At 41.5% G+C, this 57,671-nt stretch carries 50 protein-coding genes (1 of these 50 cut by a window edge); 21 read left to right on the forward strand and 29 right to left on the reverse strand.

All coding sequences use genetic code 11. The annotated features are described in order from the left end of the window. From KR50_RS01570 to KR50_RS01580, 3 genes are all read left to right on the forward strand, one after another. Window positions 1-511: the 3' portion of an ECF transporter S component gene (locus KR50_RS01570; protein WP_041053966.1), read on the forward strand. Its footprint begins 62 nt before the window's first position; 511 of the gene's 573 nt are visible here — the last part of the coding sequence; its start codon lies off the left edge, out of view; it ends in the stop codon at window positions 509-511. A gap of 88 nt (window positions 512-599) precedes the next feature. Beyond that, window positions 600-1,841, forward strand: coding sequence for a peptidase T (pepT, locus tag KR50_RS01575; protein WP_041053969.1), 1,242 nt, complete (start codon window positions 600-602; stop codon window positions 1,839-1,841). A gap of 106 nt (window positions 1,842-1,947) precedes the next feature. Beyond that, on the forward strand, window positions 1,948-2,139 hold the full coding sequence (locus KR50_RS01580) for a hypothetical protein (protein WP_041053972.1): 192 nt from the start codon (window positions 1,948-1,950) through the stop codon (window positions 2,137-2,139). Between the two features lie 125 nt (window positions 2,140-2,264). Here the strand turns inward: KR50_RS01580 and KR50_RS01585 are convergent, their stop codons facing one another. Next, window positions 2,265-2,870, reverse strand: coding sequence for a hypothetical protein (locus KR50_RS01585; protein ID WP_041053974.1), 606 nt, complete (start codon window positions 2,868-2,870; stop codon window positions 2,265-2,267). Between the two features lie 12 nt (window positions 2,871-2,882). After that, a complete protein-coding gene (locus KR50_RS01590; protein WP_041053976.1) occupies window positions 2,883-4,067 on the reverse strand; it encodes a ParM/StbA family protein in 1,185 nt (394 codons plus the stop codon). 439 nt (window positions 4,068-4,506) lie between these two features. On the opposite strand from KR50_RS01590, the gene KR50_RS18855 reads away from it, so the two are divergent. From KR50_RS18855 to KR50_RS01605, 4 genes are all read left to right on the forward strand, one after another. Then, window positions 4,507-5,127, forward strand: coding sequence for a DMT family transporter (locus KR50_RS18855; RefSeq protein ID WP_084215451.1), 621 nt, complete (start codon window positions 4,507-4,509; stop codon window positions 5,125-5,127). Then, entirely contained in the window at window positions 5,021-5,401 is a 381-nt protein-coding gene (locus KR50_RS17895; protein WP_084215452.1) for a DMT family transporter, read from the forward strand. The genes KR50_RS18855 and KR50_RS17895 overlap by 107 nt, the downstream gene beginning before the upstream one ends. Before the next feature lie 209 nt (window positions 5,402-5,610). Beyond that, entirely contained in the window at window positions 5,611-6,225 is a 615-nt protein-coding gene (locus KR50_RS01600) for a YIP1 family protein (protein WP_041053978.1), read from the forward strand. Between the two features lie 307 nt (window positions 6,226-6,532). Next, window positions 6,533-7,021, forward strand: coding sequence for an STAS domain-containing protein (locus KR50_RS01605; RefSeq protein WP_041053980.1), 489 nt, complete (start codon window positions 6,533-6,535; stop codon window positions 7,019-7,021). A 58-nt stretch (window positions 7,022-7,079) separates the two neighbouring features. Here the strand turns inward: KR50_RS01605 and KR50_RS01610 are convergent, their stop codons facing one another. Continuing rightward, window positions 7,080-8,528: a DEAD/DEAH box helicase gene (locus tag KR50_RS01610; RefSeq protein WP_041053982.1), complete on the reverse strand. Its 1,449-nt coding sequence runs from the start codon at window positions 8,526-8,528 to the stop codon at window positions 7,080-7,082. A 292-nt stretch (window positions 8,529-8,820) separates the two neighbouring features. After that, window positions 8,821-10,869: a catalase gene (locus tag KR50_RS01615; protein ID WP_041053986.1), complete on the reverse strand. Its 2,049-nt coding sequence runs from the start codon at window positions 10,867-10,869 to the stop codon at window positions 8,821-8,823. Window positions 10,870-11,024: 155 nt separating this feature from the next. Here KR50_RS01615 and KR50_RS01620 point away from each other — a divergent pair, with 155 nt between their 5' ends. Continuing rightward, window positions 11,025-12,164: a M14 family metallopeptidase gene (locus KR50_RS01620; RefSeq protein ID WP_041053987.1), complete on the forward strand. Its 1,140-nt coding sequence runs from the start codon at window positions 11,025-11,027 to the stop codon at window positions 12,162-12,164. Between the two features lie 106 nt (window positions 12,165-12,270). On the opposite strand, the gene KR50_RS01625 is transcribed toward KR50_RS01620, so the two are convergent. Together KR50_RS01625 and gltB are read right to left on the reverse strand one after the other, a co-directional pair. Continuing rightward, entirely contained in the window at window positions 12,271-13,758 is a 1,488-nt protein-coding gene (locus tag KR50_RS01625; protein WP_041053990.1) for a glutamate synthase subunit beta, read from the reverse strand. A gap of 21 nt (window positions 13,759-13,779) precedes the next feature. After that, window positions 13,780-18,366, reverse strand: a complete 4,587-nt coding sequence (gene gltB, locus KR50_RS01630; protein WP_041053993.1) for a glutamate synthase large subunit — start codon at window positions 18,364-18,366, stop codon at window positions 13,780-13,782. An 830-nt stretch (window positions 18,367-19,196) separates the two neighbouring features. Between gltB and KR50_RS01640 the strand changes: the two genes are divergently transcribed. After that, window positions 19,197-19,673 carry a glutathione peroxidase gene (locus KR50_RS01640; protein ID WP_041053999.1) on the forward strand — a complete coding sequence of 159 codons (477 nt, stop codon included), beginning with the start codon at window positions 19,197-19,199 and terminating at the stop codon, window positions 19,671-19,673. An 81-nt stretch (window positions 19,674-19,754) separates the two neighbouring features. Here the strand turns inward: KR50_RS01640 and KR50_RS01645 are convergent, their stop codons facing one another. The 4 genes from KR50_RS01645 to KR50_RS01660 all read right to left on the reverse strand — a co-directional run bounded on the left by KR50_RS01645 (window position 19,755) and on the right by KR50_RS01660 (window position 22,566). After that, window positions 19,755-20,603 (reverse strand): glycerophosphodiester phosphodiesterase, encoded by an 849-nt coding sequence (locus KR50_RS01645; RefSeq protein ID WP_052476662.1) that lies wholly within the window; start codon window positions 20,601-20,603, stop codon window positions 19,755-19,757. A 216-nt stretch (window positions 20,604-20,819) separates the two neighbouring features. Further along, window positions 20,820-21,812 carry a zinc-binding dehydrogenase gene (locus tag KR50_RS01650; RefSeq protein WP_041054002.1) on the reverse strand — a complete coding sequence of 331 codons (993 nt, stop codon included), beginning with the start codon at window positions 21,810-21,812 and terminating at the stop codon, window positions 20,820-20,822. Window positions 21,813-21,868: 56 nt separating this feature from the next. Continuing rightward, window positions 21,869-22,084, reverse strand: a complete 216-nt coding sequence (locus KR50_RS01655) for a hypothetical protein (RefSeq protein ID WP_041054005.1) — start codon at window positions 22,082-22,084, stop codon at window positions 21,869-21,871. A gap of 35 nt (window positions 22,085-22,119) precedes the next feature. Continuing rightward, complete coding sequence (locus tag KR50_RS01660; protein WP_041054008.1) at window positions 22,120-22,566, reverse strand: RNA-binding domain-containing protein; 447 nt, start codon at window positions 22,564-22,566, stop codon at window positions 22,120-22,122. A gap of 223 nt (window positions 22,567-22,789) precedes the next feature. Here KR50_RS01660 and KR50_RS01665 point away from each other — a divergent pair, with 223 nt between their 5' ends. After that, window positions 22,790-23,584: a TIGR00266 family protein gene (locus KR50_RS01665; RefSeq protein WP_041054009.1), complete on the forward strand. Its 795-nt coding sequence runs from the start codon at window positions 22,790-22,792 to the stop codon at window positions 23,582-23,584. 67 nt (window positions 23,585-23,651) lie between these two features. Here the strand turns inward: KR50_RS01665 and KR50_RS17900 are convergent, their stop codons facing one another. From KR50_RS17900 to KR50_RS01680, 3 genes are all read right to left on the reverse strand, one after another. After that, window positions 23,652-24,443 carry a Cof-type HAD-IIB family hydrolase gene (locus KR50_RS17900; RefSeq protein WP_052476665.1) on the reverse strand — a complete coding sequence of 264 codons (792 nt, stop codon included), beginning with the start codon at window positions 24,441-24,443 and terminating at the stop codon, window positions 23,652-23,654. Between the two features lie 502 nt (window positions 24,444-24,945). Next, window positions 24,946-26,586 carry an AMP-binding protein gene (locus KR50_RS01675; protein WP_041054011.1) on the reverse strand — a complete coding sequence of 547 codons (1,641 nt, stop codon included), beginning with the start codon at window positions 26,584-26,586 and terminating at the stop codon, window positions 24,946-24,948. 191 nt (window positions 26,587-26,777) lie between these two features. Then, entirely contained in the window at window positions 26,778-29,324 is a 2,547-nt protein-coding gene (locus KR50_RS01680; protein WP_052476669.1) for a DUF2339 domain-containing protein, read from the reverse strand. A 172-nt stretch (window positions 29,325-29,496) separates the two neighbouring features. Here KR50_RS01680 and KR50_RS01685 point away from each other — a divergent pair, with 172 nt between their 5' ends. Then, window positions 29,497-30,072: a hypothetical protein gene (locus KR50_RS01685; protein ID WP_041054013.1), complete on the forward strand. Its 576-nt coding sequence runs from the start codon at window positions 29,497-29,499 to the stop codon at window positions 30,070-30,072. Between the two features lie 67 nt (window positions 30,073-30,139). Here the strand turns inward: KR50_RS01685 and KR50_RS01690 are convergent, their stop codons facing one another. After that, entirely contained in the window at window positions 30,140-30,757 is a 618-nt protein-coding gene (locus KR50_RS01690; RefSeq protein ID WP_041054014.1) for a hypothetical protein, read from the reverse strand. A 120-nt stretch (window positions 30,758-30,877) separates the two neighbouring features. Between KR50_RS01690 and KR50_RS01695 the strand changes: the two genes are divergently transcribed. Both KR50_RS01695 and KR50_RS01700 read left to right on the forward strand, forming a co-directional pair. Continuing rightward, on the forward strand, window positions 30,878-31,801 hold the full coding sequence (locus KR50_RS01695; RefSeq protein WP_041054015.1) for an endonuclease I family protein: 924 nt from the start codon (window positions 30,878-30,880) through the stop codon (window positions 31,799-31,801). A 104-nt stretch (window positions 31,802-31,905) separates the two neighbouring features. Next, window positions 31,906-32,625: a 3-ketoacyl-ACP reductase gene (locus tag KR50_RS01700; RefSeq protein WP_041054016.1), complete on the forward strand. Its 720-nt coding sequence runs from the start codon at window positions 31,906-31,908 to the stop codon at window positions 32,623-32,625. A 242-nt stretch (window positions 32,626-32,867) separates the two neighbouring features. On the opposite strand, the gene KR50_RS01705 is transcribed toward KR50_RS01700, so the two are convergent. From KR50_RS01705 to KR50_RS01750, 10 genes are all read right to left on the reverse strand, one after another. After that, window positions 32,868-33,851, reverse strand: coding sequence for a quinone oxidoreductase family protein (locus KR50_RS01705; protein ID WP_041054017.1), 984 nt, complete (start codon window positions 33,849-33,851; stop codon window positions 32,868-32,870). A gap of 24 nt (window positions 33,852-33,875) precedes the next feature. Next, complete coding sequence (locus KR50_RS01710) at window positions 33,876-35,645, reverse strand: acyl-CoA dehydrogenase family protein (RefSeq protein ID WP_041054019.1); 1,770 nt, start codon at window positions 35,643-35,645, stop codon at window positions 33,876-33,878. Continuing rightward, on the reverse strand, window positions 35,645-36,397 hold the full coding sequence (locus KR50_RS01715) for a 2-phosphosulfolactate phosphatase (RefSeq protein WP_041054021.1): 753 nt from the start codon (window positions 36,395-36,397) through the stop codon (window positions 35,645-35,647). Before KR50_RS01715 ends, KR50_RS01710 begins: the two co-directional genes overlap by 1 nt. Next, window positions 36,394-37,458 (reverse strand): phosphotransferase family protein, encoded by a 1,065-nt coding sequence (locus KR50_RS01720; RefSeq protein WP_041054023.1) that lies wholly within the window; start codon window positions 37,456-37,458, stop codon window positions 36,394-36,396. The genes KR50_RS01715 and KR50_RS01720 overlap by 4 nt, the downstream gene beginning before the upstream one ends. Next, a complete protein-coding gene (locus KR50_RS01725) occupies window positions 37,455-37,865 on the reverse strand; it encodes an acyl-CoA thioesterase (protein ID WP_041054025.1) in 411 nt (136 codons plus the stop codon). The genes KR50_RS01720 and KR50_RS01725 overlap by 4 nt, the downstream gene beginning before the upstream one ends. Window positions 37,866-37,878: 13 nt before the next feature. After that, entirely contained in the window at window positions 37,879-38,763 is an 885-nt protein-coding gene (locus KR50_RS01730) for a 3-hydroxyacyl-CoA dehydrogenase family protein (protein WP_041054027.1), read from the reverse strand. A gap of 62 nt (window positions 38,764-38,825) precedes the next feature. After that, entirely contained in the window at window positions 38,826-39,389 is a 564-nt protein-coding gene (locus tag KR50_RS01735) for a TetR/AcrR family transcriptional regulator (RefSeq protein WP_041054030.1), read from the reverse strand. A 103-nt stretch (window positions 39,390-39,492) separates the two neighbouring features. Then, window positions 39,493-40,266, reverse strand: coding sequence for an SDR family oxidoreductase (locus KR50_RS01740; RefSeq protein ID WP_041054470.1), 774 nt, complete (start codon window positions 40,264-40,266; stop codon window positions 39,493-39,495). A gap of 24 nt (window positions 40,267-40,290) precedes the next feature. Beyond that, window positions 40,291-41,499: an acyl-CoA dehydrogenase gene (locus KR50_RS01745; RefSeq protein ID WP_041054033.1), complete on the reverse strand. Its 1,209-nt coding sequence runs from the start codon at window positions 41,497-41,499 to the stop codon at window positions 40,291-40,293. Window positions 41,500-41,667: 168 nt separating this feature from the next. After that, a complete protein-coding gene (locus KR50_RS01750; RefSeq protein ID WP_041054036.1) occupies window positions 41,668-41,907 on the reverse strand; it encodes a hypothetical protein in 240 nt (79 codons plus the stop codon). Between the two features lie 333 nt (window positions 41,908-42,240). Here KR50_RS01750 and KR50_RS01755 point away from each other — a divergent pair, with 333 nt between their 5' ends. Beyond that, window positions 42,241-43,008 (forward strand): SDR family NAD(P)-dependent oxidoreductase, encoded by a 768-nt coding sequence (locus KR50_RS01755; RefSeq protein WP_041054038.1) that lies wholly within the window; start codon window positions 42,241-42,243, stop codon window positions 43,006-43,008. Window positions 43,009-43,034: 26 nt separating this feature from the next. Continuing rightward, window positions 43,035-44,510 carry a methyl-accepting chemotaxis protein gene (locus tag KR50_RS01760; protein ID WP_041054040.1) on the forward strand — a complete coding sequence of 492 codons (1,476 nt, stop codon included), beginning with the start codon at window positions 43,035-43,037 and terminating at the stop codon, window positions 44,508-44,510. A 41-nt stretch (window positions 44,511-44,551) separates the two neighbouring features. Here KR50_RS01760 and KR50_RS17905 read toward each other — a convergent pair whose 3' ends face one another. Next, complete coding sequence (locus tag KR50_RS17905; RefSeq protein WP_052476671.1) at window positions 44,552-48,250, reverse strand: chitobiase/beta-hexosaminidase C-terminal domain-containing protein; 3,699 nt, start codon at window positions 48,248-48,250, stop codon at window positions 44,552-44,554. A gap of 381 nt (window positions 48,251-48,631) precedes the next feature. Here KR50_RS17905 and KR50_RS01770 point away from each other — a divergent pair, with 381 nt between their 5' ends. Then, a complete protein-coding gene (locus tag KR50_RS01770) occupies window positions 48,632-49,375 on the forward strand; it encodes an SDR family oxidoreductase (RefSeq protein ID WP_041054043.1) in 744 nt (247 codons plus the stop codon). A gap of 44 nt (window positions 49,376-49,419) precedes the next feature. Here the strand turns inward: KR50_RS01770 and KR50_RS01775 are convergent, their stop codons facing one another. After that, window positions 49,420-50,004 (reverse strand): TetR/AcrR family transcriptional regulator, encoded by a 585-nt coding sequence (locus tag KR50_RS01775; RefSeq protein ID WP_041054045.1) that lies wholly within the window; start codon window positions 50,002-50,004, stop codon window positions 49,420-49,422. Between the two features lie 169 nt (window positions 50,005-50,173). Here KR50_RS01775 and KR50_RS01780 point away from each other — a divergent pair, with 169 nt between their 5' ends. From KR50_RS01780 to KR50_RS01790, 3 genes are all read left to right on the forward strand, one after another. Further along, window positions 50,174-51,094: an ABC transporter ATP-binding protein gene (locus KR50_RS01780; protein ID WP_041054048.1), complete on the forward strand. Its 921-nt coding sequence runs from the start codon at window positions 50,174-50,176 to the stop codon at window positions 51,092-51,094. Beyond that, on the forward strand, window positions 51,094-52,698 hold the full coding sequence (locus KR50_RS01785; RefSeq protein WP_041054052.1) for an ABC transporter permease: 1,605 nt from the start codon (window positions 51,094-51,096) through the stop codon (window positions 52,696-52,698). Before KR50_RS01780 ends, KR50_RS01785 begins: the two co-directional genes overlap by 1 nt. A gap of 107 nt (window positions 52,699-52,805) precedes the next feature. Continuing rightward, entirely contained in the window at window positions 52,806-53,630 is an 825-nt protein-coding gene (locus KR50_RS01790; RefSeq protein ID WP_041054055.1) for an SDR family oxidoreductase, read from the forward strand. 56 nt (window positions 53,631-53,686) lie between these two features. Here the strand turns inward: KR50_RS01790 and KR50_RS01795 are convergent, their stop codons facing one another. Both KR50_RS01795 and KR50_RS01800 read right to left on the reverse strand, forming a co-directional pair. Beyond that, window positions 53,687-54,253 carry a DUF6944 family repetitive protein gene (locus KR50_RS01795; protein ID WP_041054059.1) on the reverse strand — a complete coding sequence of 189 codons (567 nt, stop codon included), beginning with the start codon at window positions 54,251-54,253 and terminating at the stop codon, window positions 53,687-53,689. 61 nt (window positions 54,254-54,314) lie between these two features. Then, on the reverse strand, window positions 54,315-54,653 hold the full coding sequence (locus KR50_RS01800) for a thioredoxin family protein (RefSeq protein WP_041054062.1): 339 nt from the start codon (window positions 54,651-54,653) through the stop codon (window positions 54,315-54,317). A 266-nt stretch (window positions 54,654-54,919) separates the two neighbouring features. On the opposite strand from KR50_RS01800, the gene KR50_RS01805 reads away from it, so the two are divergent. After that, entirely contained in the window at window positions 54,920-55,780 is an 861-nt protein-coding gene (locus KR50_RS01805; protein ID WP_052476673.1) for an STAS domain-containing protein, read from the forward strand. Window positions 55,781-55,869: 89 nt separating this feature from the next. On the opposite strand, the gene KR50_RS01810 is transcribed toward KR50_RS01805, so the two are convergent. After that, window positions 55,870-56,424: a TVP38/TMEM64 family protein gene (locus tag KR50_RS01810; RefSeq protein ID WP_041054065.1), complete on the reverse strand. Its 555-nt coding sequence runs from the start codon at window positions 56,422-56,424 to the stop codon at window positions 55,870-55,872. A 273-nt stretch (window positions 56,425-56,697) separates the two neighbouring features. Here KR50_RS01810 and KR50_RS01815 point away from each other — a divergent pair, with 273 nt between their 5' ends. Further along, window positions 56,698-57,309 (forward strand): hypothetical protein, encoded by a 612-nt coding sequence (locus tag KR50_RS01815; RefSeq protein WP_156969434.1) that lies wholly within the window; start codon window positions 56,698-56,700, stop codon window positions 57,307-57,309. Window positions 57,310-57,671: the final 362 nt, after the last annotated feature.

The following is a 57,671-nucleotide window of genomic DNA, read 5'->3' on the forward strand; positions in this document are numbered from 1 at the left end:
GCTGTTGAATTTCCCCCTTCCGTTTCTGCCGGATTACTTGAAAATTGACTTTAGTGATGTGCCTGCTTTATTAGCAGCCATCTTATTTTCTCCTATGGCAGGGGTAATCGTGGAGGCGCTGAAAAATATTTTATACTATCTGTTCAGGGGAAACGGCATTCCTATAGGAGAGCTGTCAAATTTTATTGCCGGCTGTGCGTTTATTCTCCCTGTCGCCTATTTTTATCATAAAAGAAAATCGAAAAATGCTTTAGCCAAAGGATTAATTACCGGTACGATCACCATGGCTCTGCTGCTTGTCGTTTTAAACTATTTCTTAATTCTTCCTGCATATGCCTGGTTCTTCGGGATGGATTACATGCTTGATCCAGCTGTAAAATGGTACACTGCAATAGCATTCATTCTCCCATTTAATGTAATTAAAGGTCTATTTATTACCGCGCTTTTTTTACCCCTTTTTATCAAACTTAAACCCTGGATCCAGCAGAATCAGGTCCAGCCGAGATTATAAAATGAGGTGTGAGCTCCTTCCAATGAAAATGTGAGGAGACTCGCACCTTTAAATGTTATACTTGAGAAAAATACAGGAGGTTACATTTATGAAAAAGGATTTAATTCGCCGTTTGACTACATATGCAAAATTAGATACACAATCAGACCCTACTGAAGCATCTACTCCTTCAACTGCCAAGCAGTGGGATTTGCTTCATCTCCTGTCTGAAGAATTAAAAGAAATCGGCATGCAAGAAGTTTCCATAGACGAAAATGGCTACTTAATGGCTACACTCCCATCCAATACAGAAAAGCCGGTTCCTACAATTGGATTCCTCGCTCACGTGGATACAGCAACTGATTTTACCGGCAAAAATGTTCAGCCTCAGCTTGTCGAGCAGTATGACGGCACAGATATCTTGTTAAATGAAAAATTAAATATCGTTCTTTCCTTAAGAGAATTTCCGGAACTGTCAAACTATATTGGACATACCCTGATTACGACAGATGGCACCACTTTACTTGGCGCTGACAACAAAGCGGGAATCAGTGAAATTATGACGGCCATGCAGTATTTAATTCAGCATCCTGAAATCAAACACGGAAAAATACGCGTAGCTTTTACACCGGATGAAGAAATTGGCCGCGGGCCGCATAAGTTTGATGTGGAAGCTTTCGGTGCGAAGTATGCTTATACAGTTGACGGAGGGCCACTTGGGGAACTTCAATTTGAAAGCTTTAATGCAGCAGGAGCGCGTGTAGTGATCAATGGAACGAATGTGCATCCCGGGACTGCAAAAAATAAAATGGTCAATTCCATCAAAATAGCGATGGAATTAAACAGAATGCTGCCACTTGATGAGGCGCCTGAGTTTACATCCGGTTATGAAGGATTTTTTCATCTAATGAATCTGGATGGAAATGTTGAAAAGACGACATTGGATTATATTATCCGTGACCACGATCGCGAAAAATTTAATGATCGCAAGAAATTGCTGAATCGTGTAGTAAATGAAGTGAATGCTAAGCACGGACAAGGGACGGTTACACTAGAAATTGAAGATCAGTATTTCAATATGGGTGAAAAAATAGAACCTGTTCGACACATTGTCGATATTGCACAAAAAGCGATGAGCCGCTTGGATATTCCAGCAATTATCGAGCCAATTAGAGGAGGCACGGATGGATCTCAACTCTCCTATATGGGTCTTCCAACTCCTAATATTTTCACAGGAGGCGAAAACTTCCACGGTAAGTATGAATATATTTCAGTGGACAATATGGAAAAAGCAACACAAACTATTGTTGAAATTGTAAAATTGTTTGAAACTGAGGGCAATGAAGAATAGTCAGCAGGGACATTTTTTTAGCGGATAATTAATAGGTATTGGTAAAAGGGCGCTTTAACAGGCCCTTTTTGATTGTTACTTGCACGATAACGGAGGTGTTTACATAATGAATCTACGCAAACTTGATTTGGTTTTCAGTGTGATCTTACTTTTAAATGCAATTCGAATTTTCTACATTATCGTGACAGCAGATGATCCTCAGCCAGTAGATTACTTAGTACTATTTTTCTCCACTTTAGGTGCAGTGATCTTATTTATGAATAGCAGAAGAAATAAGGAAAAAAAGGAAAATGAGTAAGATATAAATACATATTATTGGATTTATTGGTAATATATAAAAATAAAAAGGCGTATATTTTGTTAATATATGCCTTTTTATCTATTTAGTGAATTCTATTTTTACTTTTATAAACTTATACATCGTTACTTATTCATTCGATCTAAAAATCCTCCGAGAAGATCATCGATATTCTCCTCTTTTTCTTCAACAGGTTCCTGTTTGTCTTCAAGAGCTTGTTCTTTAGCCTCATCCCAATCAAAGTCCATCAAATCGTCTTCTGATGCACTTCTTAAAGCTGCATCTTCCCGTGATTTTTCCTCAGCTGGAGTCTCGTAAACTTTTCTTTGTGTGCGTTCATTCCTGGTCGATTCCTGGAGATAGAGCGCTTCATCAATGTCTAATGATGTACTATTCATAGAAGCCAGGATTGCTGTTGCACGTACAGGGTCTAAAAGAAGCTGATAGATTATATTACCCAGCAGGGCCTCCGAATGCGAATGGCGGATCCAAGAGCGTTGTTCCTTGCTCAAAGCCTTTGGAAGGGGAACAGAGACCGTTTCACGTTCCTTGGACTGGTGATGACCACCCACACCTTCCAGCACGAATTCTGCAATTTTACTCGAGAAATTTCTACGCTCTGTTTCTTTGATTTTCTGCAGTTCTCTTATTAGGTGATCCGGGGTGTCGGAGGGCAGGCGAAAAGTAATGGCCTGTCCTCTTTTAATCCCTTCAGAAGATGAGTTACTCATAGGGAAGCCCTATTATTTAACAGCTGCTTTTTTCTCTTTTGGTTCTTGCGCAGCTGCTTTATTATTTTTTCGATCAAAGTCAGAGATCAATTTGTAGTAAGCATTGGCCATCATCCAGATACTCTCTTTTTCGTCCTCGAAGAATTCGATATTATAGCCATCCAGGTTATTGTTTAAAGTTTTAATATACTCTTTTAAAACCATTGCTCCGCCGCCGACGAAGTAGCAAATTTCTGTTTGTGAATTTTTCTTCCAAACATTGCGAAGGTGACGGTATTCTTTTTTTGCTAAGTCCAGCAAAATGCGGTCTGTAATATCATGAACGCTTGTCCGGCTGCCTTTAACCATGATATGATTCCGGTCATTTTTCTTTGTGATGATATCAACTACATCACTACGCGTATCAAGCTCCACACCATGCTTCGTACGGATTTCCTCACGGATTGCCTCAAGAGACTCAGAAACACCTAAATTAAAGCCCTGAGCCTTATCATCATCAACATTGCGGTTTCTTATTACCGCGATATCTGTAGATAGTCCTCCAATATCCTGAATCAGGATTTGTTTGTCGATTAAATCACGGTTTGTAATGTTCCCGTGGTTATCCATCACAAGATTTATAAAAGCGGCAAAGCCTTCAGGGTACACTTTTACTTCTTCGAACTTAATATTTACTTTCTGGCCTTGGAATTTAGGTGTTACTAAAAATTCCACCTGGTGAACCGATCCAAGCAGCTGTGAACGGAAACCAACATCCTTGCCTTCTTTTACCTCTCTTAGAGGAAGGCCGGTGCCAAGCGTGTACGTAGCATCTACTACATTATTATTCTTTTTAAATTGAGCAGGGTTATTAGGTCTAACTGCATCAAGTGCCAGTGTTGCAAAAAGCATAACCAGTGATTGATCTTCTTCTGATTTGCTGCTGCCTGGATCTAATTCCATTGCGTTATCGCTTTTTGTTGCAAGATTTCCTACACGGTAAATTGCGTTATTATCCTTGAGGGCAGGAGAGTGGACGCGGATATGAATACCATCTACCGGGTTTTTCTCGTTTAAGTCTTCAATTCCTATAACCGGACGATCCTCTCGGTCTCTTGCTATTACATTTGGAATGTTTAACTCATAATCAGTCTTTCCAAATAGTGCCTTTACAGAATCATTCCCTACATCAATTGCAGCAATTCTTGAACTACTCATCGAATCATTCCTCTCATTTAATACATTTAATGGTTTTGTGTGTTTCTTTTACCACTACAGTTAAGATTATAGAAAATAACCATTCTCGTCAATCATTCATTAGTAGCATTCTTTCGAAGCTGTTGTATACAATTATGTGTACTTGGATACAAAACTGTACACATCCCTTCATATCAACATGTATACATATTTGTTTACATGCTTACTATATTGTACACTATTTGTTTACAAAAACGTTTACTTGTATACCATATTGTATACAAGTATAATCTGCTCCAAATTACCCCCGATTTCCTCCCTGTTTTCCTGTGAAACTCCCTATTATTCTACTAAAAATAATGACAATATATGTAGAATCACTAGGAAACAGAAAACTAGTCATCTATAGTAATAACTAGTAATCAAGAGGATTATTTAAATATGGAAAGGAAGGGGAAACATGAAAAGACAATACGTATTTTTATTTTTATGTCTGGCTCCCCTATTCTGGGCAGGGAATTATGTACTTGGAGAATATGTTGTAAAAGAAACCACACCGCTCTCAATGACCTTTGTACGGTGGAGCATTGCGCTTGTCATTCTAATACCCTTATCCCAGTGGATTGAGAAACCTGATTGGAAAAGTGTATTAAAATTATGGAAATTACACACTTTAATGGCGTTTTTAGGTATACTCGGTTACAACTTTTTACTGTATGAGGCTCTTCGTTGGACTACGCCAGTAAATGCATCCCTGGTAAACTCTATCAGTCCAGTATTAATTGTCGTTCTATCTTCATTTTTTCTTAGGGAGCGATTATCAAAGTATAATGTTTACGGGCTTCTGATGTCCTTCAGCGGAGTTATGCTTGTCTTATCAAAAGGGGATTTATCTCAATTCTTATCGATACAATTCAACAATGGGGATCTGATTATGCTTGCAGCGGTCCTTCTGTGGTCTTTTTTACTCTATAATGGGCAGAGTAAGTACCGGCATCCCTCCTATCGCTTCTACAACCGTTTCTGTTGCAATAGGCATTGTCATTATAACGCCTGCCGTGCTCTACTTCGGGCTTCCTGAAGCATTGAGTACTCCTGGTAAACTCGGTTTGCTTTATATGGGGCTATTTCCGAGTGTGGGAGCGTTTGTATTTTGGAATATTTCACTGCGATATGTTGACGCATCACGTGTAGGAATATTCCTCTACCTCATTCCTGTATTCACGGCAATCATTAGTCTGGCATTAGGTAAGACCATCACGTGGGTTCAAATTGCAGGAGGGGTTATGGTTTTTATTGGTGTTTACTTGAACAATAAGCGTATAAAAAATAAAAAGGCAACTAATCTTTTGTAAGTTATATTTTTACATATAATAATTATAATAGTATACATTTTTGAATTTATTACTATATGATATATTTATATTTTAATTTTTTAACAAATATTTGTATTAACGGGGGTTTAGTCTTCTTTATTTTACCTTAGAAATGTTTATCCCCTTTTGTTTATGGAAATTTAAAACTGTAAAGTTTAATCTATCCATTAAATTGAAGGGGTGGAGCAATGAAATTAAATCCGTTTTTATCCGTCTGGACAAAACCGAAGGAAACCGTACGACAGGTCTCAAGCTTAAAATCTTTTTGGTTTGTTTTAATCGTCACAGGAATCGCAGGCATTGGTTCAGGGTTAACCAATTTACAGGGCAAAAGCATCGTTAACGATCTTTCCATTCTTATGATTGTCCTTTTCTCCATTTGTATAGGACTGCTCATGGGAATAGCAAGAGCCTTCGTAACATCGTTATTTTTCACTTACATTGGGAAACTTTTTGGAGGGAAAAGCAGCGTTAAAGAAATGTTTAAAGGAATGGGGGCGATGTTTATACCACGTATGCTCCAATCACTTATCCTGTTAACATCTGTTTTAATTGCAGGAAAGCAATTTTTTACTGATACGAATGCTGAGCTGGAATCCACGTTCTATATAAGCATCGTTATATCGTTGTTTGTTATTAATGCCATCGCATCTATTTTTACCGTTGTAATTATGAGCAAAGGGATCGGTGTACTCCATCAGTTCTCTTCATGGAAGGGCTTAGCGATTGTAATCATTACGGGGATCATTAATTTCCTCTTGTCTCTAGTCATTGGGTTCAGCAGTCTCTTTCTATTTCAATAATAAGTTATTCACGGTTACTATTTAAAGATACATAGCATGTTTATGTCCTTTTTCACAAATGCATACACTCTCATAATTAACTTTCATTAAAAAAACCCTTTAAAGCTTTCTTGTGCTGGGAATCGGTTCATCCATTACTTTTATTTACCAGGGACTGATCACTTCCTTTATGCCAACTTTAGTAACAAATTAACTGTGAAAGTGTGGTAAAATGAGGTGAATGCTTCCATACGCCAAGGATCAAATGTAGGATAATAGTAGTGTGTGAAAATATTTGTTTAACATGATAAAAGGGGAAATGTATACTGTGAACGATATAGAGAAACTGACACACGAAAACCTGGTACTCACTAAAAAGGTTCAAGAGCTTGAATCAACGATTGAAGACCTTTCTGCACCGATTATTTCTTCTATCATACCTGATACCATCCTAGTTCCGCTGCTTGGCCAGCTTTCTGACTACCGTTTCAACCATATTCAGTCAAAAATTTTGCAGGGGTGTGTAAATCGACAGATCGAACACGCGGTTATTGATTTTACGGGGTTAACGTACGAAGATCTAGACGAGAATGGATTTGAACTTCTAAGCAGACAGATTGATGACTTAACTGGGGCGCTTCAATTGATGGGCATTGAGACCCTATATGTTGGATTCTCTCCTATCTTGATTCAGCGAATGGTGGAATATGGACAGATTAACCTTGCCACAATTCACGCATTTTCTACATTTAGAACCGCCTTGCAATACTTGATGGATAAAAAAGGGCTTGTCTTTGAGAAAAAAGAACTAGTCTAAATAAATAGACTGAGTGCGGCACTATGCCCCGCTCAGTCTATTTATTAAAAGACTACAATCACTTTTCTCTTGCAAGGTGAACCTTCAACTGTTTACCCTTTACCGTGGTGTTCTTCATCTTCTGAAGTACCAGAGGACCTTTACCATTCAATATTTCCACATACGTGACATTTTCCTGAATGGTTATAATCCCAATATCCTGTGCATGTATTCCGTCTAATTTCGCGATGGTTCCGACAAAATCCACTGCCCTTAGCTTCTTTTTTTTGCCTCCATTAAAATACAACTTCATAATGTCTTCGCTGACTCGTTCTTTTTTATTTGTTTTTGCTTCAGGTAAAATGTCCATCTTATTTTCAAAATCACTTTTCTTTAAAGCGATCTCTTCTTCTAATGGCGGTGTTTTTTCGATTAGTTTGAATCCAATGAACGTTTCCAATTCTGCTAAATAATGTTCCTGCTTTGGCGTTACAAATGTAATTGCATTTCCGGATTTCCCCGCACGGCCTGTTCGCCCTATTCGGTGAACGTAACTTTCATTTTTTGAAGGAAAATCATAATTTACGACGAGAGAAACGTTTTCAATATCAATGCCCCTTGCTGCAACATCTGTAGCAATCAGGTAGCGAAAATCTCCCCGTTTAAAGTCGTTCATTACAGCAAAACGATCCTCTTGAATCATACCTCCGTGAAGCTTATCGCAAGTATAGCCTGTTCGGTCCAGCTCTTCAACCAACTCATCTACCCGATCCTTTGTACTGCAAAAAATAATGCATGTATCCGGGTTTTCTATTACTGTAATGGCTTTTAATAAGCCCAGTTTACCTGCAGAATCTATCCTGTACATAGAATGACTAATATGTGAATCGATTGAATGTGAAGAATCTATTTCTATTTTTTCAGGGTTGTTCATATATAAATCGCTTAATTTAGTAATTTCTTCAGGCAGAGTCGCTGAAAAGAGCATAGTCGTCCGCTGAGAAGGAAGTTCTTTAATGATTGCCTCTACCTGGTCAATAAAACCCATGCTCAGCATTTCATCTGCTTCATCGATAATCAAGTAGTCGATTTTATCAATTGCGATTGTCCCTTTTTGAATATGGTCAAGTACACGTCCGGGCGTACCTGCTACTATATGGTTTTTTTGTTTAAGTTCCGTTTTTTGGTGAGCGAAAGGCTGCTTTCCGTAGATGGCTATAGCTTTTATTCTTTTAAAACGGCCTATAGCTGTAATATCTTCTTTAATTTGATCAGCAAGCTCACGCGTTGGGGTTAAGATCAGCGCCTGAGGTTTATTTTCTTCCCATTCAGCCAGCTCGCACAATGGTATGCCAAATGCAGCTGTTTTGCCGCTGCCAGTCTTCGATTTTACGATTGCATCTTTTTTATCAAGAACAACCGGTATCACTTTTTGCTGAACAGCTGTAGGCTGCTTGTATTCTAAAAGGTCTAAAGCACTCAGGATGTCCTGGCTTACTGCAAAATCATTAAAATTTATCTCTGTCATAATTGACTCCTTTTATTAAACAATCTCTTAAATCATCTGTTTCATTGTATTATACCAGTTTTCAAACACAATCATTCCGGCAGAACAAAACTTGACGAAACGGGTTGCAATTTATCGAAAAGTACGTTAAGTTAATCTGAACACGTGTAGTGGAATGAGTCGTCTTCCACTTGCACGTGTTTTCTTATGCCCTTAAATAATAAAAGATAAAAAGCCGCCAAGCTTTCTGAAATTGTAGAAGGCTTGACAGCTTTTCATATTTAGCTGTTTAAATCAATCGTAAAACGGTGTTTTATACGATTTCACGGTCCCAGTGACGGTGAGCTGCGACTGCTTGAACAAATTCGTTAGTAAATTCGTTCATATCTTCGCTGTAAACCACCCCTGCACTGTTTAGAATATCATTAGCTTCCAGCCACTTCTTACCCTCGTGAGTGGCTCCTATTGGCTTATAGTGCATAAATGCTTCATTTAAGAAATAGGACGTGTCTTTTACAAACTTTTTGCTTAAGTCTTGTCCCCCGACTGCATAGAGGGCGTCAAAAAGGACAGAATCAGCTGTAAGGAAGGTATGATCGACTTCAAGCTCTGTGCCATCCGTTCCCTTGCGTTTGCCAAGCTTGTCTGAAATCAGCTCAGCTTGAATGCCCTGCGCTGTTAATGATTGCAGTACCTCACTCACTTCGGAACCATTGTATCCATCTGAGATGACAACCCCTACCTTGCGAGTGGACGGCTTTTTCGCAGTATTTTCCTGGCTTAGGGCCGGAGAGGATTTGGCAGCCTCTGAGCGTCCGCCAGTCGGAACTGAAGCCCCGATTGCTTCTGCAACCTCCCTGGCAAGCTCCATGCTTACATTTGCAAACATATCGATTACTTGCTGCTGAACTGATTTCCGTTCAACTTTTCCAAGCTCAAATGAAAAGGCTTCTTTAATATGCTCCTGCTCCGGCTTGCTCATGCTGTGCCAGAAAAGAGCTGCCTGAGAAAAGTGATCTTTAAAGCTCTCACTTCTTTTGCGCACTTTTCTTCCTTCCATTTTCTCCTGGTAATGAACGTAGCCGCCTTCAGACTCCGAAGCTGGCATTGGAGTATTTTGCGCAATTGAATTTTTATGATAGCTGACAGGTCCTTTATTAATTGTCTGACGTCCAAATCCATCACGCTGGTTGTTTTGGAACGGACATACCGGACGATTAATAGGAAGCTCATGGAAATTAGGCCCTCCTAGGCGCAGCAGCTGAGTGTCCGTATAGGAAAACAACCGTCCCTGAAGAAGCGGATCGTTGGAAAAATCAATGCCTGGTACAACATGTCCTGGATGGAAAGCTACCTGCTCGGTTTCAGCAAATACATTATCCACATTGCGATTCAACGTCATTTTACCGACGATTTTCACAGGTACATCTTCTTCCGGCCACAGCTTTGTTGGATCTAAAATATCAAAGTCGAATTTAAATTCATCTTCTTCGGAAAGAAGCTGTACGCCCAATTCATATTCTGGATAATCTCCATTTTCAATAGAGTCAAATAAATCACGACGGTGAAAATCCGGGTCTTTCCCGTTTATTTTCTGAGCTTCATCCCAAACGAGCGAGTGTGTACCTAATACAGGTTTCCAATGGAACTTAACAAAGTGTGCTTTCCCCTGGTCGTTAACAAAACGGAAGGTATTTACCCCAAAGCCCTCCATCATTCTGAAGCTTCTTGGAATGGCACGATCAGACATCGCCCACATAACCATATGCGCTGATTCCTGATTATTCGCTACAAAGTCCCAAAACGTATCGTGAGCTGAGGCTGCTTGCGGGATCTCATTATGCGGTTCCGGTTTTAATGCATGCACAAGATCCGGAAACTTCATCGCATCCTGAATGAAGAAGACTGGTATATTGTTTCCTACAAGGTCATAGTTTCCTTCTTCCGTATAAAACTTTGTAGCAAAGCCTCTCGCATCTCGGACCGTTTCTGCTGAGCCCTTAGAACCTGCCACAGTTGAAAAACGAACAAAAACAGGTGTCTTTTTAGCCGGGTCCTGTAGAAATCCTGCTTTTGTAAATTCTTTCATAGACTCATATACTTCAAATTCACCATGGGCAGCATAGCCTCTTGCATGAACAATTCTCTCAGGAATACGTTCATGATCAAAATGCGTCATTTTTTCACGAAAATGAAAATCTTCCATCAATGTCGGCCCGCGTTCACCGGCTTTTAATGAAAATTCATCCTCTGATACTTTTAATCCCTGGTTTGTCGTCATTGTTTTTCCTGAATCATCTGAGCGAAATTGTTCCAACTGTTCATTTTTGCTGTTTTCATTGAAGCCATCTTTTTTGCTCACGTATGCATCCTCCTATAAAACTATGTAATAGAATCTTCTATTCTTTTCCCTTCTCATACAGTGTACAAACGGATTAATTAATTTTTTGTCTGGTTTATAAAATCTTACAGGTGGAAAGCAAGGAGTAAAAGTCATGAAAAGAAAGGATGTACGTGATGAAGACTATTGATACGTACTTTCAAACGAATTACGAAGCTTCAAGAAAAGTATTTCGCAGCCATTTGGAAAAAGTTAAAAAATATTGGCCGAATGCCAGGCTGGCTACTCAAAAGATTGGCAAAGGCAAAGACAATACAATTGATATGATCCATGCAGAAGCGACGGAAACAAATGAGAAGGTGCTGTTTTTTACGACAGGAGAGCATGGTATTGAAGGGTATGCCGGTGCAGCTGTAACGGATTTATTTATGCAGGAATACTTAACTCAAGTCGACCCTAAGACGACCGGCATTTGTTTTATCCATGCATTAAACCCGTGGGGTATGCGAAACTTTCGCAGGGTAACAGAGAATAATATTGATTTAAATCGAAACTATCTGGTTAACCGTGATGAAGTCCCTGAAAATATAAATAAACATTATGAAAATGAGGAAGAATTGTTTTTGCCAACAGGGAAAATTCAAAATCTTCGCAAGGAACGGAGAAAACTTCACGGACAGCTATTAAAAGCGCTGGCTACAGAGGGTTACAGCGGCATTACGCAAGCTAAAGGAATGGGACAGTTCCAATTTCCTAAAGGCGTTTATTATGGCGGAGAAAAAGAAGAAGAATCAGCTATCTTCTTAAAAGACGTTCAAAGAAAGCTTCTTACTCATTATTCACGTGTTATTCACATGGATTGGCATACCGCACTAGGAAAAAGCAATGAGGTCACCATGGTAATGAGTGAAAATGACAGCCGGCAGGTAGAAGGATTAAAAGAGCAGTACAAGCTTGAGAACATTCAAAAATTCAGCCCTAAATATGTGAAAGGGGACTCGACCAATCACTTTCATGCTGTGCGAAATCGCGATTTCAGCGATAAGTATTTATTTTCATGCCTGTTCGAATTTGGTACGTTTGGCACCAGTAAAAAAGCCGAGCTTCGTGAATTTATGACCATTATTCTTGAAAACCATCTTTACTGGGATGGGGCAGAAAATGAAGACGACATGGAAGAAATCTTGAATGAATTTCGTGCGATGTTCTATCCTGTAGAACGAAAGTGGCGCCAATCCGTTATTGCGGAAGCTCGCCTCGCGATCGAGGCAATCCTGTCTACAGAGAATGTTCTGCAGGTTCCAGCCAAAGCATAAATAAATTTAAACGCACAGATTATACAAAAAAGCGCTCAGATTTTAATCATCTAAGCGCTTTTTTTATGGTTCGTTCTTTATGTTGCATAGCTTGCCCTTGTTACAATTATGGCAGCACAGTTGCGCCCATCAAATAGCGGTCGCACTCTCTTGCTGCTTCTCTGCCTTCATTAATCGCCCAGACAATTAAGCTTTGTCCGCGGCGCATGTCACCAGCTGAGAAGACTCCTTCTTTATTCGTAGTATACTTTCCATACTCGGCTTTCACCGTTGAATTTTGATTGGTTTCAATGTTCATCTGCTCAATTAACCCTTGTTCCGGACCGCTAAATCCAATCGCAAGCAAAACAAGATCAGCAGGCCATGCTTTTTCTGTGCCCGGTATTGCGTCTCTGATTCGTTCTCCATTTTCGCCAATTCGAAGTTTTACATTAACGGTGTGAACTTCTTTAATATGGCCATTTTCGTCTCCGACAAATTTAGTCGTTTGAACGGCATAGGCACGTGGGTCATCACCATACTTGCTCGCAGCTTCTTTTTGTCCGTATTCAATCCGGTGAACAACCGGGTATTGCGGCCATGGATTGCCGAGTGCATCACGAATGGAACCTTTTTTATCATAAATATCAAATTGCGTTAAGCTTTTGCAATTGTGCCGGATAGAAGTAGCAAGACAATCAGTCCCCGTGTCTCCCCCGCCAATAACAATCACATTTTTCCCTTCTGCTGAAAGAAAATTGCCGTCTTCATGATTGGAGTCTAGCAGACTTTTAGTATTTGCGTGAAGAAAGTCCATGGCGTAATGGATGCCTTTCAATTCACGTCCCTCAGCCTGAATATCACGGTGAACCGTTGCCCCTCCGCATAAAATGGTGGAATCAAATTCTTTCTCAAGCTTTTGAACCGGATAATCCCTGCCTACTTCCGTATTGGTAATAAACGTGATGCCTTCTGCTTTAAGAAGTTCTACCCGTCGTTCAACCATTGCATAAGGAAGCTTCATTTCAGGAATTCCATAGGTTAACAGCCCGCCGACCCGGTCATTTCGTTCAAAGACCGTTACCCAGTGACCTGCTTTATTTAACTGAGCTGCTGCTGCAAGACCTGCTGGACCGGATCCGATAACGGCAACTTTTTTGCCTGTGCGTTTTTCAGGCGGCTCAGGTACCACCCAGCCTTCATCAAATCCTTTTTCAATAATGGAACGCTCCACGGTTCGGATGGCAACCGGCGGCTCATTAATCCCAAGTACACACGCGCCTTCACAAGGGGCTGGACAAGCTGTTCCAGTGAATTCAGGAAAATTATTTTTCTCATGTTCCCGCACCAGTGCTTCCTTCCATTGCCCCTGATAAACAAGATCATTCCACTCGGGTATTAAATGGTAAACGGGACATCCTGTCGTGACGCCATTGATTTCACTGCCATGATGACAGGTAGGGATGCCGCAGTCCATACACCGGGCTCCTTGCTGTTTAATCTCCTCTTCGGTCATCGGGGCTGTATAATCATTCCAGTCCTTCGTTCGTTCAAGTGGATCACGCTCGCGCTGTGATTGACGTTCATACTCCATAAAACCTGTTGGCTTCCCCATCAAATCCCTCCTTTTCCGTTTCTATTTTGCCGCTTCAAGCTCTTTATTACTTTCTTCAAAGGCAGTCATCTCTGCGTCAAATTTAGACAGTCCGCTTTCACGCAGTTCAGTAATTCGGTTGTTGATTTTTAAATACGATTTTGGAATAACACGGACAAACTGCGGTGAATATTTTTCCCAGTATGTCAGAATTCTTTTTCCATGCGCACTGTTAGTATAGTTAACATGCTTTTCAATCATTTTATAAACATCATCGAGTTCTTCTTTATTGTCGAGCGGTTCGATATGAACAAGCTCTGGATTACATCTAGAGCGGAAAAGATTTTCTTCATCGAAAACATAGGCTGTACCACCTGACATGCCTGCTGCAAAGTTTCTTCCCGTCGCTCCAAGAACGACTACTTTGCCGCCTGTCATATATTCACATCCATGGTCTCCTACACCTTCGACCACAATATTGGCTCCGCTGTTTCTCACGCAAAAGCGCTCACCGGCTATTCCTTGAATATAGGCTTCACCAGCAGATGCTCCGTAGAATGAAACATTCCCGATGATTGTATTTTTCTCCGGCGGAAATGTGACGACAGGATCCGGATGAACGATGATTTTTCCACCAGACAGTCCTTTTCCGACAAAATCGTTGGAATCTCCGACAAGACGAAGCGTCATTCCCCGGGGAATAAATGCACCAAAGCTTTGCCCTGCTGATCCTTTAAGCGTCAATTTAATTGTATCTTCAGGTAAGCCTTTTTCTCCATAACGGCGCGTTATCTCACTGCCAAGCATGGTTCCAGTTACCCGGTTAATATTGCGGATTGCTGTCGTAAATTCGACAGGCTCCTGATTTTCAATCGCACGCCGGCAGTTTGGAATGAGTTCCTGAAAATCCAGGGTCTTTTCAAGACCATGGTCCTGATCCTGCGTATGGTAGCGCCCAACTTTGGCTGGAAGATCCGGAGAGTAGAGCAGGGATGATAAATCAATCCCTTTTGCTTTCCAGTGGTCTACTGTATCGTTCAGCTCGAGGGCATCTGTACGCCCAATCATCTCATTGATCGTTCTGAAGCCCAGTTCAGCCATGATTTCACGTGTTTCAGTCGCAATAAAGCGCATAAAATTAGCTACATGGTCTGCGTCCCCTGTAAATTTCTTTCGCAGCTCAGGGTTTTGTGTGGCTACACCCACTGGACATGTATCAAGATGGCAAACGCGCATCATAACACATCCTAAAACAACAAGAGGAGCCGTTGAAAACCCGTATTCCTCAGCGCCTAATAAGGTGGCAAGAACGACATCCCGGCCCGTCATCATTTTGCCGTCTGTTTCAACCACGATCCGGTCGCGCAGACCATTCAGCAGCAGTGTTTGATGGGTTTCAGCCAAGCCGATTTCCCACGGCAGTCCCGTATGTTTTAAGCTCGTTCTCGGTGCTGCACCTGTTCCACCGTCGTATCCGCTGATCAAAACAAGATCTGCTCTTCCTTTTGCCACTCCTGCTGCGATGGTTCCAACACCAACTGCTGATACAAGCTTCACGCTTATACGGGCGCTCGGGTTTGCATTCTTGAGATTATGAATCAGTTCTGCAAGATCCTCAATTGAATAAATATCGTGATGCGGAGGAGGAGAGATCAACTCAACGCCAGGCGTGGAACCGCGGACCTCTGCAATCCAAGGGTATACTTTTTTGCCTGGCAGGTGACCGCCTTCTCCTGGCTTTGCACCTTGTGCAATTTTAATTTGAATTTCATCTGCATTCACCAGGTAATGGCTTGTTACACCGAAACGGCCTGAAGCGACCTGCTTAATCGAACTCCGGCGTGAATCGCCATTATCATCAGGTGTGAAACGGTCTGTATCTTCTCCGCCTTCACCTGTATTGCTTCTTCCACCTACCCGGTTCATGGCAATTGCTAGTGCTTCATGCGCTTCTTTTGAAATTGAACCATACGACATTGCACCGGTTTTGAAGCGTCTGCAAATAGACTCAACAGACTCCACTTCTTCAATTGGGATCGAGTGGCCTTTCTTGAACCTCATAAGTCCCTTTAGAGACTGCAAGTTAACGGTTTCGTCTGTCAGCATACGGGAATACTTTTTAAATGCGTCATAGTTATTGCTCCGACAAGCGTGCTGAAGAGTATGAATGGTGCTTGGATTGTACTGATGATCTTCTCCATTTGCCCGGTATTGGAATTCATCGCCTGCTTCTAATGATTTGTTTCCTCCGCGATTTTCTCCAAATGCCGCCTCGTGTCGAAGAAGAACTTCCGTTTGAATCATGTCGATCCCTATTCCGCCTAGACGTGAAGAAGTTCTCGTAAAATACTTATCTATTACATCCATATGGATGCCGACTGCTTCAAAAATTTGCGCTCCACGATAACTTTGAATGGTAGAGATCCCCATCTTAGAAAGGATTTTAATCACGCCATCTGTCACAGACTTCACATAATTTCCTGAGGCCTGTTCAATGGAATCCAGCTTGATTTCACCTTTGTCCATTAATTCACGGATTGAATCATAAGCAAGATAAGGATTTATCCCTTCCGCACCATAGCCTAGAAGCATCGCAAAATGATGCACTTCTCTTGGTTCGCCTGATTCAATTAAAATACTAACCTTCGTTCTTGTTCCTTTTCGAATCAGATGGTGATGAAGACCGGAAACTGCAAGCAAAGCTGGAATAGCTGCCTGCTCGGCATTCACGCCTCTATCTGAAAGAATCAGCAGAGTCGTACCCTCTTCTACTGCAAGGTCCGCCTTTTCAAAAAGTGTATCGAGTGCTTGCTCCATGCTGCCCTCTTTGTTTTGTACCGGAAACAGCGTTGAGAAAGTCGCAGCTTTAAATCCATCCAGTTTTTGCTGGCGCAGCTTCTCAAGCTCACGATTCGTAAGAATAGGCGTACGCAGACGAATATGCTTACAGCTGTCAGGTCCGGGCTTTACCAGGTTTCCTTCTGCTCCAATCGTGGTATCAACCATAGTAATGATTTTTTCTCGAATCGCATCAATAGGCGGGTTTGTAACCTGTGCAAACAGCTGTTTGAAATAGTTATACAAAAGCTGTGGTTTTTTCGACAGCACCGCAAGAGGAGAATCGTATCCCATTGAACCAACAGGGTCTTTGCCGTCTGTGACAAGCGGCTTTACAATCTTTGTGAGCTCTTCTCTCGTGTAACCGAAAGCAAGCTGCTGTTTCAATAGTTCCTCGCCAATATGCGCGGGCGGCTGTTCCTCTGCTTCAGGTACATCATCGAGATTTTTCATATTCGTCAGCCACTCTTTATAAGGCTGTTCTGAAGCGATTTGAAGCTTTACTTCTTCATCTGGAATAATCGTGCCTTTTTCCAGATCGACTAAAAGTATTTTACCTGGCGCCAGACGATCCTTGTATTCAATATCGTCAGCAAATATATCCAGTGCACCAACCTCAGAACCTAAAACAATCATGCCGCTTTTTGTTACATAATAACGCGCTGGCCGCAGTCCATTTCGGTCAAGACAGGCACCAATTTGCGTCCCGTTTGTAAACACCAGTGCAGCCGGTCCATCCCAAGGCTCCATGAGCGTGCTGTGATATTCATAAAAGTCCCGTTTCTCTTCTTTAATCGTTTCGTCGTTTGCCCATGGTTCTGGCACCATCATCATGGCAGTATGAGCAAGTGACCTCCCTGACAAATGAAGGAATTCAAAGCAATTATCGAACATAGATGAATCACTGCCGTCTGAATCGATAACAGGGAGAACCTTTTGAAGATCTTCATTGCTAAAATAGTCTGACTCACATAGCTGCTCGCGCGCGCGCATCCAATTCACGTTTCCTCTTAATGTATTAAACTCTCCATTATGAATGGTAAAACGGTTTGGATGCGACCTTTTCCAGCTTGGGAAGGTGTTTGTGCTGAATCGGGAATGCACAAGGGCTAGCGCGGATTTAAAATCAGGATGATTAAGGTCGATGTAAAATGAATCCAATTGTTCGGGGATAAGCATACCTTTGTAGACAATCGTTTGAGTAGACAGGCTGCTGATATACACATCTTCATAACCCTCTACACTGGCCAATTCTCTTTCAACACGCTTGCGGATCACATAAAGCTTGCGTTCAAAATCCATTTGATCCTTCAAGTCGTCTGAGGCCTGGATAAAAACCTGCCTAATCATTGGCTTTGTCTTGGTTGCTACTTTCCCTACGAATGAATCATTTATGGGTACAGGACGCCAGCCGAGAAATTTCTGGCCTTCTTCAAAAATAATACGTTCAAAGATTTCTTTACTTTGAATTCGGGTCTCATGATCTTTAGGCAGGAAAACCATACCAACTCCATACTCACCTTCTCGAGGTAAAAAGATATCTTCCTTTTCACACTGCTTTTGGAAAAAACGATGAGGAATTTGAGTTAAAATCCCCGCTCCATCTCCCGTACTCGTATCAGCTGACTGACCGCCCCGATGTTCAAGATTACACAAAATGTTAATCGCATTTTGTACAATACTGTGGGATTTTTCACCATTTATATTAGCAATCATACCAATCCCACACGCTTCATGTTCTTGCTCAGGGTCGTACAATCCTTGCGGAACCGGATATCCATTTTTCTTCATGACAAACTCCCCTCTCTACTAATTGAATGATGAAAGATGTTCAGTGTCCTGATGAAGGGGTGATTCACACACTTCATTTCATGCACACACTTTCAATTTCGAATTAGTATACCATGAAAACATTGATCACATAAAATTCTGATAACGTTTTTTAGTGAATTTTTATCAATAAAAATGAATGAAAACGCTATCATTTTATTACCATAACCTCACATCACCATGTTAAATACCTTGTGATAACAGGGATTTACGTCCTCAGAAAACTTTTTTACAAAAAAATTAAAAAATTTATAAAAAATCATTCTAAATCCCTGTTTAATCATCCATAATTAAACATTAAAGAAAATTTAAGGACCTGCCGCTCTTACATTTACTACTCGGTAATCCCTCCTATTTATCTCTCTCAAACAAAAAAACCAATTGCTGACACTTGTGAATCAAGCACGCAATCGGTTTTCTTCTATATTCAAAATAGTGGCCTGCCAGTTCTTTTACGGTTTCAAGAAACAAATCGTAATTCAGTCTAAGCGCGTAAACATTTTCCTGGATCAGAATTGGATTTTCTACACTTTCTACCTGCACCCGTTCACTTTATACCCCAGGCGCTAATAACCGGAACTGCAATTACGAGCACGTCTGATGTCAGCCATTTTTCAATGCGCATTCCTCCATCGGGCTTGTCTTCCGATTATTGTTTTTTAAAAGGATAGTTAACTTCAGTCTTGATAGATTAAACATTAAATAGCACGTTGACAGGCTTATTAATTGCCGGGTACGTGTTTTTTGTGTACGTTAGTCCTATTAAAAAGAATAAGAAAAGAGGGAATGCGATGCAATCCATTTACGATTTTAATGTTACTGCGGCCAATGGAGAAATAAAGTCTCTGCGTGAATTTGAGGGAAAGCCCGTTCTTATCGTCAACACAGCCAGCAAATGCGGATTAACTCCTCAATTTGAAGGGCTGCAAGAATTGTATAAAAAGTATCAAGACCAAGGATTAACCGTTTTAGGCTTTCCATGCGGACAATTTAATCAGCAGGAATTCCAGGATATTAACGAAACAACCGAGTTCTGCCAGATTAATTACGGTGTTTCGTTTCCGATCTTTGCAAAGATAGATGTCAACGGGGAACAGGCTGATCCACTATTCGTTTTTCTAAAAGAACAGAAAAAAGGTGTGCTTTCGAAAGCGATAAAGTGGAATTTCACAAAGTTTTTAATTGACCGGGATGGAAATGTTGTAGAGCGCTTTGCTCCTACTACAAAGCCTGAAGAAATTGAAAAAGAGATTGAAAAAGTCCTTTAACATGTTTAATCATGCTTGACTCATAAACCTTTGCCAATCTCCTGACAGCCTGCTCTCACTAAAGGGCAGGCGCTGAACTTGTCACTCAATCTCCATGTAAACCTCCTGGTCTACAGGCCACCTTGAAAAATCAGTGATTACTCCATCTGCCCCATAAAGAATAGCTTTTTGTATAAGTCGTTTATCTTTTTTTGACCAAACCAGAACTTTACAGTCTCTTTTGCGAATTTCATCGACTGTCCGTTTATCAAGAGATGTTACATTGAAGTTGATGAATGTGGCAAATGAGGCCAATTCATCGATATATTTCGTGGACATCGGAATGAAGGAACCATTGATGAGCACCCCCAGTTGAATATCCTTATTTAATTCGTGAATACGCTTGAGCGCATTTACATCAAATGATTGAACGATAATACTCTTCCGATCAGGATAGTCCTCTAGGAGCTCCACTATTTTTTCTTCAATTCCTTTATTTATAGCGGGATTTTTCACTTCAATTAAAATACCTATCTTCCCGTAAAAATCCCTCAGCAATTCATCGAGTGTAATGAGTGTCTCCCCGGCAAAACTGGGATGAAAACTGGTCCCTGCATCAAGCCGTTTTAACTCCTCTAATGTATAATCACGAACCCTGCCTTGACCATCGGTTGTTCTGTCAACATGCAGGTCATGGATCAGAATCAGTTCATTGTCTTTTGTTAATTGAACATCGCACTCCAGAAAGTCCGCTCCTAATTCCAGCCCTTTCTGAAAAGCAGCTTGGGTATTTTCAGGAGCAAACCCTGACGCACCCCGATGAGCCACTGTGATCATTCCCTCCAGTTCTACATGCTTAACAGATTGCATGCTGTGACCCGCAAGAAATAGTATACAAATGGCAATTACACTTACAGCTGGCACAATTGTCTTCTTCCACATCTCCTTCATCCCTATTAAACTCCCAGCCGGAATAAAATAATATTCTATTTTTTTCCTTTATACTATTCTATCCGCAGCTTCGCGTTCTGTGACACGCGAAGCTTAATCGATTAAAAAGGGGCAGATGTACAAAAACTCATTGAGCTGCTTTTACTTACGCGCAAAAAAAAGCCGCATCCACTCCATATTTACGGAATGAATGACGACTTCATAGTGAAATGTGCTTTATTCGATTCTAAAGCCAATCTTACCCAGCTGTTCTCCATTTTCTAAACGGGTAAATGCTTTTTCAAATTGTTCCAGTGGATATATCTCATCAAGAACAGGTTTTATTTTATGCTGTTCAATGAATTGAAGCATAAGCTCAAATTCTTCTGCACTGCCCATTGTGGAACCGAGCATGTTTAACTGTCCATAGAAAAAGTCTCTTAGATTTAGTTTGATTTCGTCTCCGGCAGAAGCACCAAATGTCACGATGGTCCCCCCTTTTCGCAGCTGATTCAGTGATTTTTGAAACGTAGCAGCTCCGACGCATTCGATCACGAGATCCATTTTTTCGTTGAGCTCCTCTTCCCAGTTTTCAAGGTTGCTGTCTAACGCGTGAACCGCTCCTAACGAAAGGGCAGCAGCACGTTTTTCTTCAGAACGGGAAGTCACATATACATCTGCCCCCGCTGCTTTTGCAAACTGAAGCAGAAAGGTAGCTACACCGCTCCCTATACCCGGGATCAGAACGTTCATTCCGCTTTTTACTTTTCCTCTAGTGAATAAAGCGCGATAAGCCGTTAATCCAGCGAGTGAAAGCACACCCGCTTCCTCCCAGGACAAAAATGACGGTTTGGCAACTGCATTTTCAGCGGGTATAAGGATCTGTTCTGCAAACGTTCCATGATCCGGCAGCCCAACGATTTCAAAGCCCTCAGGAGGTGCTTCACTATTGGCTTTCCAGCCGAGTCCTGGATTAATGATTACTTCGTCACCCACCTGCACATGGCTTACCAGGCTTCCGACCTCATTCACCACGCCCGCACCATCTGAACCGAGTACAAGCGGCGGATCTGTTGGTTTATGACGTTTTAATACAAATAAATCCCGATGATTCAGTCCGGCTGTTTTCAATTGAACACGCACTTCATTCTCTCCGATTGATGTGCTCTCCAATTCCCCGTATGTAAGTCCTGCAAATCCTTCTTCCCGAGCATGTATTAACCCTTTCATTTCGCCTCACTCCTCTTATGCTGATTCTTTAATCAAATCAGAGTTTTCATGAAATCTCAAGTGTGAGGCAAGTGGTTTTCATTTTCCCATCGACCAAACGACAGCCAGGCAGAAATAAAAAAAAGAAGGATCAACGTCAATACCCAAATAGATGCACGGCCTATGCTCAGGAGATGATCTGCGTTCCACAGAAAGAATACTGTACACATAATGAGAAGACTGCCCACAATGATCGCTGGCAGGACAAAATAAAGGTTTTTTATCCAAATCAAAATAAACCGCTCCTTAAACTTAATTTGTTTAACGCTTATCCCTCATCCGGTAGAGGGAGACATTCTTTTCCGCTTCTTTGAACGGCCTTTCCATCTGCTGTTGAATGGATATACTCACTCGGCTGCACTGTCATAATTAAAAGCATTCCAGTCCCGTACCTGACCCGTACTTCTTCGAATTGCGGAAGGATGGGCGGAACGGTTTCGGCGTATACCGTTTTTTTCAGCATTTCCAGGTCTAAATTTTTCGGAACACCGAGAATAGTTTTATCATAGCCTTTGACTTTATCCGCCACACCAAAGACAACGCAGCCTCCCCCGCCATTGGTTAAACAAACCGAATAATGAATCATTTTATTCAAATTATCTTCAAGCGCTCTGGTGCTCCATTGTTTAAAATCAAGATCCTGCCCTTCAAAATCATCTGCAACATGCGTATCCAGCTGCTTAATTAACTTCATGATCTCCGGGATCGTTTTCATCCTTCGCCCTCCTGAAAGAGATGAGATTTGCTCCCATTTTAGTTGTTCCTTTATTTTAGTGCCGCAAGCAGGAAATAAAGACGTGTTTTTAGAAAATTATCTAAATTTTTATTTTAATGTTAATTATGAACCCGCTCACTTGAAATCAGGTAGGATTTTTGAAGCTGTGTGTTGAATCAATGAAGTGTAGATCGTTGCACCTTAATTTAAAGGAGGAAGACGGATGAATAACCATGAAATTGATTACAAACTTTTTGGGGACGATATGCAGTTTGTTCAAGTGGAGCTTGACCCTCAGGAAACGGTTATCGCAGAAGCCGGCAGTCTGATGATGATGGATAACGGAATTAAGATGGAAACGATTTTCGGGGACGGATCTTCATCTCAAGGTGGATTAATCGGGAAACTGATTGGTGCAGGAAAGCGTGTTATAACAGGCGAGAGCTTGTTTATGACAACCTTTACGAATGAGGGTTCGGGGAAAAAGCATGTTTCTTTTGCTTCCCCGTATCCAGGAAAAATTGTGCCTATGGACTTAAGTGAATTAAACGGCAAGCTGATATGTCAAAAAGATGCTTTTCTTGCTTCTGCAAAAGGTGTGTCACTCGGGATCGAATTTCAACGCAAGTTAGGAACCGGCTTTTTTGGCGGCGAAGGCTTTATTATGCAAAAACTTGAGGGTGACGGAATGGCCTTTGTCCATGCAGGAGGAACGATATATAAAAAAGAATTAGCACATGGCGAGGTCGTGCGTGTAGATACAGGCTGTCTGGTTGCGATGACTGGAGAGGTTGACTACAATATTGAATTTGTCGGCGGTGTTAAAACAGCGATGTTTGGCGGCGAGGGTGTGTTTTTAGCTACTCTTAAAGGACCGGGTACCGTTTGGATTCAATCGCTTCCATTCAGCCGGTTAGCCAGCCGTGTGTTTGCAGCAATGCCCCATAACGGCGGATCTAAAGGGGAAGGCAGTGTTACGGGAGGATTGTTTGATATTCTTGGAGGCGACCGCCGGTAAAAAGCCGAATGGGGAAGATAGCTCTTCCCCATTCGGCTTTATAGTATTTATGTAAATTGTTTTTCTATTACACTTTTGAAAGCCTTGAAGGACATCGGGCAGCAAGCCACCTCGCCACACCATGGTCATCGTGGTGCCCCGCAATTTCATTTGCAATGGAAAAAAGACTTTTGGATGAATTCGTCATCGCTACACCAATTTCAGCTTTTTCAAGCATAGATAAATCGTTATCCCAATTTCCAATGGCAATCGTATTCGCTAGTGGGATGTCAAAGGTGGCAGCGAGTTTTTCAAGCGCATTGCCTTTTGATTGATTTAAAGGCATTAAGTCCATCGTTCTTTTACTCGATTCAATGCATTCCACCCCATATAAGCCTTTGCACCAGTGATTTATTTCCTTTCTTCTCTCATCATTCTCCAGCAGCAGAGTGATTTTAAAAACCTCTTTCTCAGGGGGAGGATGTCCATTAATCACAGGAACATAGCGGTGGTCATAAGGAAAAAACACTTGCTCATTTGTGACATATAAAGCATCATCTACAGACCAAACGACTGGAACGTTCAACTCTCTTACTTCCTTGACCAGTGCCTGTTTAACATCTTTATTAAAGGAAGCTGCATGAATCTGCCTGCCAGCAGCGTTCATTACCCACGATCCGTTAAAACAGGCCAGCCCGTCAATATCCCCGCACATTTGCTTGATTGGGAAAGCAGTACGCGGATGTCTGCCCGTAACAAGTGCTACCTTATTTCCTTCCGCTCTGAAATTCTGTAATACAGAACGTGTGTAGGGCGTTACCTGTTCGGATGAAGTGAGTAGTGTACCGTCTAAATCAATACATGCCAGCCATGAACTCAAATTAAAGTCCCCCTTGTTATCGTATGTTTCACATTGACTTGAGAGATAAGCTGCAGAACGATTCTCTTTCAATAAAAGTCTACTAAATGATTGTTAAGAATAGTTAAACAATTTGTTTTTTTTCTTTTTGATTTTTGTAAAGTTTGTTTACAAATAAGGCTGCACCTAACAGGAACTCAATAAATAAACCGGTTCATTTCCGTTTCAGGCGGATGCTTTCCGCGTGGCGGGAGTCAACGCCTTACACTGCAATGAACCTATTCTTATTGACTTTGTTGTCAAGGAAAGTAAAGGACTTATCCAGAAATAATAAACTCTTTTTAAAAATGTTGTTCTATAAAAGGAATGGAACAAATGTTCAACTATGACCATGTGGCTGTGAGCTTTCATAATTAATTTGGTTTTTAATGCAACCTGTTCATTTCCGCTTCAGGGGGAGGCTCTCAGAGAGGCGGGAGGGATTATCATTAAAATGAGTTATGTTTGAATCCCAATCCGTTGATTACTTTGCCTCTACTTCTGCCTTCTTGATTGACATTTCCCTCAAAATATATTTTTGAATTTTACCGGAGGCTGTCATTGGATAGGATGAAACAAATTCAATATATTTAGGGATTTTATGGTGAGAAATTTTTCCTCTGCAGGCGTTTCTGAGCTCTTCTGGCGTCAGTACTTCTGCGTCTTTTAAGATCACCCAGGCCATCAGCTCTTCTCCGTATTTTGCATCGGGCACCCCTACCACCTGGACATCCTGTATTGCCGGATGCTGATATAAAAATTCTTCCACCTCTCTTGGGTATATATTTTCTCCTCCCCTGATAATCATATCTTTTATTCTCCCCGTAATTTCAATGTAGCCTTCGGAATCTAACACAGCGATGTCCCCTGTGTGAAGCCAGCCATCCGAATCGATTGCCTCTCTTGTTGCTTCTTCGTTTTTATAATACCCCTTCATAATCAAATAGCCTCTGGCACAGAGCTCTCCCGGGGTTCCGGACAGTACTTCTTCCTGCGTTACAGGATTGATAATTTTTACTTCCACATGCGGGTGGGGCTTACCGACTGTTGACACCCGTTTTTCAATGGCATCATTCCACTTCGTTTGGGTAATTACCGGTGAGGCTTCTGTTTGCCCGTAGCAAATGGTAATTTCACCTGCTCCCATGTCATGAATAACTTTTTTCATGACTTCAATCGGACATGGAGAGCCTGCCATGATGCCCGTTCGTAAAGTGGATGTATCATAAATGGCATAATCAGGGTGATTTAACTCTGAAATAAACATCGTGGGAACACCATGCAAAGCTGTACATTTCTCATCTTGAACAGCCTGCAGCACTTTTTTGGGTTCGAACTGCTCAATGATGACCATCGTCGATCCGTGTGTAACAGCCGCCATATTTCCAAGTACACAGCCAAAGCAGTGGAAAAAAGGAACTGGAATACAAAGTCTGTCCTTAGACGTTAAGTTCATAAAATCCCCTATGATTTGCCCGTTATTCACAATATTATCGTGGCTCAGCATAACCCCTTTAGGGAAACCTGTCGTACCGGATGTATATTGGATATTAATCACATCATCAGGATGAAGCGCTTTCATTTTGTCTTTTAATTGATCATTTGTAGTCGTTTGAGCAAATGCTTCAAACTCCTGCCACGTGTAAATGCCCGGATACTCCTTATCACTCATTACAATAATGCGCTTCAAACGAGGAAGGCCCTCGCAATCAAGCGCACCTTTAGTTCCGGTGAATAGTTCCGGGCAAAGCGACTGAATGATTTCTATGTAAGAAGTGCCTTTAAATTCTTCACCTAAAATAAGTGTAGAAGCGTCTGATTGTTCGAGCAGGTATTTCAGTTCTGCTTCCTGATAGTTTGTATTTACGGTTACAAGCACAGCACCCATTTTCCCAGTTGCAAATTGACTCAGGAGCCATTCTCTCTTATTATCTGACCAGATTGCGACATGCTCCCCTTTTTTGATTCCAAGCCCTATAAACGCTTTAGCCAGTTCATCCGTTTCCTGGTCAAATTCCCTGTAGGTTTTACGAATTCCTTTTTCCGGATAGACATAGGCTTCGGTTTCCGGAAACTCTTTTGCTGTCTGGTGAAGCATTTCTCCAACGGTTCGGTGCATTAACATCCTAACCAGCTCCCTTTGCTCTTTGACCTTATATTATCATAAAATTCAGTTTAATAGAGAAATAGCCTAATTTTATCCACTGGAATCTCTTTTTACACTTACAAAAAAATCGTCCTTCCTGTAAATGAATGTCGTGACATCCTTTTACATAAAGCACGATTTGCCTGGCGTTTAGTTGATTCGTCACTCGTTCAATGGTCCTCTTGGCTTTCTACTTTTGCTGGCTCCTTATGCAGTGAAGACACTTTTTGATAAATATAGGAAATACCCAAAAGTGCCAAGCCAAAACAGAAATAGGCCAGTATTTTGCTCGTTTCCGCTAAAAATAACAGATCAAACAAAAATAGTTTGGCGGTTGCAGCGAGCGTCACGGCGAGACCGATCCTTCGTATGACGACATAATTATTTTTAAATCCATATAAAATATAGCCAATCGCTACTACTAAATAAACCGAGCTGAAAACGAAACCGACATCCCCCACCTGAAACTGAACCGTTAAAAAGGCAGCAATCATGGCTAATAAATAGATGGAAAGGATCGCTGGATAGCGTTCTGCATTTTTGAAGCGAGAACGAATAGCTGATAACAGCAAATCTCTTCCAATCCAATAAATGATTCCGTTGAAGCCGATTAGAATCATTAACGCAAGCCAGTTTGAAAATTCATTATCCGCAAATGCCGGTTCAAGCGTTGGAATTGTAAACGTAATGACGATCCCAATGAAGCTCCCAATCCCATAAAGGATTAAACTAAAAATACGAATGACACGATCTACAACAAGTGGTATTTTCTCCAATACACCAGCCAGTCCCATAGATAGAAGAGCGGTCATTAAAAGCAGATAAAACCAATACTCATCAAAATCATCCGCTACCCACTCTGTATAACGATAAATGCTTTCATACAGAACATAAATCCAGACATTTAAAACAGTAAAGTATTTGAACCCTTTAATGAATCGGTCAAAGCCTTTAAATAAATAGGTACGGTCCTTTTTGGATTGATCCACTAAATAATAACCCGTGACAAGTACGAGACCTGCAATGATTAAAAAATAGTTTAAGTGAAAATATTCTGAGACCGGCCAGAGATAGGTAAGATTTTGAAGAACCTCGAGGGAAAACGTCAATAGCGTGAGACCGAATATGCCCCAGCCCGCGCGCTCGAGCAGCGTGACTTTATGACGATTTGCATAAAGAATGAGGACAACACCTTCCACAAGCCATCCAATCGAAAGCCATTGTGCACCAAATTGGAAAGGAATCACTAGTACAGCAAACGTAATGGACGTGCCGTAAAACAGAATTTTAGGCAGTCGTTCTTTGGGAATAATCTTCTCCACAAATTTACCGAGCCCATAATACAGAGCACAAAAAGCTACGGCAAGCAGCCCCCTAAAATCATCCCACCCAAGCACATTAAATAAGAAGTACATAATCATACAGCTGACAAACGTATTCGAAACCAAAAGAGAGATATCCATCCATCGAAGCGAGGTCTTATGCTTAAACGGATAAGCAATGGTCAGCCCAAGATAGAGGAGGAAAATTAAAATGGAATACAGCATGCTGATTCCTGTACTTGGTGAAAGAATAAGAAGCACGAGCAGCGAAGGGATGTTCAGCCCAAAGCTGATGTAGTGAACAATGCTCCACTGCCTCTGAAAAGAGATCCAGAGAATCGAAAGGTTTAAGATCAGTATATACGCCATGGCGGCATAAACCGCATTCCCTTCCAGTCCAAATGCAAATAGGTACGAATAAAACGGTATATATCCACCGACAAGCCCAAAAGAGATAATGGTCTTTGAATGATAACGCAGCGCTAGATAAACGGCCGCCGCTGTTACCCCAATAGAAAGCAGCAGAGCCGATGTCAGATTTAAAAGGTTCAGCAGAAAATACGAGAAGAAAATAGAGCCATATAAAACAGATATCCCGCCTCCAATTACACCGAGCGCAAAGGTTTTACGGTTTTTGCTGTGCAGCCATTCACCTGCCCCGAGCATCAATAGACCAAGTACGAAAAACATCCCTCCTTTTACATAGTCATTAAACCAATTTGTATAAGAATGCCTGAACGCTGCAGCTACCCCCAGAATTATGAGGAGAATCCCCAGTTTATTGATCCAGTTCAAGCCAATTTTCATCTCAATCTGGTTTTGCTTTACCCGTTTTTGAATGATCTCCTCCGTAACGTGTTCCTCTTCAAGCGTTTGATACTGACCCGTCATACCTGAACGGGCTTTCTTCTCCTGCTGGATAAGAAGAGCTTGTTCCTTTTGGATGATTTCATTAATTTCCCGGGCCACATCATCCAATTTGGCCGCGATGGTCTGCTTCTCCTGTTGAATAGACCTCGCTGATCTTTCTTTTAAACGGATGATCTCACGCTTGGTCTTTACTTCGAGGTCTAGCAGCCGGTTCTTTTCCGGATTGATTTCATTCCCGAAATACGTATGTATTTTTTGTTTCGATATTTTTAAAATATTACGTTTTTCATCCAGCATTTGCTCCTGCAGGGCTGTTCTCAGTTTACGGTTTTCTTGCTCGGTCTGCTCCAGCTTCTCACTTGTCTCCCGAAGTTTCTGACGGAACTCATGATCGCTTTTTCTGAGTTGTTTATTCTCCTGAATAAGATCTGTCGCTTCATATTCCTTTACCGCTTCATCAAACTCCTTTAAAAGCTTTGCCTGCTCTGCTCTCAACCTGACTAACTGATCCTTGATCTCCTCCATCTGTTCATCTCCTTCAGAAGGTACAATTTTCCTCTTCCTGATGCCTATTGTACTATAAAATATTGAGTCCCTAGCTTCTCTTTACAAAATTTTCTTTTTGACTGATACTACTTATGACCTTTCCTTTTCATAAATGAAACGTGTGAATTTAAACTGAAATGGAGGGATTAAATTGAAGCATCTGGAAAAGCCGTCATCCTTTTTTTATAAAACAGTCAATGGAGTCGTTTTACTTGTAAGTGTGGCTGTATTTGCCCTTTTTATTGCTGTGGTTCTCCCTGCAGAATCTGAAAAATCTCAGCAGGCAACCGGGAGCAGCCGGTCTCCGGACACAGCGTTACTCTATTCTGCAGAGGAATTGTATTCAATCGCAGATGAATATGGGGATGAAGGCCGCTCAGCCTATGTTCGTTCCCGCTTTTCATTTGATATTATCTGGCCGCTTGTGTACGCGTTCTTTTTAACATCTGCTAGTACATTTTTTATGAGTTCAGTTTCCTCAGTCCGTTTAAAAACGCTTAACCTGCTGCCTGCTGCCGGTATGCTTTTTGATTTCTTGGAGAACATCGCGGCATCTATTGTGATGATCCGTTATCCTTCTCTAACCCCGGGCATTGCACAGCTCACCCCAGTCTTTACTTTATTTAAATGGCTATGCATCTATGCCAGCTTCGGTCTTTTAGCAATCAGTTTTGGCTATTGGGTGTTTCAACTTTTAAAAAGCTTTCTTAAAAGAGATGCCAGATAACGGTGCTGCTGCGGGAGGGGGTGAAAGTTACATAAAAAAAGAAAGCTGCTAAGGCGCAACTTTCTTTTTAATCACTGGTAAGCTCGAGCCGAAAAATTAAAAACCGTTCGTGCTCATCTTTTTCATAGTACCCTGGTATTTTAATATCCGCATACAAATCAAAAGCCGTTTTATCATGTAGAAAATGAACGTATTCCGTTGTTGGATAGTACAAAATTAAGTCAACGGTACGTGGATTTTTTTCAGCGGATTTACTAATGTTATTGACTACCTTTATAAAAATCTGAGTGGAAAAAGGGTTAAAGAAGTAAAATTTATTTTGGTCTTTTTCAACTCTGTATTCTTCTGCAAGACATCTCTCAAAATGAACACTTCCAACCGTGTTTTTCTTTTTTTTCATGTAGTTTGTCTGGTTTTCCATCGCTTCTTGATAAAGAGATGCATTCACTTCCACACCTGTAGCAGACAATTGAAATTGATGATGAAGAAAAAAGGGAACCCTTCCTTTCCCGCTGCCATAGTCTACAAGCCCGTCTTTTCGATGAAAGGGATACTCAGCACCCAGGGCTTCGAGCGCTGCATAAGGTGTTGCCTCGTATCGATTTTGGTGAATCGAGCTGCTAAGAACCTGCAGTCCGCTGGTCGGCTTGATGCTGAGCATCTGGTCATATTCCTGTTCAGTCATACTAGCTACTACTCCTTAAAAATCTGATTACTTCTCAGTATAACGCCCTTTTTGTCCTGCGTCAGTTAGTTTGAATTCACTATGACTTCAATAAAATCATACTTTCAGGAGGAATGCAGCATGTCTATCTCACCCGAACGTTTTAACGCTCTAACGGCTATTGAAGTTCAGCTTCAAAACATCGATCAGGCAATCGCGAGACATCAGGAAGGAAAAGCAGCGATCCTTCAAAAAGAGTCTGCCTATTATGATGAAGCAAAAGACATGAAGGAGATAAGCGACTATTATGCGGAGATTGATTTTACCATTCCAGACAATGTGCAGCTTCTAACCCAGGAACTGATTTCCCGCACCCACACAGCCCAGCTGCGCTATGACCCAACCGATTATGTGTATCCATGGGTGGATCTTCAGCCGGACGGAAAGTTAAAAAGCATTTATTCAGGTAAAAAGAAAGACGTTGAGGACGTTCTTCAAGAGGATTATCAAGCGGCTTTAAAACGAAAAAGTGAAATTGAGCAGTTAAAGGAAGAAAACGGTCTGCTGAACCAGCAGCTATCCCACATTGCAAACCAGCTGAAATTCAATTGTGAGCACGTTGTTCCTCAATCCTGGTTTAATGAAAAAGAACCTATGAGGGGAGATCTCCACCATCTTTTCACCTGTGAACCAGTATGCAATTCAATCAGAAGTAACTTTCATTACCACGACTTTAGAGATTACTCGCCTGAAGAAGCAGGGATTTCTAAAGTAACCACAGGCTGCGGAAAAGCAGAAAATCAATTATTTGAACCAGAATACGCAAAAGGAATTGTTTCCCGTGCAATGCTCTATTTCTTTCTTCGATATAAGGAGGGTGCTGTTCGAGCCCCCGGTGAAGGAATAAACAGAGAATTACTCCTCAAATGGCACAATGAATTTCCTGTCACCATATATGAAAAACACAGAAATCAAGCAATTTATGAAATGCAAGGAAATCGGAATCCTTACATTGATTTTCCCCATCTTGCTGAGACTTTTTCGAATTCTTCCCGCTCCGAATAAGAGTGGGGGATTCACATGAACTGCATCTCTCAAATGTTTTCTATCTTGTAATTAAGTGAATAACAAAGGAATAGAAGGCTATTTTTAGAAAGGATGACTCATTCATGCAAAGTTTAAAAGGAAAAAAAGCGCTCATTACAGGCGGAAGCAGAGGAATTGGTGGAGCTACTGCACTTGCACTGGCAAAAGAAGGTGTGGAACTGGGGCTCATTGCACGTTCTGAGGAAAGCTTCGACTCTATTCGCAGGGAATTAGATGAAATGGGAGCCGTCTATGCTACGGCAGCAGCGGATGTTTCACGTGAAACAATGGTAAAAGATGCAGTTGCGAAGCTTGAGCAGGCTCTTGGTTCATTTGATATCCTCATTAACAATGCAGGGGTAGGAGTGCACGGATCTTTTATGGAGCTTGAAACAAGTGATTGGGAAAATGTATTAAACACAAACGTTATGGGGATTGTGCATGTAACAAAAGCAGCACTTCCAGGTATGATTGAGAAAAATCGTGGAGATATCATCAATATTTCATCCATGTCCGGTCTAAAAGGAACGGAAGGATCAAGTGCTTACAGTGCCTCAAAATTCGCTGTCATCGGAATGAGTGAATCCCTTATGCAGGAAGTAAGACGCAATAATATTCGTGTCAGCGTTCTGACTCCAAGCCTCGTGGAAACAGATCTTACCCGCGGGAAGGATTCAGGCGAGCGCAACCCTGATAAATTTATGCAGGCAGAGGACCTTGCAGAATACATCACAAGTCTGCTGATGCTTGAACAAAGAACGTTTATTAAAACCTCTGCGTTATGGGGAACAAATCCTTTTTAAAATTATATTACATGCTTAAGGAGCTTGGGACAAATGTGTCTCAAGCTCTTTGACCGGTTCACTTCTCTTCAGGCGGACGCTTTCCGCAGGGACGGACGCTTGAGCCCTCCTCAGGCTTTGCCTTCCGGGGTCTCAGCTTGCCGTCATATCCTGCTGGAGTCGCCACCTTCCGCTCCGATCACCTCATACGTATGATATATACTGCCTCATTCTTGTCCTACCCTTTCATTTAATAGCATAATTTAAATATTTGAAGGTTTTAAAATCAATTTCCCTTTTGTTTTTCTCGACTGCATGAGCTCATGTACAGCAGCTGCTTCTTCAAGTGAATATACATCGCCAACTGTAAGCTTCAATTGTCCCTTTGCCACCCAATTCATCAGCTCTTTCATGCTTGGCTGCAGCAATTCGGGCTTTCTCATAATCTGCGGAAGAAAAAACCCGATGACTGATTGATTTCGTGCCATTAAAGAAGAAGGATTAAACTTGCTTTGCTCTCCGCTCGCTACCCCGTATATAACAAGCCTGCCAAAGGTTCCCAGACACTTTAATGTCTTATAAAAAACATCGCCGCCAGCCATTTCCAGTGCAAGATGCACACCTTTTCCATCTGTGGCATCAAGCACTTCCTGTTCCCAGCCATCTTTCGTGTAGTTAATTAAAACGTCAGCACCCATTTCTTTAGCGAGCTCAAGCTTTTCTTCTGAACTTGCTGTAGCGATGACCTTTCCTGCTCCAAATAATTTCGCCAGCTGAACAGCCAGGGTTCCAACTCCGCCAGCAGCTGCGTGAACTAAAACAGTTTCTCCCTGCTCAATACGTCCCATGGTTTTCAGGATGTGATAAGCACTCAAGCCCTGCAGAGGCAAGGCGGCAGCTAACGTAAAGTCCAAATCATCAGGAAGAGGAATGATCGAGCGCTCATCTGCTACGGCATACTCTGCATACCCTCCTGATTCAATTAACGTGACGACTCTTGCTCCTTTTTTAATGCCGCTAACCTTACTACCCGTTTCAACGACCACTCCTGCCACTTCAGCACCTGGAATAAAGGGTAAAGCCGTCGGAACCACATATTGTCCTTCTCTTCTGGCAGTATCCGCATAATTAACGCCTGCTGCATGAACTTCGATTAACACTTCATTGTCTTTCGGGAGGGGTGTTTCGAGTTCTGTTTCCTGCAGCACTTCCGGTCCGCCATATTCTTTTAGTTGAATTGCTTTCATTTTATCTACTCCTCTTTTTTAGCATTAGCATACATACTGTTCTTTATCATACAGTCGATCAGCTATCGTGCGAGAGGTTTGAACAGAGGTACAGTCAGTCAGGTAGCTGCTGCATTCCCGGATCGTTAATCCTATAAGGTTCTCTCGCTTTTCTCCTTCAGTCAGCTCCGTGATGAGCTTTCTTGAAATTCGTTCCCCTTCCCAGACGGCTTTTTCTAAAGCTATTTTCGTTAAATCAATTTTAGCTGCTTCTTTTTCCTCTCCATTTTTCACTATCGCTTTATCTGTCCGATAGACGATTGATTCTGCTGCATAAACATGAATGGCCAGATCAGCCAAAGCCATTAAGGCTTCCTGCTGGTGAACGAGGGATGGACCCCATTTTTCAACTATTAGACCTGCATTTAGCAAAAATAAGCTGCGAAGCGTCCGAACCGCTTCCTTTTCTTTATTGATTACTCCCTGTTCTACTGCAGGAGGCTGATTTAAATTATGATAAGCCCGCTCTGCTTCCTTCGCCAGATCCATTTCCCCCTTCATTGCTTTGCGGAAAAAGTGAGTGGAGATCAGAAGCCGGTTAATTTCATTGGTGCCTTCAAAAATACGATTGATTCTCGAATCACGATAGAGTTGCTCAATCCCGTATTCTTTTATATAACCTGCACCGCCATGCAGCTGCAGGGCTTCATCTGCCATCCAGTCCAGCGTTTCCGAGCCGTACACTTTGCAAATTGCACACTCCACTGCGTATTCACCCATCTGCCTGCCGATTTGTTTAAAATCTGTGGAATCATATAGAGCACCTAACGCTTCTTCCAATAGCCCTGCGGTTCTGTACTGCACAGATTCTGCAGCATAAAGTTGAGCTGCGAGAGAAGAAACTTTTTGTTTTGTCGCAGGAAACTGAGCAATTTCCTGCTTGAATTGCTTTCGCTCTTTAACAAATTTGAGCGTTTTCTGCAGACCGAACTTTGAAGCTCCCACGCAAGCTGAACCTAAATTAAAACGGCCCAGATTCAAAACATTCAGCGCAATGATATGTCCCTTCCCCACTTCTCCGAGAAGATTTTCTTTTGGTATCATGCAATCTTCGAATACCACAGACCTTGTAGAAGAACCCTTAATGCCCATTTTTCTTTCCTCTGGCCCAAGAGACAAACCGGGATGATTTTTTTCTGCAATAAAAGCAGTAAACTCGCTCCCATCCACTTTTGCATAAACAATAAATGTATCTGAAAAAACAGCATTCGTAATATAAATTTTGGTACCATTGAGAATGTAATGTGACCCCTCCTCATTCAGGACAGCGGTCGTTTGAGCTGACAGCGCGTCAGACCCTGCCCCAGGCTCCGTTAAACAATAAGCTCCGATCCATTCCCCGGATGCAAGCTTAGGAAGATACTTTTTCTTCTGCTCCTCTGTGCCAAAATACGTAATAGGCAGCGTGGCAATACAAGTATGATTCGAGTGAGCTACACCGTAACCGCTTGTCGGTCCGACCATTTCACCAACGATGCCTTTACTAATTTTATCGAGTCCCAGACCTCCGTACTGTTCAGGAATACTATGGGCAAGCAGTCCAGCCTCTCCCGCCTTTTTCATTAACTCAGGGATCAAGTCAAATTCCTGATTTTCTATTTTGTCATTTAAAGGAGTAACTTCTTTTTGTACAAACTGCCTGGCAGAAGCGCCAATCATTTTATGCTCATCCGTAAAATCCTCTGGTGTAAAAAAGAGGTCGCCATCTAAGGCTGAATACAAAAAATGCGACCCTTTGTTTAATAAATTAACCATCAAAGATCCTCCCTTTCATTGCTTACTTTTATCTGACTTTCCCTGAAGATCGGAACGAGCGGTGTACTGTTTTTTCTCGAAGCATATTCCAGCTCCTCTAAAACATCATAACGGGCAAACAGTCTTCCCACTTTTGAGATCGAGAGAATCATATGTGCTTCTTCCGAATGTCCACGGTAAAGCTGCCTGACTGCCTGAGACGAATCCGTCAGTTCAATGTCATCCGCCGTTGTTTCTTCTGTCAGACAATCAATAAAATGCCCGGCTCCATATAAGTCTTCTAAACTGACTTCCCCTGAGTTTCCTGCACATACAATAAGAATCGTTTGAGTGTTTCCATTGTGTAAGACTGCTTGAGCGACCGCTTTATTATTGAGTAAGCAAGCGATGTATACCCGCTTTGCCCCCGCTGCATTTCGTAAAGCGACCGTACCGTTTGTGGTTGATAGAATGAGCGTTTTGCCGTTTACTTTAGTACGGAGGTGACTGGGACTGGGGTAGACAAAGCCTTCAATTGGCTCTGCATGCATTTCCCCCGCCAGAACCACATCCTCTTTCTGAAAAGCAGCAGCCAGCTTTTTCCCTTCTTCACCGTTCAGAACTGGCAAAACGGCCTTTGCTCCATCCATCAGGGCCGTGGTAATGGTTGTTGTAGCCAGCAGGACATCAATGACGACCGCTGTTTTATTTCCTTCTTGCAGCTGTTCTTTTATCAGTTCTTCTTTCGTAAACAGAACATGCACTTTTATCATTTTTGTACCGAAACCGTTGAGGCATGTGTGATCAGCGTTTTTACAAACTGATCAAAGTGTGCGAAGCGGGGATCGCGGGTCTGCCCTTTTTTATAGCGGAAATAAATTTGCTGACAAATGACCGCAAGTTTAAAGTAGGCAAAGGTTAAATAGTAGTGCATTTCTCCAACATCGCGTCCGCTTCTTTCCGCATATTGTTTAATGAATTCAGCTCTTGTCATAAACCCTTCCTGAATCGTTACAGATGGCTTGCCCAGTCCATTTTTTAATGGTTCCGGGTCATCGGGCTGTGTCCAGTAGCTCATTGCAGCACCGAGATCTGCAAGAGGATCTCCAACCGACGCCATTTCCCAATCAAACAGTCCCACCATACGCTCAAGCTTCGGGTCAAACATCGCATTATTTAATTTATAGTCATAATGAATGATGACAGATGGCTGACTTTTCGGCAGGTGTTGGATGAGCCACTCTTTTAACTGATCTGCTTCTTTTACTTCTTCTGTCTGCGAACGATCATATCGATTGATCCAGCTATGAACCTGTCTTTCCATAAAGCCTTCCGGAGAACTGATTTCCCCCAGCTTCGTTTTTTTGAAGTCGATAGCATGCAAATCCACAAGAGTATCAATCATTAAGTTTGATAGTTTTTGCCGATGCTCAGGTGTGACGTCCAGTCCTTTAGGAAAGGAGTGATCAATCACGATTCCGTGCTTTCTCTCCATTAAAAGGAATGGACTCCCGACAATGGATTCATCATGAGAAAATAGGAATGGCTCAGGAGCCTGTGAAAACAGCGGATGAATTTGGGTCAAGAATTGAAACTCCCTTTTCATATCATGAGCTTTTGGTGCAAGCGGACCGTGCGGCGGCCTTCTTAAAACCGCTTCCCATTCCCCCATTTTCAATTCATAGGTTAAATTGGAATGCCCAGCCCAAAATTGTTCGATTTCCAGCGTGGCTTGCGGAAGCTCACCCAGGTTCTCTCGTAAAAACTTTTCCAATAAATCGGTATTTAACTGTTCACCTTTTTTCACAGGAATTGTATCCTTTGTCTGTGTCATACGATGCCTCCTCCTGCGATATGGTCCTTCAGTTTATTTCTCAGCCCTTCCGGAATAGCAGCACTTGTTTGGTTTTCAAAATCGAAATAAACAATGACTGCATTTCCCCTTGCAATCTGATCACCCGTTTGAGCACACAGGATCTGATGCTCAAGTTCAAAGCTTTTTGTTCCAATTCGGGAAATGGCAGTAGTGACAGTCAGAACCTGATTAAAATAACCTTGATTCGTAAAATCACATTTTGTTGAAGCCAAAATGAAATTCCAGTGATTCACATCCATGGGATAGCCCAAAGAGGAAAAAAACTGAATTCTTGCTTCTTCTAAATAGATAAAGTAACTTGTGTTGTTCACATGTCCAAGCGCATCAGTTTCACAAAAGCGGACCGTTATTTCCCTCCGTTCCATTCTCCCGCCCCCTTTAATTCCTGCCCTTGTCAGAAGAGTAGGTGTACCATCCCTTGCCTGTTTTTCTGCCGAGTTCTCCATTTTCCACTTTCTCAAGAACACAGGGAAACGGTTTATCTTCCGGATCACCCGTCTCCTGGTACCGCTGCTCCATCACAAAAGCAGCCACATCAAGACCGGATAAGTCCATGAGCTCGAAAGGACCGATCGGATGATTCAGCGCTTTTCGGCAAATCAGATCAATATCCTTAAAATCCGCAATGCCTTCTTCATACAAAAAAACCGCTTCTTTTTGCAGCGCACCTAAAATCCGGTTCGCCACAAAACCTGAGATTTCTTTTTTAAGTAAAATGGCCGTGCGATTCATCCTGCTGCAAACCTCCATTGCTAAATGAGCTGTTTCTTCAGAGGTATCCTCACTCATGACAACTTCCACGCAATCCATGACAAGCGGGGGAAAGAAAAAGTGCATATTAATCACTTTGTCTTTTCGCTTCGTTGCCCCTGCAAGTAAGCTGTTGACGATGGTAGAACTGTTCGTTGCAAAGACTGTGTGAGAAGGGGCGAATTGCTCCAGCTTTTGGAATACCTCTTTTTTGACTTCAAGCTTCTCTGTTACCGCTTCAATTACGAGATCTGCCTGACGGACCGCTTCTTCAAACTGCACAGTAAAAGACAGGTTTTTAAGCGCTTTCATTTTTTCGCTCTCAGTAATTTTTCCTTTCCCTACCCATCTGTTCATGATGGAAGAAAGAGATGCTTCTGCCCCATGAAGCGCTTCTTCGTTTACATCCTGAATGATTGTCGTATAGCCTGCCAGTGCCGATAGCATCCCAATTTGATGGCCCATACTCCCTGATCCAATGACGGTTATCTGCGTTATATCCCGTTGACTCATATTTAATTTCCTCCTTGTACTAACCGGTTAGTATGTTTAGGTTAATAGAAGATCGAACTCTTCTATTTATTGATTCCTTTTAAAATCATTTCCGTAAAAATATGTGCGATTTCTTCTTCCGACAACTCACCGTCCGGGCTGAACCACTGGTAGCTCCAATTGGCCATTCCCAGCACGCCAAAAGTCGCAATGGATACATTCAGGTCCTCCTGGAATTCTTCTTTTTCGATCCCTTCCCGGAGCAGCTGTTCAATTCTCAGCCTGAAGGCATCGCGTTTGGGAATGATCTGCGACAGTCGTTCTTCATTCAGGTTCCGCATTTCTCTAAAGAAAATTTTGGCGCTGGCTCCTTGGGTTTTAATATTACGGAGAAGCATATAGATCATCTCGTACAGTTTTGTCTTGCAGTCAGATCCTGTGCTGCTCATAATTCTTTCTTGCTGATCAAGCAGGTCTTCTATATAACGAAGCTGAATATCCATCAGCAGCTGTTCCTTACTGGAAAAATAGTAATAAAAGGTTCCTTTCGTTACACCATTTGCTTCCACAATATCCTGAATGGACGTTTCACTAAATCCCTTTTTTTCAAATAAAATAATGCTTTGCTCTGTAATTTTTTCCTTCATGTTTGCTTCACGCCTCTGTTATGAAATAATGCTAGAATTATATCATAAGGTTCTTCTGCTGTTTCGCAACACATACTAGTTTTTATGTTTTCAGGCCTTTACTTTACATAGCATGAGTGCCGCCGTCCACCACTAACACATCCCCTGTGACGTAAGCAGAGGCCTTTGATGCAAGGAATAGCGCCGCACCCTTTAAATCGTCTTCAGTGCCAAAGCGTTTCAGCGGTGTTCCTTCTAAAATAGGATTTTTTCCATTTTCAATGATGTCTTTAGACATTTTAGTCGGGAAGAATCCAGGTGCGATGGCATTCACATTAATATTGTGCTTTCCCCATTTAACCGCAAGATCTTTGGTCATCGTAATCACAGCACCCTTACTCGTATTGTAACCAATCGTGTCCATGACTCTTGGGTCTGTTCCCCCGAGTCCGGCAACTGAGGAGATGTTTATGATTTTCCCTTCCTTTTGCTCTATCATTGTTCTTCCTACTGCCTGACTCATTAAAAAGGTGCCCGTGACATTAACGTTCATCACCTTTTGCCAGGCTTCAAGCGGCATATCTTCTGCAGGCGCTCCCCATGTGGCGCCGCTGTTATTCACAAGTATATCGATTCGTCCAAAATGTTGAACGGTCTGTTTAACAACTCTCGCAACATCATCAGGATTTGAAATGTCACACTGCATCGCCAGCGTTTTTACTCCCAGCTTCTCGAGGCTGTCTGCCACCTCCTGACACGCTTCGAGCTTTCTGGAACAAACCGCAATGTTTGCTCCAGCCTCTGCAAACCCCTCTGCAATCTGTGCGCCGAGCCCTCTCCCGCCGCCTGTAATGAGAGCTGTTTTTCCTGTTAAGTTAAATAGTTCAAAAACATTCATTGTCATCCCTCGCTTCTTCTTTCCTTATTGGTATTTTTTCAGTTCAAGCCTTCCAATTTGAGCCCGGTGAACCTCATCAGGACCATCTGCCAAACGCAGCGTCCGGGCATTTGCCCATTGCGCAGCCAAAGGAAAATCCTCCGAAACCCCAGCTCCCCCCAGCGCCTGAATCGCACGGTCGAGGACCTTCAGCGCCATTGATGGAGCCACTACTTTAATCATCGCGATCTCTGCTTTCGCCACTTTGTTTCCAACCGTGTCCATCATGTAGGCTGCCTTCAATGTCAGCAGTCTGGCCTGTTCAATTTCAATTCTTGAATCGGCAATCCACTCTTTGATTACTCCTTGGCTTGAGAGTGGTTTTCCAAAAGCCGTCCGACTCTGAACGCGCTTACATAACTCCTCCAACGCTCTTTCTGCTGCTCCGATCAACCTCATGCAATGATGAATGCGTCCTGGTCCAAGTCTTCCTTGTGCAATGGTAAATCCTTTTCCTTCTCCTAACAGAATATTTTCTGCCGGTACCCTCACTTGATCGAATGTAATTTCTGCATGCCCATGTGGCGCATGATCGTAACCAAATACCGGCAGCATTCGTTCAATCTTCACCCCTTTGGCATCAAGTGGAACCAGGATCATTGATTGCTGTTCATAACGATCTGCTGAAGCATCTGTTTTCCCCATCACGATAGCAAGTTTGCATCTTGGATCACCAGCTCCGGACGACCACCACTTTCGTCCATTAATGACATATTCATTACCATCTCTTTCAATTCGAGCTTCAATATTCGTCGCGTCAGATGAAGCAACATCTGGCTCAGTCATAGAAAAGCAGGATCGGATGGTTCCTTCAAGAAGTGGATTCAGCCATTCTTTTTTCTGCTTTTCTGTTCCATAGCGCACCAGCACTTCCATATTGCCGGTATCCGGTGCATTGCAGTTAAAGATCTCTGGCGCAATCAGCGAGCGTCCCATTCTTTCACATAAGGGAGCGTACTCCACATTAGTCAACCCTGCGCCATATTCACTTTCCGGCAAAAATAAATTCCATAAACCTTCTGCTTTTGCTCTTTGTTTCAGCTTCTCCATCACAGGCGGAACATGACTAAAGCGAGACTCGCCTTCCTTTAACTGCTGCTCATATAGCGTTTCATTCGGATAAACATGGTCTTCCATAAAAGCATTCAGCTTGCTCTCAAGTTCAATCACTTTTGGTGAATATGAGAAATTCATAAACCTTCACTCCTTTACTAACTAACCGGTCGGTATGTATAGTGTAAGTATATCTATTTTTTATAAATACTCAACTGTTTTCTGAAAAATCTAAAATAAAAAAATCGCTCTTCATTAAATGAGAAACGATTTTTTAACTAAGCACGTTAAATTAATTTAGGAATGAAATCAACCTGCTCCGTTTTCTTCAATCAGTTTTTCGAACGAACGATTGCGGTGAAGCTTTTCATCTTCAGATGCCAAATCATACTTTTTTAACAAATGAAAAATTTGATTCAGCCTTTCTTGATCAAGATTTGATTGCAGCAAAATTTCTACACCAGTAAATATTTCCTTTGGTAAATACTCGTGTTGGCTAACCAGTTTTTGTCTTACTTCATCATGAGAATGATCAATCGTGCATGACATCCTGACACCCTTTCTGTCTGTTTAAAATAATTCCTTAAAAATAACCGGTATGTACTCTCTCTATTGTCGCACTCTTGCCTTAAGTGAGAAAGTCTTTTAATTATACGTTTATAATGTTCTAAACTAATTTTTGTTTCTCAAAGAATACCTATTTACTTCTTTTTAATGAAAAACTATATCCAGTAAATGTTATTAATTTAAAACCGATATAAAAACACTAAATAAATGACAAAAATAAATTTATCTATTAAAAGGATATAACTGTTAAACCTGCAGTTCATTATGCCGATATAGCAAATGAATGCAGGATAAATGAATTAGGGGGTTTTCATTATGAAATTAGTTAACAAGGTCGCCGTCATTACAGGCGGTGCAGATGGTATTGGAAAAGCAGCAGCCATAAAAATGGTTGAGCAAGGGGCAAAGGTAGTTGTGGCGGATGTCAATGAAACAATTGGACAGGAAACCGTAAACGAATTGATCGCCAGTGGTGGCGAAGCTTCTTTTAAGAAAACAGACGTGACTGAATATAAGCAGGTTGAAGAGCTGGTTGAGCATGCCGTTCAGACATTTGGCACGCTCGATATCATGTTCAATAATGCCGGAATTGGCATTAACAAACCTTTCTTGCATCACACACCAGAGGATTATCATGCGGTTGTCAATGTAAATCAGCATGGTGTGTATTACGGAATGCTTGCTGCTGCGAAGAAAATGAAAGAGCTTGGTGTAGAAGGCGTTATAATAAACAATGCTTCTGTATTCGGCTTTGTTGCTACCCTTGGAATTACGGGTTATCAGGCTGCAAAAGGCGCTGTTGTCATGCTTACAAAGCACGGTGCGTTGGAATTAGCTCCACATAACATCCGTGTTGTTGGTGTGGGTCCTGCAGCTGTGAACACTAATATTGTGAAAGGGTACGAAAAAGCAGGTCTACTTGATTATATGAAACGTCAGCAGCTGACTCGTGATTTAATCGAACCTTATGAAATTGCTACTGTTGTCGCTTTCCTTGCATCAGATGAAGCCAGAGTATTAAACGGTTCAGTTGTAATGGCAGACGATGGTTTTGCAAGCTTTAAATCAGATATCCGACCATAATATAAAATAGATTGAAGGAGAATCACATGCATAAAATTCAACAAATGATGGAGGAAGATTACAAAAAGAAAAATCTTCTGATGTTCAGTGCTTTTTCCATTTCTCTTGTACTAGCTTTATTTAAATCAATCGCTTCAAAAGAAATAAGCACGATTATTTTATTTTCGGCAGAAATCTTCACATTTGTTTTGGTATACGTGATTTTCCAAAAAGTATTGAAGAAGTATATAGTTTTCCCTTACATAAGTGTCGTCTTGGTTAATCTGTTCACTATGACCGGTATATTTGTAGCAGGAGGCGGCTGGGCTGTTATTCTTGTAACGATCTTTCTGGCTATTTTTTCAGTTGTACAATTTAACAAGATCATCTTTGCACTTGGTTATGGTTTAGGGTTTGCAACACTTGTCTTAACGCTGTTGTTCGGTACAAAGGAAACCGAATCAATTGCGGCAAACGTTCCAACGATCTTTTTAACGTATCTGCTTTCAGGGTTAATTCTGATCGTGTTGATTCATTTAAATAGTTCAACCGCTAAGCAAATCAAAAGCTTGATTCTTGCGTCCGAGGCAAATGCAGAAGAACAAATGAAACAAAAAGAAAAGCTTCAGCTCCGAGTTCAGTCCATTCTTCAAGGAGTGACAGATACGAATGAGCGGATTCAAAATAATTTAATCGCTCAAAACGAGATGAAAGCCGGCTTAAATGAAGTTTCAGCAGGCAGCCTTCAGCAAAGTGAACAGATTACGAATATCTCTACAAATGCCAGCTTTTCACGTGAAGTCATGAATAAGCTTCAGGAGCTGATGAATGATTTGTCCGTTGAAGCAAAACAAACAAAACAAGTTACTTCTTCAGGGGAGGAAAAAGTTTCTTTGTTTAACCGCAATGTTCAGGAGATTCACTCTTTCATCTCAGATTTAAATCATACTTTTTATCAGCTCAGTTTAAAAATAGAAGAGACGAATTCTTTTTCTGACACGATTAAACAAATCTCAGAACAAACCAACCTCCTTGCTTTAAATGCATCGATTGAAGCAGCACGAGCTGGAGAAGCCGGGAAAGGGTTCTCTGTAGTGGCGGAAGAAATACGCAAATTAGCAGAAACAACAAACCGGACCGCAGAAAGCATTACAAAAAATTTAATACAGGTCACTAAAGACAACGGGTCGACGTTAAAGAAAATGGAAATCAGCGAGAAAAAAGTAACTGGCATGCTGGATTCTTCCGCTCATATTGTTCAGTACTTTGAACAGCTTACTTCTGCATTCCAAAAAATAATGGACAATCTTGAGGAAACTGAAAAGATTTCGCATAATGTAGTTCTTACAGGTACGGAGGTTGAGCAATCTACTGCTGAATTAGCGGCTATTTTAGAAGAGGCCAGTGCGAGTTTGGAAGAAATGAATGCTGCCGTTGAAAACCTGACAGATGATAACAAAAAAATTGCAGATGCAATGGCCAAAACCACTCAAAGTGCTAATGAAATTCTGCAAGATCAATAAATTATAAAAGCCGTGTGCATGTAAATGCACACGGCTTCTATTTATGCTGCCTTTGGTCTTTTTGGTTTACCCGGTTTTTTAATAAAAGGATTTATTTCATTTCCATATGAATCAAAGTACTGAACATCTGCTTTTTTCGCTCCGCCCTTTACTTCGAGCTTTTGGATCTTTTCTGCTCCTTTTACAATAGAAACATTTTTATGCTTTATTTCTACCTTTTTAATTTTGTCACCTGAAAAATCATATTCTGATCCAGGAAGTCTTGGATGCAGGGTAACATCTATTTCTTTGAATCCCTTACCCGAGAAGGTCACATTGTCGCCTCGGATGATAAGTTGTTTCACTTTGCTTTTTTTATCTGCGACAATTTTCACATTGTCCTCGAAAATCATGACACGCTTGTCTTTATAGTCGCTTAAATTAATAATTTCCTGCTCACCCGGATCTGGATCCGGTTCTGGTTCAACTTCATTCACCAGGCTGATCTGTGCAAGCAGCGGATCATGATCACTTGCACGTCCATGAGCTTCCATAAAGTCTGAATTAATGTGTACAATATCAAACTGAGAACGATCCTTCAGGTTATTCGACACAAGGATGTGGTCGAGTACCTGCGCATTCCCCTCATAATTGTACGTATACCGTTTTTCTTTCTCTACACCTTCAACAAGGTTTGTCAGTTCTTCTCCTTTTAGCGCCTCTAAAGGAGCCGAGAATTCAAAGTCATTCATATCTCCAAGCACGACTACATTAGCATCAGGCGTTTGCTCTTGAATATTTTGAACAAATCCATTTACCATTGTTGCAAGTTCAACACGCTGTGCTTCACTGCCTAAGAACGGAGGCTGATTTTGTCCGAATAGAGGCTGATCTCCACCTTTTGAGTTAAAATGATTAACGATCACAATCACTTCTTCTCCGTTAAAATCAAATTCAGCAACAAGTGACTTTCGGGTATTCACAAATTCTGATGGGCTGATACGTCCTGGATTAAGCGTCAATTCACCATCCACATACTCTACCGCCTCAGTAGCTGAACCTGCTGTTCCTTCTGTCAATTCAACACGCTCAGGATTGTAAAGGAAACCGTTTCGAATGTTACCTCCAGGCTGTCCTCCATCTTGCTTATCCTCTGGTGCAATTTCTGTGTACGCATATTCCGGTCCGCCTTGGCGCACAATTTCGTCAATTAAACGCTGATAACTTTCAGATGCTGATACAGTACCATCATCCGTTGGACCGTTGCTGTCCTGAACCTCCGTCAATCCGATAATGTCTGGTGAATTCAGGTCTGTAATAAACGACTCTGCGATTCTTGTAACTTTTTCATTGCTTGTAGCTGAAGTATTAGCTGAAAAGTTTTCAATATTGTACGCAGCCACTGCCAGTTCCTCATCATTTGGAACGATCGTAGCAGCAGCCGGCTCAAGGCCTCCATCCGTAAATGTCGGCGCAGTCCCGTTTCCAACCAACACCTTGTATTTACCAAATCCGTAACTCATTACGCCTGATGCCGGAGTTGCAAGTTCATCGCCGGTTTTAACAATCAAATTTTCGTTGTCAACATCGAGCGTAACCCGCTCAGGATTAAAATCATCTTCTTTTAAAAGAGCACCACCTGCACGGGAGTAAACTTCATCTCCACGATTTGTAATGACTGCAAGCTCTCCATATTTCTGAGGTCCGCTGACTGTGCCTTCTGCTACCTCTACTAGCATTCCTTCAATACTTTCGTAAAAATCAATGCCATCTTCTTCCGGTTCAAATGCGGTTAAGTTGTCATTATCAATAACTTGAGTTGGAACCTCAACACCATCAGGTCCCCCAATAACAACACGCTCCGGCAATTCGACAGAATCCGCTTCTTTTGTTACTGCGGAAGCATTGACTTGTGTCACAGGAAGATCGTTCTGCGACCGGTCAGAGTATCCTTCTACAAAATATTCCATAACCGTTCCGCTTGCTTTTACATGATTACCGACTTCCATTCCATGACTTGGACGGTAAACTAGAATTCCTTCAGATGTACGCGAATCTTCATCCGGTTCAAGTGATTGCATATAAAAACTGTTTCTGTTTACGACATACGTAACTACACCCTGCACATCTGCTACCGCTAATCCTTCATAAACGGAATAGTGATCAGCACCTTGTATATCATGAATTTTTATTTCATCTTTTTGAACAATATACGAGAATTCAGCTGTTTTACTAGTTGTCATCCCATCTTTAACAGCAATAGCTTTAACAGTAGTATCTTCTGTAATTTCAACTCCGCCTGAATATTGCTCACTTGAAGTTGTAGGTTCAGATCCATCAGTCGTATAGTAAATCTCTGCTCCTTCAGTAGAAGTAGATAATTTAATTTCATCACCTGAAGCGACAAAGCCGCCCGCAGGATCTGCCTGTACAATACTTACCTGATTTGAATCGAAAACCACGTCAGATGCCGTTCTAGGAACAATTTGATAGGTTCCTCTGAATTCGCCTACCACACCTGCTATTGACTCATACGTACTTCCTGTATCAAGTGTAATCGCAGGGTCAACTGGACGAATAACGAGTTCATTTCCATTTTCATCTATTCCATTGTAATTTCCGCTAGCAAAAGACTCGACTGCTACATTAGATGCTTCTACGAGCATTCCTTCTAAAGCTTCTGTCAGCCCTTCTTCTGCAGGAATTTCAACAGCTGCCGGGATTTCTTCCTGACCAGCAATCGTTACATCTTCCTGAGCCGCACTGATTTGTGCCAGTCCATTATAGTCTTCTAATATACCAAGAACATTGATCACATCACCAGGCTCAGGCTGCGCAGCAGAACGCACCACGATTCCTGCTTCTTCATCCTGCATATAAATGTTATTCGCACCGCCCTGTGCAAACACCGCCGTTACAGTGCCTTGTGTAGAAACTGTGCTGCCTGTATCCTGTGTTCTTGCTTCACTGATTGTAGAAGCTTCAACCACACTGTATGTATAAGTTGCTGCCTCACTGTCATCTAAACCATCAGCTGAGGCATAGACCTCAAATTCAGAATCTTCGTTAATCTCAATGGCATCAGTATAAAGCGTTTCTTCTCCGCCATTCAATGTGTAGTAAATTTCAGCATCCGGTGTAGAGGTTGAAAAAGAAACGCTTTCTCCTTTAAGAACCTGACCGCTTTGGATGCTTGCCTGAACGGCTGAAACCTTTGTAGGGTCTTCGTCATTAGATGACCATGTAATATTATCAAGTACAATTTGAGAACTAGATTGCACCTTCTTAAATTCCAATGTGAAAGGACCTTCGACATCTAGATTATCGAATGTAAAAGTGGATGGCCCCTCTCCAGCAAGTACGTTGCCTGTTGTACCAACCAACTCATCATTCACATACACTTCCAGTAAACGGGGATTTGTTGTAGTAAATGCCGCTTTCGTATCCACTGATAAAGAGGAAATCCCGCCTTCGATAGGAGCAGAAGTTATTCCTTTTCCAGCATCACGAAACATAATTCCGTTCCCATCAATGTTAAATGATGAGTCACTGTTGGAAATACGTCCTCCTGTGTATGTCCAGTTAATATCATTAACCCCGTTAAATGATCCATCAACGTAACTTGAACCTGACAAATCAAGGGCATCAAACGTTTCAGTGACGGTTGCAGCTGCTTTTGAAACAGATGCAAAAGGAGTAATAAGACTTAAAATCATTACAAGTATAACCAACCGTGCAACTTGCCTAGAGAAACGATTCATCTTTGCACTCAACCTCCATAATAAGATATTCGAACATCTACTATGTTATAAGAATAGTTCTTCTCTCACCATAGATATTGGAAAAATTTACGAATAATTAATACTAACGTCCTTTTATCTTGACTTAGATTGGTTCTTTTAACACCTAATTTACACTTATCAGAACAATTACTAATTCTTTAGAATTATGGAGGTCTGATGTCAAGCGAGTTGTTGTTAAAAGCTTGTAAATGCTTTTTCGCACTAAAGGGGTCTGACCCCTTTAGTGCGAAAAAGCACATTTAATAAACAAAACGCTTGCTTCCACCCCCCTCCTATCTATTAGAATGGGTGGACCCTTTATTATAGATTAATAGGGATTTTAAAAATGGAGGTTTTAGAATGTCTACTATCCAAGGAAAAGTTGTCATTATTACCGGGGCTTCAAGCGGAATCGGAGAAGAAACAGCTAAGCTGCTAAGCAGCAAAGGAGCTAAAGTGGTACTGGCAGCAAGACGTGAGGACAAATTAAAAGACCTTCAGCAATCCATTGAAAAAGAAGGTGGAGAAGCGATCTACAAAGTGACAGATGTTACTTCTATTGAAGAAGTAGATGCACTTGCCAGCTACGCGAATGATACGTACGGCAAAGTAGATGTACTTTTGAATAATGCTGGATTAATGCCATTATCCCTGTTAAACAAACGAAAAATTGACGAGTGGAATACAATGATTGATGTAAATATTAAAGGTGTACTAAACGGCATAGCGGCTGTGCTGCCTTATATGAGAGAAAAGAAAGAAGGCCATGTAATCAATATCTCTTCTGTCGCAGGACATGAGATTGCACCGGGAAGTTCGGTTTACAGTGCAACGAAGTTTGCGGTTCGTGCGATCACTGAGGGACTTCGACTTGAAGAATCAAAAGCAAGCAACATTCGAACAACGATTATCTCACCAGGAGCGGTTAGCACACCGCTAAAAGAAACCATTACAGATGAAGATGTAAAATCGTCCATCGACGAAGTTTACAGTGAGGCGATTAAGCCTGACAGCATTGCCCGCACCATCGCATTTGCCATTGAAGAACCAGCTGATGTCGCGATCAATGAAATTCTTGTACGCCCGACTGTGCAGGAATGGTAAAATAAAGAAAAAAGCCAGTTTCCCATCGTGGGTACTGGCTTTTTTTACTCCTTTTTACCAATTATTCCGTAAAAGAAAATATTCGTAATCTCTTCTGTAAGAGGCAGGATTTTCGCGTATACATCTTCCCGTTGAACATAATCCTTCAGCATTTGTACATAAAACATAATGGCTTCATCTGATAACCCCGGGTCTATATACCCTTGATCTTTTCCCTCCTGAAACAGCTTTGAAAAATAAGGAAGAGCTTTTTCGTTATATATCTTTTCGATATAATTCCCCTCTTTTGAATATTCCTGCATAAGATGCTGATAAAATTCCTGATTAATTTGTGCGGCTACTTCCTGTTTATTAAAAATGACTTGCTGGATTTTTTCAGGAAAAGGCGCCTCACTTACAATGATCACTTCAAATCTCTTAAATGACTGATCCACATAATAAATAAAGACATCGTGTATTAATGTGTGTTTGTTTTGAAAGTAATTATAAATCGTTACTTGCGATACCTTCGCCGTTTTTGCTATTTCTGCAATAGAGACTTTTTGAATTCCATAATCCATAAATAAACGGAGGGATGCTTCTAATATATTTTGTTTCTTTTGCTCTCTTCTTCGCTGAAAACCGTCCATTAAACTCACCTCTACTGTATATAATAATAAAATTTATGTAATAAAACAATTAATTTAGTTCATATTCTATTGTATAAACTACTTTTTATGTATATTATGAACTATATAAGCACATATATTTTATATCTTTTTTTAAAATACAATTTTTTAACTGAAAGGAGTGGTTTAGATGTCGGTACTTATACTAAATAATGTAACGAAAAATTTTGGAAAATTCACTGCATTAAACGGGGTGAATCTGGAGGTTAACAGCGGTGAAGTATATGGATTTATAGGTCCAAACGGTGCAGGAAAATCGACTGCGATCCGAATTTTGCTCGGGCTGATAAAAGCTACTTCCGGAGAGGCACAGATATTCGGCCGTAATGTCTGGAAGGATGCAGTCGAGATTCATCAAAAGGTGGCTTATGTTCCTGGTGATGTGAATTTATGGCCAAACTTAACAGGCGGCGAAGTCATCGATTTGTTTATGAAGATGCGGGGCGGATTGAATAAGAGCCGCAGGGATGAGCTTATTCAGCGATTTAATCTTGACCCTTCTAAAAAATGCCGGACATATTCCAAAGGGAACCGTCAAAAAATCGCATTGATTGCGGCATTCGCTTCTGAAGCAGATCTATATATATTGGATGAACCTACTTCCGGTCTTGACCCATTGATGGAAAAGATTTTTCAAGAGTGTGTCCTTGAAGCAAAAGCTGAAGGGAAGAGTATTCTTCTTTCCAGCCACATCCTTTCTGAGGTAGAAAAGCTCTGTGACAGGATTGCTATCATTCGTCAAGGCGTCATTATTGAGTCGGGGACCTTAAACGAATTGCGTCACTTAACACGCACTCATCTGCTGGTTAAAACCAAGCAGCCGCTGACAGATTTGGAACAATTAAATGGGGTTTATGACATGGAGAAAAAGGAACATGGTGTCCTTTCATTTCAGATTGACTCAGATGCACTAGATTCAGTAATCAGGCATATCAGTCAGTTTGAACTGATCAAATTGGAAAGCTCGCCTCCAACGTTGGAGGATTTGTTTATGAAGCATTACGAAGAAAAAGAAGATGCTTCAAGAACAGGAGCGGGAGGTGTCTCATAATGTGGAAACAGGAATTTCACCAGACAGGTAAGCTGATTCGGTTTATTTTAAAGCGGGATCGACTTCGATTACCGATATGGCTCGTTTCATTAGTGTTTCTTACAATGATTACAGCTTCATCTTTTACGGAGTTATACCACTCACAAGAAGAACGGCAGGCCATGGCAGAGACTATGCGAAACCCTGCCATGACGGCGATGGTGGGACCGGGATATGGACTTGACAATTACACTGTAGGAGCGATGATGTCACATCAAATGCTTTTGTTTTCTGCGGTGTTGGTCGCGATAATGAATATATTGCTTATCGTACGGCATACCCGGACAGATGAAGAAGAAGGACGAATTGAACTTATCCGTTCACTGCCAGTTGGGCGTGCTTCTACACTAACAGCATCTTTAGTCGTCTTACTAGCGGCAAATATACTGCTCGCACTTCTAATTGGAGTGGGCTTATATAGTATGCGCATAGAAAGTATGGATTTAAATGGCTCATTGTTGTACGGTGCAGCGCTCGGGGCAACAGGGATCTTCTTTTCTGCTGTTACTGCACTTTTTGCGCAATTATCTCAACACTCACGCGGTGCAGTTGGCTATTCTATGACCGTTTTAGGTCTATCGTATCTTCTGCGGGCGATTGGTGATGTCAGCAATGAGACGCTGTCCTGGTTCTCTCCGTTAGGATGGGCAACAGGAACAAAAGCTTATGTGGCAAACGATTGGGGGCCGGTAGTCCTTGCAGGCGTTATTTCCATTATTATTACTGCAGGCGTTTTATATCTAAACCGGCTGCGGGACCTGGGATCAGGATTCTTACCTTCTAACCCTGGCAAAAAGCATGCTTCGCTTCTTTTGCTCAGTCCCCTCGGACTTGCACTGCGTCTTCAGCGCACAAGTATTATTTCCTGGGCAATCGGCATGTACCTGTTAGGTGTGTCATATGGCTCGGTTCTGGGAGATTTAGAATCTTTTTTTGCAAGCAGTGACATAATGAATGACATGCTCCCTCCTGTTGAGGGCTTATCACTTACAGAACAATTTTTAACAATGATCATGGCGGTTATTTCGATGATTTGCACAGTTCCCGCCTTGCTATTCATGCTGAAAGTAAAAGGAGAAGAAAAACAAAGCCGGACAGAACACCTTTTATCAAGGGCTGTTTCAAGATGGAAGCTTCTCGGCAGTTATGCGTTACTTTCTTCTTTCTTTAGCTTTGTCATGATTCTTCTGGCGGTAACAGGTCTCTGGAGTGCTTCTGTTTCCACCATGGAGGACCCAATAGCCTTTCTTTCCCTTTTTAAAGGAGCTGTTGTGTATTTACCCGCGATCTGGGTTATGATCGGGACAGCGATTTTCTTAATCGGTTTAGTTCCTTCTCTCACAAGTCTTTCTCTGCTCTACCTGGGATACTCCTTTTTTATCGTTTATTTAGGCGGGATGATGCAGTTCCCTGAATGGCTAAGCAGCCTTTCACCTTTTGGCCATGTCCCTCAAATTCCGATGGAAGATTTTAACCTGACAGCGGTATTGCTGCTCCTTGGCGTTAGCGCTATCCTAACTGCAGCAGGATTTGCCGGTTACCGCAGGCGGGACATAACGGGGTGATATTTTTTTAAAAAAGCAAGACTGAAGGAACAACTGCCTGTACTATGTTTACTCTTTCACAATAAGGGAAGATTCTCGTATAAAGTAATTTTAGGAGGTTTTATAAAATGGGAAGACTTTCGAATAAAACAGCAGTTATCACCGGTGCTGCAACTGGAATCGGCCAGGCAACAGCAGAGGTGTTTGCAAATGAAGGCGCAGCCGTCATTTGTGCAGATATAAAAACAGAGGAACTTCAGTCGACAATTGAAAAAATCAAAAATAGCGGAGGACAGGCAGAGGCCTTTCACGTGGATGTTTCTAGCGAGGCGAGTGTAACAGAATTCGCTAACGAGATGAAGGAGAAGTACGGAACGATAGATGTTTTATTTAACAATGCCGGAGTAGATGAACAAGGCGGAAAAGTTCATGAATATCCTGTCGAATTATTTGACCGCATTATGGCTGTTGATTTGCGCGGAACGTTCTTGTGCAGCAAGTACCTCATTCCACTTATGCTGGAAAATGGCGGTTCCATTATCAATAATGGTTCAATGTCAGGCCACGCTGCTGATTTGGACCGTTCAGGATATAATGCGGCAAAAGGCGGTATTATCAACTTTACAAAAGGAATGGCCATTGATTATGCACGAGATGGCATCCGGGTAAACTCCCTTTCACCGGGCACCATTGAAACGCCGCTGATTGACGAACTCGTTGGCAGCAAGCAGGAGAAAATGGGGAAAGAATTCCGGGAAGCGAATAAATGGATTACGCCGATGGGCAGACTCGGACAGCCGAAAGAAATGGCGACAGTCGCTCTATTTTTGGCATCTGATGACAGCTCGTACGTAACCGGAGAAGATATTAAAGCAGATGGCGGCATAATGGCTTATACTTGGCCAGGAAAAATGCTGATCGAAGAAGATGAATGGAAAAAAGGAACAGAATAAACGCATTGATCTTACGAATTTCCATCTTTACAGGCACTCATTTTTGAGTGCCTGTTTTATTGTTCCTCTTGTATTTGTCCCAGAAATGATAATACTGAACCTACAGCTTGAATCCAGCTCCCGTATACACCGATTTGCTGGTAGTAAACTATTTCTGCTGCGGATGAGCTGCCAGAGTTTCTCAGCTCATAAACACCTGAGACCGCCTGCATGGAATTCCCGATTGCCTGCAGCAAGTTTCCAATGATCGCTTCAGTCTGTCCGGGAGCAGACCCATCCGACACTTCATCTGCCAAAGACACAAGCCCCCCCAATGCCTGGATCCAGTTTCCGGTTATCACAAGTTTGTTATTATTGGTTTCATCACTGACTTGAACCAGCCCTGCAATAACGGTGATATTTCCAGCTGCCTGAATTTCATTTCCCGTTTTTTCAAGCGAAGGCCCTTCCTGCCCATCTGCTTCAAGCGCATTACCGGTTGCTTGCAAAACATTCCCCCACAGGTTTAAATCATCTTGACTTTGATCAGGTATAGGGATAGAGGGTGTGCTGCCTACTGCTGAAATAATCGTGCCGATTGCTGCGATAGCGGCGCCAAAAACTTCTTTGAACTGATTATCCATACAGCCCCCCCTCTCTATTTAGTTAGTTTATTCAATTCTCGGAAAGAGAACACTTTCTGTTTCATTCAGCTAAATACATGGTGCTGATCTTATCTAATTTTTCTTCCAGATCATTTATTCTGACAAACCGGGCTTCTCTTAGCATTTCTTTCCCCTCTACAAATAAAAGAAGGACAGGTACGGTAAAAATAGAAAATCGTCCAGCCATTTCTTTAATCTGCTCCACATCTGCATGGTAAAAATGTATACGTGGAAATGCCGCCATAACTTCCTGGACTTTCGGCAACAAAGAATGACAAACACTGCAGTTCTCTTTTGATAAATACAAAAGCAGGATAGTATCGCGTTCTATTGCTGCTTCTGCTTCCTGCAAAGAAGTGAGTTCAATCGTTGGTCTCATTTTGTATCGCTCCGTTCTTAGTTTAATGATTGCTGCTGATTATAAAAGGTTTCAATAAGATAGGAATTACGTCTCCAGCGGCAAAGCATATAACATAAATACCACTTAGTCTTTTTCTTGAAAAACTAAAGCTCCTTTTCCTGGCCGGACTGGGGAAAATCTTAATTTATCCGGTAATCCATGATTATCCCAGTGCCCATTCATTGCATGAAATAATTAACCACTTTATACTAAATGTAATACCGTTTTTTAGGAGGTTAAATTCCTTGTCCATTCCATATAATTTATCATCTGATCATGCATCTTTAATCACTGCATCTAAAAGAATTTTTACGATTATCAGTGACCGGCTGAATGTGAACACAGTTTATGTAACAAAAAAAGGATCAGGTGCCATGACGGTTCTCAGCTCATATAATAAACAAGAAGAAATTATTTCGGAGGGCTACTCGATCACATACGATCAAACCTACTGCCGGCTGATTATTACCGATCCTAAAAGTGCCATGACAACCGAAAATTTAATGCGCAATGAAGTAACTAAAGAATTAGAGGTGACCCCTCAATTGAACGCGAAGGGCTTCTTAGGTGTTACACTGCGCAACTTGCAGGGCGAAGTATTCGGCACCCTTTGTGTAATAGATAAAGAAGAAAAAGATTTCAGTCAGTCGGATATAGACTATCTGCATGCTATGGCAGAGGTCTTGGCACACACGATCGAGTTAGATCAGACTACATATAATATGGGATTTTTAACGGTACCGATCATTCCGATTACGAAAGGCATTTCTATTTTGTCCATTCAAGGAATCATTGATGACAACCGCGCGCAGAAAATTTTGCAATCCGTATTAGAATACGGCAGCAGCCATCAAATTCACCATTTCATTATTGATTTATCCGGTCTCATTATATTGGACGGCATTTTCCCTAATGTTCTTATTAATCTTGTTAAATCCCTTCAATTGATGGGCATTCAAACCATTGTCACAGGGATTACACCGGATATTGCGAAATACGATATGGACAACGGCCAGGAGCTTTCGACACTTGAAACCGAAATCGTGGGTAATCTCGAAGCCGCTCTTGCATCAATTGGTTTTTACCTGATGGAAAAAGAAGAGTAATTGATAATCAGAATTTAAAAAAGCGGCAGTACATTCTTTTTGTAGAATGTACCGCCGCTTTTTTACTAGCAGAAAACCCTGAAGCTGGATCAGACTTTTGATTGCATCTGTGATTTATTTATTCTTCCTAGCAGCTGAAAAACACCAATCAGAATGAAAAGCAGCAAAATGGTCAAATACCAGGGAAGCTCTGTAATTACTTGTCCAAAGGCTGTATAAAAGACAGCCGGCATAATCAGCCCTAATAAAGAATAGTACACATACTCTTTAAACGATGCAGACATTTCGATCAAGTAAAGAGATAGAAGATGAAAATGAACAAAGGGCATGATTCGCAAAACCATCACCTGCGACACGGTTACTTTGCGATCTTTAAATACTTTATCCTTCAGCCTGGTCAGCCTTTTTTGAAAACGAGGAAATGTATGAACGAGCAGGTAAGAAATTAAGCTCATTAATGAAAGACCAATAAATGAGAGCAATGAGCCCTCTAAAAAACCAAATAATACGCCTCCAGCTATGCAGACAACGATCACAGGCAAAAAGAAAAATGGCCTTAAAACATGCAGCAAAACAAAAAGAACCGGCGCCATCCAACCTGCAGATTCAATGAAAACCTCAAGGGAATGATCAAATTGATCCATGTGACCCCTCCTGTCTGTATAGATTATTGTCCAGTGGTCACTTTAGACCTGTCCCCATTAACTCCACTGCCACCGTTTACCTTTTCTCATAACGTATCTGTTCAGCTGAATATCTTAGTAGGTAGAAAGTTTTCCAAAGACTTCAGTGAATGACAATAATGTAATTGAAAGAATTTTGAATCTTTTCAAGAACTTACCCGTACTACTACTATACCCCTTTTTTACGTTAGGAACATTCCCAATTTCAAATAAGGAGGAGTAAGTATGTATTCCATGGAAAAAGATTTATGGCTAAGAAAACTAGCTAGTATAATCCTTTTGGTGGCTTCGTGTCTTGTAATTGCAGGTTGTTCAGGAAGCGGGGCAGCTAACAGCAATGATCCTCCACAAACAGACGGGACAACGGATGAAAATTTAGAAGAAATACAGGCTGTCATTGAAAAAGAATTTACTGCACCAGATGAGAAGTTTAGAGAATTAAATGATGCAGCAATGGAAGCTCAACAGGCTGTTAAAGACCAGGATGAACAAGATAATTTTATGAAAACACCCGTGTATAAAGACCTTACCGACTACAGGGAAGATACCTATGCACTTCACTTTACTGAAGGCGGTTACGAGCGCTTCATAAATACAGGTCTTGCTTTTAATTATAGTAATTATGATGGCAATTTTAAAATGACCCCGTCCAATATAGAGATCCGTCAGAGCGAAAATCATCCTGCTCTGTATCATTTCACTTATCAAGTGAATGTTGAAAATGAAAAAGGGGAAACAAATCAATACAATTTTGAGGGAAAAGCGAATGTTCCAGAAGGTGGTAAAATAGCGGAAATCGAATTTGTAGATAAAGATGACCTGCAGCAAGAATTAAATGGTGGATAATCAGAACAGCTAACTCGAGGCTGGGACAGAACTAAGAAAGATGTTAAAATGATATTTTTTAAAATCGCAAATATGAGGGGAGCGGAAAGCGTCCCCCTGAAGCGCAGTAAACAAGTTAGAAGAGGTTGAGACATAGGTGTCTTAACCTCATTTTTGTCTTTCACCTTTAAAATAAGCACTTTTAAACTCTTAAAATAGTAAGTTTATAGAGTTACTTTTTCTTCTATTTATCTATATTACGTGATCCTTCACTTACTTAAATAAGTTGAGCGCATTATTAAATACATAAAGCATATTATGGTGTAAATAAAGGCCCTTCTTTAGTCTTACTATAGAATTCACCCTGCTCATGGAATAACCCA

Origin of the sequence: Jeotgalibacillus campisalis (genome assembly GCF_000829515.1) — a bacterium.
GTDB classification, from domain to species: Bacteria; Bacillota; Bacilli; order Bacillales; family Jeotgalibacillaceae; genus Jeotgalibacillus; species Jeotgalibacillus campisalis.

Coding starts and splice junctions, on each gene's coding strand:
- pepT (WP_041053969.1), top strand. CDS start 600: ATGAAAAAGGATTTAATTCGCCGTTTGACTACATATGCAAAATTAGAT.
- KR50_RS01580 (WP_041053972.1), top strand. CDS start 1,948: ATGAATCTACGCAAACTTGATTTGGTTTTCAGTGTGATCTTACTTTTA.
- KR50_RS01585 (WP_041053974.1), bottom strand. CDS start 2,870: ATGAGTAACTCATCTTCTGAAGGGATTAAAAGAGGACAGGCCATTACT.
- KR50_RS01590 (WP_041053976.1), bottom strand. CDS start 4,067: ATGAGTAGTTCAAGAATTGCTGCAATTGATGTAGGGAATGATTCTGTA.
- KR50_RS18855 (WP_084215451.1), top strand. CDS start 4,507: ATGAAAAGACAATACGTATTTTTATTTTTATGTCTGGCTCCCCTATTC.
- KR50_RS17895 (WP_084215452.1), top strand. CDS start 5,021: ATGGGCAGAGTAAGTACCGGCATCCCTCCTATCGCTTCTACAACCGTT.
- KR50_RS01600 (WP_041053978.1), top strand. CDS start 5,611: ATGAAATTAAATCCGTTTTTATCCGTCTGGACAAAACCGAAGGAAACC.
- KR50_RS01610 (WP_041053982.1), bottom strand. CDS start 8,528: ATGACAGAGATAAATTTTAATGATTTTGCAGTAAGCCAGGACATCCTG.
- KR50_RS01620 (WP_041053987.1), top strand. CDS start 11,025: ATGAAGACTATTGATACGTACTTTCAAACGAATTACGAAGCTTCAAGA.
- KR50_RS01625 (WP_041053990.1), bottom strand. CDS start 13,758: ATGGGGAAGCCAACAGGTTTTATGGAGTATGAACGTCAATCACAGCGC.
- gltB (WP_041053993.1), bottom strand. CDS start 18,366: ATGAAGAAAAATGGATATCCGGTTCCGCAAGGATTGTACGACCCTGAG.
- KR50_RS01640 (WP_041053999.1), top strand. CDS start 19,197: ATGCAATCCATTTACGATTTTAATGTTACTGCGGCCAATGGAGAAATA.
- KR50_RS01645 (WP_052476662.1), bottom strand. CDS start 20,603: ATGAAGGAGATGTGGAAGAAGACAATTGTGCCAGCTGTAAGTGTAATT.
- KR50_RS01650 (WP_041054002.1), bottom strand. CDS start 21,812: ATGAAAGGGTTAATACATGCTCGGGAAGAAGGATTTGCAGGACTTACA.
- KR50_RS01660 (WP_041054008.1), bottom strand. CDS start 22,566: ATGAAAACGATCCCGGAGATCATGAAGTTAATTAAGCAGCTGGATACG.
- KR50_RS01665 (WP_041054009.1), top strand. CDS start 22,790: ATGAATAACCATGAAATTGATTACAAACTTTTTGGGGACGATATGCAG.
- KR50_RS01675 (WP_041054011.1), bottom strand. CDS start 26,586: ATGTTAATGCACCGAACCGTTGGAGAAATGCTTCACCAGACAGCAAAA.
- KR50_RS01680 (WP_052476669.1), bottom strand. CDS start 29,324: ATGGAGGAGATCAAGGATCAGTTAGTCAGGTTGAGAGCAGAGCAGGCA.
- KR50_RS01690 (WP_041054014.1), bottom strand. CDS start 30,757: ATGACTGAACAGGAATATGACCAGATGCTCAGCATCAAGCCGACCAGC.
- KR50_RS01695 (WP_041054015.1), top strand. CDS start 30,878: ATGTCTATCTCACCCGAACGTTTTAACGCTCTAACGGCTATTGAAGTT.
- KR50_RS01700 (WP_041054016.1), top strand. CDS start 31,906: ATGCAAAGTTTAAAAGGAAAAAAAGCGCTCATTACAGGCGGAAGCAGA.
- KR50_RS01705 (WP_041054017.1), bottom strand. CDS start 33,851: ATGAAAGCAATTCAACTAAAAGAATATGGCGGACCGGAAGTGCTGCAG.
- KR50_RS01710 (WP_041054019.1), bottom strand. CDS start 35,645: ATGGTTAATTTATTAAACAAAGGGTCGCATTTTTTGTATTCAGCCTTA.
- KR50_RS01715 (WP_041054021.1), bottom strand. CDS start 36,397: ATGATAAAAGTGCATGTTCTGTTTACGAAAGAAGAACTGATAAAAGAA.
- KR50_RS01720 (WP_041054023.1), bottom strand. CDS start 37,458: ATGACACAGACAAAGGATACAATTCCTGTGAAAAAAGGTGAACAGTTA.
- KR50_RS01725 (WP_041054025.1), bottom strand. CDS start 37,865: ATGGAACGGAGGGAAATAACGGTCCGCTTTTGTGAAACTGATGCGCTT.
- KR50_RS01730 (WP_041054027.1), bottom strand. CDS start 38,763: ATGAGTCAACGGGATATAACGCAGATAACCGTCATTGGATCAGGGAGT.
- KR50_RS01735 (WP_041054030.1), bottom strand. CDS start 39,389: ATGAAGGAAAAAATTACAGAGCAAAGCATTATTTTATTTGAAAAAAAG.
- KR50_RS01740 (WP_041054470.1), bottom strand. CDS start 40,266: ATGAATGTTTTTGAACTATTTAACTTAACAGGAAAAACAGCTCTCATT.
- KR50_RS01745 (WP_041054033.1), bottom strand. CDS start 41,499: ATGAATTTCTCATATTCACCAAAAGTGATTGAACTTGAGAGCAAGCTG.
- KR50_RS01750 (WP_041054036.1), bottom strand. CDS start 41,907: ATGTCATGCACGATTGATCATTCTCATGATGAAGTAAGACAAAAACTG.
- KR50_RS01755 (WP_041054038.1), top strand. CDS start 42,241: ATGAAATTAGTTAACAAGGTCGCCGTCATTACAGGCGGTGCAGATGGT.
- KR50_RS01760 (WP_041054040.1), top strand. CDS start 43,035: ATGCATAAAATTCAACAAATGATGGAGGAAGATTACAAAAAGAAAAAT.
- KR50_RS17905 (WP_052476671.1), bottom strand. CDS start 48,250: ATGAATCGTTTCTCTAGGCAAGTTGCACGGTTGGTTATACTTGTAATG.
- KR50_RS01770 (WP_041054043.1), top strand. CDS start 48,632: ATGTCTACTATCCAAGGAAAAGTTGTCATTATTACCGGGGCTTCAAGC.
- KR50_RS01775 (WP_041054045.1), bottom strand. CDS start 50,004: ATGGACGGTTTTCAGCGAAGAAGAGAGCAAAAGAAACAAAATATATTA.
- KR50_RS01780 (WP_041054048.1), top strand. CDS start 50,174: ATGTCGGTACTTATACTAAATAATGTAACGAAAAATTTTGGAAAATTC.
- KR50_RS01785 (WP_041054052.1), top strand. CDS start 51,094: ATGTGGAAACAGGAATTTCACCAGACAGGTAAGCTGATTCGGTTTATT.
- KR50_RS01790 (WP_041054055.1), top strand. CDS start 52,806: ATGGGAAGACTTTCGAATAAAACAGCAGTTATCACCGGTGCTGCAACT.
- KR50_RS01795 (WP_041054059.1), bottom strand. CDS start 54,253: ATGGATAATCAGTTCAAAGAAGTTTTTGGCGCCGCTATCGCAGCAATC.
- KR50_RS01800 (WP_041054062.1), bottom strand. CDS start 54,653: ATGAGACCAACGATTGAACTCACTTCTTTGCAGGAAGCAGAAGCAGCA.
- KR50_RS01810 (WP_041054065.1), bottom strand. CDS start 56,424: ATGGATCAATTTGATCATTCCCTTGAGGTTTTCATTGAATCTGCAGGT.
- KR50_RS01815 (WP_156969434.1), top strand. CDS start 56,698: ATGGAAAAAGATTTATGGCTAAGAAAACTAGCTAGTATAATCCTTTTG.